The sequence below is a fragment of the Bradyrhizobium sp. USDA 4532 genome, assembly GCF_024171315.1.
Classification (GTDB): domain Bacteria; phylum Pseudomonadota; class Alphaproteobacteria; order Rhizobiales; family Xanthobacteraceae; genus Bradyrhizobium; species Bradyrhizobium australafricanum.
In genome coordinates, this window is sequence record NZ_JALJZN010000001.1 from 7574071 (window position 1) to 7631741 (window position 57671).

A 57671-nucleotide genomic window follows, 5' to 3' on the forward strand; every position below is an offset into this window, starting at 1 on the left:
GCCGCACGACATGTGCGGCGTGGGCAGACTGACGTCGGCGTGGCGATGGATCACATCTGCCGCGGTCTCGATTGGGCATGCGTCGCGCCAACGAGCGGTCAGCCGTGAGGACCAAACAGAAAGAGTTCGTGCATGTCCTTGCCGTCGGGGTTGGCGGCACGCGCCAGCCGCCGCTGCCATCTCTTCAGCCGGCGTGCCGCGCGATGAAGGACGTGGAGCCAAGAGGATGTCCGCACCCAGAGCCTCCTTCGCATTCCGAGCCGTTCGATGAACGATAACACGCTCCTGTTCGGGACGCGCGCGAAACTCGGCGGCGCCGCGAACTTTGCAATTAGACGCGCATGGCGAGGCGATTTGCAGCACAGAGATGCTCTCGCGACGCGGCGCCAGGAAAATTCATTCCGGGCAATGTTGCCCGATCGCCGGGCTTATGGAATTGTCCGACCGGATGGTCAATAAATAGCGGTTCGGAGGCGGGGCTGTGGTCCCGGAACCTTGCGACTATTGACTGACATCTCTGGACGATGGCCGAACGGCCGCCTGGTGAAACGGACAAGACATGGCCCGATCGCGCGCCAAGGACTATGACGACAAGCGCCTCTCGATGCTGCATCGCTCGGCCGAGCTGTTTGCCGCATCGGGATATGTCGGCACGTCGATGAACACCATCGCCGATGCCTGCGGGGTTTCGAAGGCGCTGCTCTATCACTATTATCCCGACAAGGAAGCGATCCTGCTCGATATCCTGTCGTCGCACCTCGCGAAGCTGGTGGCGGCGGTCCGCAAGGCGAGCGCACAGGCCGGCGATCCGGTCGCGCGCTTCAGGACGATCGTTGCGACCCTGCTCGAGCTCTACCGGCATGCCGACGCCGAACATCAGGTCCAGATCTCAAGTCTCAAGCTGTTGCCGAAGGACAAGCAGCAGCCGCTGCTCGCAAGCGAGCGGATCCTGGTCGGGATCATGTCGGACGCACTCGCCGCCGCCGTGCCGGCGGCGAAGCACAAGCGCCTGCTCAAGCCGCTGACGATGAGCGTCTTCGGCATGCTGAACTGGCATTACATGTGGTTTCGCGAGGGCGGGCCGATGACCCGCGCCGAATATGCCGGTTTCGTCGCGCAGCTCGTGCTGGCCGGCGCCGACGATGCCGCGGCCGGCGCCACCCGGCCGCGCGGCAGGGCGAAATCGGCCGGCCGCGGCCGACAGGCCGAGTTGCTCTGACGCGCCTCTTAACCCCGCATCGCGTTCATGGTCAGCAGCTCGTAGGTCGCCGCGGTTTCGCCGGTGCCGGTCGTGATCTCGACGTCCCAGCGTACCTCGCCATATTGCTTGTTGCGCGGCATCTTCTCCTTCGCCGTCAGCCGCACCTGGATCTGTTCGCCGGGCTGGACGGGTTTGACGAAGCGCAGCGAGTCGAGGCCGTAATTCGCCAGCACCGGCCCGTAGTCGGGATCGACGAACAGGCCGGCCGCAAAGGACAGCAGCAGATAGCCATGCGCGACGCGGCCCGGGAAGAAAGGATGCCCCTTCGTCGCTTCCTCGTCCATATGGGCGTAGAAGGTGTCGCCCGTGAAATGCGCGAAGTGCTCGATGTCGTCGAGCGTGACTTGCCGCGACTTCGAGACCAGCGTGCGGCCGATCTCGAGATCGTCATAGTGATAGCGGAACGGATGCAGGTCGCCTTCGAGCATCGGGCTGCCCTTGAACCAGCGGCCGGTGACGCCGCTCAGCATCGCCGGCGATCCCTGCAATGCGGTGCGCTGCATGTAGTGCTGGAGGCTGCGGACGCCGCCCAGTTCCTCGCCGCCGCCGGCCCGGCCGGGGCCGCCGTGAACCATCTGCGGCATCGGCGAACCGTGTCCGGTGTGCTCGCTCGCGCAGTCGCGGTCGATGATCGCGACGCGGCCGTGAAAACTGCCGATGCCAAATGCCAGTTCGGTCGCTGCCGGGATGTCGTGCGTGTAGATGGATGCGACGAGGCTGCCGCCGCCGCGATTGGTCAGCGCGATCGCTTGCTCCAGACCGTCGTAACCCATAACGGTGCTGACAGGGCCGAACGCCTCGATCGCGTGGACTGCGGATGCGGCGAGCGGCTTGGCGCAATGCAGCAGCAGCGGCGGAACGAAGGCGCCGCGCTTCGCATCGGCATCGAGCAGCGCGAAGTTGCCGGGATCGCCGGCCACCAGTTCGGCTTCGGCGCGAAGCTTCGCGACATGGGCAAGCACATCGCTGCGCTGGCCGAGCCCGACAAGCGGCCCCATCCTGACCTTGTCGTTTTCGGGATTGCCGATCGTGACCTTGGCCAGACGGTCGCGCAGCGCCGTGATCACGGCATCGAGCTGTGCCGACGGCACCAGCGCGCGACGGATCGCGGTGCATTTCTGGCCGGCCTTGACCGTCATCTCCTTCGCCACTTCCTTGACGAAGAGGTCGAACTCCGGACTTCCCGGCACGGCGTCCGGAGCGAGGATTGCGGCGTTCAGCGAATCCCGTTCGGCGATGAACCTGACCGCCTCGCGCGCGATGACCGGATGCCGCTGCAGTTTTTGCGACGTGTCGGCCGAGCCTGTGAAGGACACGACGTCCTGGCAGGTCAGATGGTCGAACAAGTCGCCGGTCGATCCGACGATGAATTGCAGCACGCCTTCGGGCAGCGCGCCGGATTCGGTGATGATCCGAACTAGCTCGTGGGCGACATAGGAGGTGACCGTCGCGGGCTTGGTCACGACGGGCACGCCGGCCAGCAGCGCCGGCGCCAGCTTCTCCAGCATGCCCCAGCACGGGAAGTTGAATGCGTTGATGTGCACTGCGACGCCGTGCAGCGGCGTCACGATATGCTGACCGGCGAATGCGCCAGCCTTGGAGAGCCCTTCGACGTTGCCATCGAGCAGGAATTTGCTGTTCGGGAGCTCGCGGCGGCCCTTGCCGGCATAGGCGAACAACGTGCCGATGCCGCCGTCGACGTCGATCATTGCGTCGGTGCGGGTTGCGCCTGCGTGGAATGACAGTTTGTAGAGCCGGTCCTTGTGCTGGGTCAGATAGTCGGCCAGCGCCTTCAGTAGGCCCGCGCGCTGATGGAACGTCAGCTTTCTGAGATGTTTGCCGCCGATCGCGCGGCCATAGGCGAGGATCTCGCGCATGTCGAGATCGCTCCTGGTGGTGACCGCCACCACATCGCCGGTGACGGCACTGTGAATCTCGGCTGCCGGTTCGCCCGGGCCGGACCATTTTCCGCGCACGAAGCTGTCGAGCTTCGTGACGTTGCCCGCCGTCCGTGCACCACTGGATTGAGGCTGTGTCATCGCAATTGGACCTTCTGACTTGTGATCAATGATGCGTCTCGCCTTGACGGCGGAATGTTCAATCCGAACGTTCAAGCTTTGGCTCGTCCGACAAAGCGCGTCGCGCGCTTTTCGAGAAAGGCGTTGAGCGTCACGACGCGATATCCGGCGCGGATATCGGTCAACACCAATCGCTGACCATGATGACCTCCCGTTGCGGCTTCTGGTGGCCGAAGGTTGCGTGACGTGCGCTTGGATTACTATTGACCGTCCGGTCAGTCAATTATAATCCGCGTAACGGCTTGGGATGATGACACCGGGCAATATCGAGCGAGCACGATTTCGGTCTCGGTTGCGATTTCAGATCCGGCAAGAGCGTCAGGATGATCCGGCGGGCATCGCCTGTCTGCAGCAAAAGTGCCGACGCGTAAGCACGGTCCCGTGCACTCGAGCGGTGCCATGCTGCCACAAATCGGCCCCATATCAACGGCGACCTCCCGCCGCCATGAGGATTGGCCGATGACGATGCAGTCGCCGGATATCGCCGGGTTTCGGTTCTCGACCGCGGATTTCGGCGAGCGCGACCGCTTGCCGATCTTTCGCGAGCAGATCGGGCGGATGATCGTGAAGCTCGATCCGGAGCCACTGAGCGGCACGTTCCATGCCGAAGCCAATGTGCGCGAGCTGCCTGGGCTCGGGATCGGATCCTGGGCGTGCAGCAACCTCAAGATCGCACGGCCGCGCGAGCAGCTCGACGGCAATGACGACCTTGTGCTGACGATCATCACGAGCGGCAACGCCCGCGCGTCGCAGCGCGGCCGCGACATCGAGCTGGGCCCGGGACAGGCCGTGCTGGAGTCGAGCGCGGAGGTCGGCAACATGGTGGTCCCGGTCTCGCCGAGCCGTTTCGTCGGTCTCAGGCTCCCGCGCAAGGCGCTGGCACTGCTGGTCCGCGATCCCGAGGACATGCTGAACCGGTCGTTGCCCGCGAACACCGAGGCGATGCGTCTGCTGGCGCTCTACATCAGGGAGCTTGACGACAGCTACCAGCTCGCGACGCCCAAGCTGCGCGGCGCCGTCGTCCGGCATCTGGTCGATCTCGGGCGACGTCGCAAACAGCGCTCTCCGCCAGCCTGTGTGCTGTCGCGCACACAACATCGCCGCCCAATCACGTCCGCTGCGGGCGATTTCAGACGTCAATGCACGACAACGTGTTTCACATTGTTGCCCGATGTCGCATATGTCCAATCCCCCGTCGCCTCAGTCCGAGCCTGCCGATCGTCTCGCGCTTAAAAGGCAGCCCCCGGTGATCGTTGCAATCGGCGGATTCGTCGACTGCGATGCATTGAGGCGACTTGAGACCATCGAGGAGAATGTGATGAAGTTTGCACTTCGAGGATATTTTCTTGCGCTCGGCGCGAGCCTGGCCTTGTCCGGCGCCGCCATGGCACAGGATATCAGTGTTGCCGTGGTCGGGCCGATGACCGGCTCCGAGGCGAGCTTCGGCCAGCAGTTCAAGAACGGTGCTGATCTCGCGATTGCCGATATCAATGCGGCGGGTGGCGTGCTTGGCAAGAAGCTGAAGCTGGAGGTCGGCGACGATGCCTGCGATCCGAAGCAGGCGGTGTCGGTTGCCGAGAAGATGGCAGGCGCGAGGATTCCGTTCGTCGTTGGGCATTTCTGCTCATCGACCTCGATCCCTGCGTCGGACGCCTATGCAGAGGGCAATGTGCTGCAGATCACGCCGGGCTCGACCAATCCGCAATTCACCGAGCGCGGGTTATGGAACACGTTCCGTGTCTGCGGCCGGGATGACCAGCAGGGCACGGTTGCGGCCGCCTACATTATCAAGAACTACAAGACCAAGAACGTCGCGATCATCCACGACAAGACGACCTACGGCAAAGGCCTTGCCGACGAAACGAAGAACGCCATCAACGCCGCGGGCGTGAAGGAAAAGCTCTATGAGGCCTATACCAAGGGCGACAAGGATTTTGCTGCCCTGGTATCCCGCTTCAAGAAGGAGTCGATCGATTTCGTCTATGTCGGCGGCTATTATGCCGAGGCAGCGTTGATCCTGCGCCAGATGCGCGAGCAGGGCGTCAATGCGGTGCTGATGGGCGGCGACGCCCTGGTCGACAAGCAGTTCGCCGCGATCGCAGGTCCGCTTGCCGAAGGCTCGCTGTTCACCTTCTCGCCCGACCCGCGCAAGAAGGCGACCGCGGCCGCGACCTTGAATAAGTTCAAGGACAAGGGCATCGATCCCGACGGCTACACGCTCTACAGCTATGCCGCGTTCCAGATCTGGAGCCAGGCCGCGGCCCGCGCCCAGACCACGGACGCAAAAAAGGTCGCTGCGGCCATCAAGGCCGGAAGCTGGGATACCGTGCTCGGCAAGATCAGCTACACGCCGAAGGGTGACATCACCCTGATCGACTACGTCGTGTACCGCCGCGACAAGGACGGCAACTACGCCGAACTGCCGGCCGGCCAATGATCGCCAGAGCGTTTTCGAGCGAAGCGGATACCGGTTCGCGTGAAGAAAACGCGTCAAAGCAAAATCAAGAGCCTCTGTTCCGATGCAATCGGAACGGAGGCAACCCTGGCCAGGCTGAATCGTTTCCCGCTGCGCCCGTGACCGGCGCATCCGGTCACACGTTCCGGGCAAAGCGTGCAGCGCCGGGGATCGGCGTGAGCCATGCGACGGCGCGATCGGTATAGATCTCGGCTTGCGGCTGCAATCCCTCCATGCTGTCGAGCGTACCGGCTTTCACCACGACGTTGCCGGGCATCAATGCGGTCTTCGCCAGCAGCGGGGACCCGCAGTGCCTGCAGAAATGACGATGGACCGAATGGCCGCTGTCGCCCTTGTCGACGAACACCACCGTCTCGCCCGACTGCTGGTAGTCGGCTTCGCGGATCACGAGGTTGAATGAAAACAGGCTGCCGCTTTGCCGCTGGCAATGTGTGCAATGACATATCGCGATGCTCCGCGGTTCGCTCTTGAGCGTGTAACGCACCGCGCCGCACAGGCAGCCGCCGTTCCGTTCCTGCATGCTGGTTTCTCCCATTCGATGACGCCGTCGCCGCGACAAGGACGCCGCCTCAGGCGTCGCCAATCACGGCATCGATGAATGTGGTGGCCGACTCCCTCAACTGCTTGCGGCTGTATCCGGCGCGCTCCATCACGGCGAGTCCGCGCGTGAACGTCACGATGACGCGCGCCAGCCGGTTTGCATCGGCCGTGCTGCGCCTGTTCGGCGCCGCGCTGATGGCTTTGCCGACCAGTTGCTCGAGCCGGGTGAGCACGTCCAGCACGCGCTGACGCACATCCGCGCTCGAAACGGACGCGTCCAGCGCGGTGCGCGTCGTCAGGCAGCCCCGCTGCGGCGTGCCGTTCGTCATGTTGACGATGATCATGTCAAAGAAGCCCCTCAGTCTCGCCGAGGTATCGCCCTGCGCCAGCGCGCTGCCTGCCGCGTCCAGGAATTGCGCGGCATACTGATCGAAGGCGCGCAGGAAGATCGCTTCCTTGTCGCCATAGGCGTTGTAGAGGCTGCCGCGCTGGACGCCAGTCGCGGCCGCGAGGTCCTGCATGGTCGCATCGTGCAGGCCCTTGCGCCAGAACACGTCGAGCGCGGTTGCGATCATCTCGTCCTCGTCGAACTGACGCACGCCCACCATTCGATCTACTCCATCGGGTCATTCTTGACATGGTCGTCAATATTGACAATGATGTCAAGAATGAAGCCGAGGAGGTCCGGATGATTACCGCTGTCACGACGTTCAAGCTGCCGAAGCCGATCACGCGCGAGGAAGCCCGAAGCATCTTCCTGAGCACAGCACCGATCTATCGCGGCATTCAGGGGCTGTTCCGAAAGACCTATATGCTGTCCGAGGACGGGATGACGGCCGGCGGTATCTATTTCTGGAACTCGAGGGTGGAGGCGGAGGCGCTTTACACCGATGCGTGGCGCTCCCGCGCCCGCGAGAAATATGGCGCCGATCCGACGGTGACCTATTTCGAGAGTCCTGTGGTGGTCGACAACCTTGCCCAGCAGATTGTTGCCGACGATTAGCAACGACGCGGCGGAGGCGGATGCGCAACACGGGTGCGCGGCGGCGCTGGGACCAGCTCGCGCGCGATCCAGACCGCCGCCGGCCCATGGCGAGCTCGGCAACCGCCGCGACGGATTTTCAGCCAGATCGGCGCGAGCTTCGGTGACGGCGGCAGGTGGTTCGCGATCTGCCGGCGAAACAGCTCGTCATCGGGCAGTCCCGTGATCGGAGCGGTGAATGCTTCCGGCGGCAATCTGCGCAGCCACAGCGGAATGCCCGCCGCGGCCGCGGCGTCCGCGAGCGAGCGGCCGTCGATGACGCATGCGCGTGCGCGCGCCGAAGCGATCCCGGCTCGCGGGACCGCCAGCGCGAACAACAGCGCAGGAAAGCTCGCGGCAAGGTCCGCAAGACGCGTGTGCCGCATGGCCAGCGCGCGGACCCTTCCCTGAACGTGTGGATGATACCTCCGCAGCTGATGTTCGAGCAGCACGGAGCGTGTGGCTCGCGACGAGAGGTCACCTGAAGCGTCGAGGTCATGACAAAAGTTCCGCAAGCGCGGAGCCCAAGGCCCGCGGTAGATTCGATTGCGGGTGGGTGTTGCGATTTTACCCGGGATCCGATCCCGGGACGCGCGTCAAAAATCGCGCGGCGAACCCGGGAAGCGCACAGACCTGAACATCGTCGCCTCCTGCGTTGAAGTTGCGGAGCGCTCCCATAGCCTATTTCCCGCCGATCGGCAACGTGAAGCTGTGCATTGCATTTTAGCGATGTGGTGCGTGCGCGATGAGAGACCACACCGCGGCGTCGGCCGCCAAGGTCTCTTCACGATCCCGGTCAACGACGCTAGTCTGATGAGGGGCTAACAAGAAACGCAGGCGGGAGGCCATAATGACCCAACAACAATCCTCCGATCCAGGCTCCCCGGCACTGCCACGCCGCAGGCTCGGCCGCACCGGGCTCGATGTCTCCATTCTCGGCTTCGGCACAGCACCGCTCGGCGACCTGTTCGCACGGCTCGACGACACTGCTGCGATCGCAGCAGCGGAGCGGGCGTTTGCGCTGGGCGTCAACCTGCTGGATTCCTCGCCGCTCTACGGCCATGGCCTCGCCGAACACCGCAGCGGCACCGCGCTGCGCCGCGTGGCGCGCGACGACGTCGTCGTCTGCACCAAGGTCGGGCGCTGGATGGACCCGTTCCACGGCCGCGGCGACGGCTCCAATTTCGCCGGCGGCGCGCCGCATCGCGCGGTGTTCGACTATTCCTATGACGGCACCATGCGCTCGGTGGAGCAGTCGCTGCTGCGGCTCGGCACCGATCGCATCGACCTGCTGCTGATCCACGACGTCGACGTCTGGACCCACGGAGCTGACGCGATCGAGGCGCGGTTTCGCGAGGCGATGGAGGGCGCCTATGTCGCGCTCGACAAGTTGCGTTCCGAGCGCGTGGTCAAGGGCATCGGGATCGGCGTCAACGAGGCCGAGATGTGCGTGCGCTTCGCCAAGGCCGGAACGTTCGACACCATGCTGCTTGCCGGCCGCTACTCGCTGCTCGAGCAACCCGCACTCGCCGAATTCCTGCCGCTGGCGCAAGCAAAGGACATCGGCATGATGCTCGGTGGCGTCTTCAACTCCGGCATCCTGGCGACCGGCGCGGTTTCCGGCGCCAAGTACAATTACAGGGATGCGCCGCCGGACGTGATGCAGAAGGTGGCGGCGATCGATCGGGTCTGCCGCGCCCACAACGTGGCGCTGCCGACCGCGGCGCTGCATTTCGCGCTCGGCCATCCGGCGGTGGCAAGCCTCGTGCTCGGCGCGCAGACGCCGCAGGAGGTCGAGCGCAACGTCGCCGCGTTGTCGTCGCCCGTGCCTGCCGCGCTGTGGCGCGACCTGAAGAATGAGGGGCTGCTCGACCAGCATGCGCCGGTGCCGGCATGATGCGGATCGACGCCCATCACCATGTCTGGACCCTGGCGCGCGCCGATTACGGCTGGCTGACGCCCGAGCGCGGGCCGATCTACCGCGACTTCGGCCTAGCCGATCTCGCGCCGCATCTCGCCGCGGCCGGGATCGAGGGCACCATCCTGGTGCAGGCCGCGCCGACCGAAGCGGAGACGGCATTTTTGCTCGATATCGCAAAGGGCGCCGAGCAGGTGCGCGGCGTGGTCGGCTGGGTCGACTTCGACGCCGCCGATGCCGCGGCGCGGATTGACGCGTTTGCCGGGCGCGAGCTCCTGGTCGGCCTGCGGCCGATGGTGCAGGACATCGCCGATGACGACTGGCTGCTGCGCCCCGAACTGGCGGCGCCGCTCGAGGCCATGGCGCGGCATGACCTGGTCTTCGACGCGCTGGTGCTGCCGCGCCATTTGCCGCGGCTCATTCAGGTGGTCGATCGCCATCCGGACCTGCAATTCGTGCTCGACCATTTCGGCAAGCCGCACCTTGCGACCGGCGACATCGCAGCCTGGAAGGACGACATCGCAAGCCTCGCCACACGATCCAACGTCGTCTGCAAACTCTCGGGCCTTGCGACCGAGGCGGCACCGAACTGGCAGGTTGCCGATCTCAGCGAGGCCGTGGATCATGCACTGGCATGTTTCGGGCCGCAGCGGATGCTGTGGGGCAGCGACTGGCCCGTCGTCAATCTCGCCGGCGGCTATGCGCACTGGTTCGCGGCGGCGGAGACCTTGCTGGCTGATTTGTCAAGTGACGCGAGGGTCGCGATTTTCGGCGGCAATGCGGCGCGCATCTATTTGTCAAGCCGCGGACGGCCAACATCCCGGAAATAGATTGCGGCCCGCGCCCAATTTGATCCACAGCGCGCCTTGATGAATCAATCCGGGATGGTTCATAAGCGGCCTCCGCGCCATCGGTGATCCGGCGGCGCAACGGAATTTCAGAGAGACGGGCGTGGCAAAGATTCATCATCAGATTGCGCAGGAGCTGGGGGTTCGCGACGAACAGGTCGAGGCGGCGGTGACGCTGCTCGACGGCGGCGCCACGGTGCCGTTCATCGCGCGATACCGCAAGGAGCTCACCGGCGCGCTTGATGATGCCCAGCTGCGCACGCTGGAAGAGCGGCTGACGTATTTGCGCGAGCTCGAGGAGCGCCGTACCGCGGTGCTCAATTCGATCCGCGAGCAGGGCAAGCTCGACGCCGCGCTCGAGGCTCAGATTATGGCCGCCGACAGCAAGGGCCGGCTCGAGGACATCTATCTGCCGTACAAGCCGAAGCGTCGCACCAAGGCCGAGATCGCCAAGGAGGCCGGCCTCGAGCCGCTCGCCGATCAGCTTCTGACGCAGCCCGAGAGCGATCCGAACGAGGCCGCGACGCCCTTCGTCAATGCCGAGAAGCAGGTCGCCGACGTCGCCGCGGCGCTCGACGGCGCGCGCGCGATCCTGGTCGAGCGCTTCGCCGAGGATGCCGACCTGATCGGCGCGCTGCGTGAGGAGATGTGGTCGAACGGCATCATGGCCTCGACCGTCCGCACCGGGAAGAAGACCGAAGGCGAGAAGTTCAAGGACTATTTCGATTTCTCCGAGCCGCTGCCGAAGTTGCCGTCGCATCGCATCCTGGCGCTGTTCCGCGGCGAGAAGGAAGAGGTCCTCGACCTCGCCATCAAGCCGGAGGCGCAGGAGCCGGTCGTAGGCCAGCCCGGCCTCTACGAGCTCAAGATCATGAACCGCTTTGCGATCTCCAACCAGGGCCGCAAGGGCGACAAATGGCTGACCGAGACGGTGCGCTGGGCCTGGCGCACCAAAATCCAGATCCACCTCAACATCGATTTGCGGCTGCGGCTGTGGACGGCGGCCGAGACCGAGGCGGTGCGCGTGTTCGCCTCGAATCTGCGCGACCTCTTGCTCGCGGCGCCGGCCGGCGCGCGCGCCACCATGGGGCTCGATCCCGGCTATCGCACCGGCGTCAAGGTCGCGGTGATCGATGCGACCGGCAAGGTGGTGGCGCATACGGCGATTTTCCCGCACGAGCCGCAGCGGCGCTGGGATGAGGCGCTCGCCATTCTCGGCAAGCTCGCGATCGAGCATGGCGTCGAGCTGATTGCGATCGGCAACGGCACCGCCTCGCGCGAGACCGACAAGCTCGCCGCCGAGCTCGTGAAGCGGCTGCCCGAGCGCAAGATGACCAAGATCGTGGTCTCCGAAGCCGGCGCATCGGTCTACTCGGCCTCGGCCTTCGCCTCGAACGAATTGCCCGACCTCGACGTCACCATTCGCGGCGCGGTCTCGATCGCGCGGCGCCTGCAGGATCCCTTGGCCGAGCTGGTCAAGATCGATCCGAAGGCGATTGGCGTCGGCCAATACCAGCACGATCTCGGCGAGGCCAAGCTCGCCCGCTCGCTCGATGCCGTGGTGGAAGACTGCGTGAACGCGGTCGGCGTCGATGCCAATACCGCCTCGGTGCCGCTGCTCGCGCGGGTGTCGGGCATCGGCCAGGGACTGGCGCAAAGTATCGTGCAGCACCGCGATGCCAACGGCCCGTTCAAGTCGCGCAAGGCGCTGAAGGAGGTGCCGCGGCTCGGCCCGAAGGCGTTCGAGCAGTGCGCCGGCTTCCTGCGTATCAGCAATGGCGAGGATCCGCTCGATTCATCCGGCGTGCATCCGGAAGCCTATCCGGTAGTGCGCCGCATCCTCGAGGCGACCAAGAGCGACATCAAGGCGCTGATCGGCAATGCCGACGTGGTGCGGGGTCTCAAGCCGCAATCCTTCGTCGACGATACGTTCGGATTGCCGACCGTCACCGACATTCTGCGCGAGCTGGAAAAGCCCGGCCGCGATCCGCGTCCGGCGTTCAAGGCGGCGGTGTTCAAGGAAGGCGTCGAGGAGGTCAAGGACCTAAAGAAGGGCATGATCCTCGAGGGCACCGTGACCAACGTCGCCGCATTCGGCGCCTTCGTCGATATCGGCGTGCACCAGGATGGGCTGGTGCACATCTCGGCGATGTCGCGGAATTTCATCAAGGACCCGCGCGAGGTGGTGAAGCCCGGCGACATCGTCAAGGTCAAGGTGCTGGACGTCGAGGTCGCGCGCAAGCGCATCGCGCTGACGCTGCGGCTTGACGACGAGATCGGGCCGAAGAAGGACAATGCGGCGCCGTCGCGCGATTTCTCCCGCGGCTCCGGCAAGATGACGTCGTCGGCTCCGCGCCGGCCGCAGGAGCAGTCCGGCGGCGGCGCGCTCGCCGACGCGCTGCGCCGCGCGGCCGAGAAGAACGGACGCGGCAAGCCGACCTGAGCCGCGGAGGAGGGCGGCGAGCCGAGTTCGCCGCCTTATTCGAAATCGACCACCTGACGCTTCTGGCTGAGTTGCCTAAGCTGTCCCCGTCATCCTGAGGTGCGAGCTCTTGCGAGCCTCGAAGGATGCACGGCCCCATTTCTGGCCGATTCATCCTTCGAGGCCCGCTCCGCGGGCACCTCAGGATGACGGGGCCGAAGGGGGCCGTCCCGGCTACAGCTCTCCGGCAGCAAACCTCGCCAGCGCATCCGCGACGCCCTTGCCGTAGGCCGGGTCGGCCTTGCTGCAATTCGCGACGTGCCGTTCCTGGATGTGCTTCGACGCGTTGCCGACCTGACGGGCGGTGTTGTCGAACAGGGCCTGCTTTTGCGCGGCATTCATCTTGCGGAACAGGTCGCCCGGCTGCTGCCAGTGGTCGTCATCCACACGATGATCCCAATGCGCGGCCGCGCCTGACAATTCGAGTGGCGGCTCGTTCAGCTGCGGCTGGTCGGTCCACTCGCCATGGCTGTTCGGCCAGTAGGTCAGCGTGGCGCCCAGATTGCCGTCGGTGCGCATCGCGCCGTCGCGGTGATAGCTGTGGAATGGGCATTTCGGCGCGTTGACCGGGATCTGGTGGTGGTTGACGCTGAGCCGGTAGCGCTGCGCGTCGCCATAGGAGAACAGGCGGGCCTGCAGCATCTTGTCAGGTGAATAGCCGATGCCGGGCACGACATTCGCCGGCGTGAACGCCGCCTGCTCGACCTCGGCGAAGAAGTTCTCCGGATTGCGGTTGAGCTCGAAATACCCGACCTCGATCAGCGGATAATCCGCCTTGGGCCACACCTTGGTCAGATCGAACGGATTGAACGGGAATGCCTTGGCCTGTGCATCCGTCATCATCTGGATGAACAGCGTCCAGCGCGGGAAGTCGCCTCGCTCGATGCTCTGGAACAGGTCGCGCTGGTGGCTCTCGCGGTCCTTGCCGACCAGCACCTCGGCCTCGGCATCGGTCAGGTTCTGGACGCCCTGCCGGGTGCGGAAATGGAATTTCACCCAGACGCGCTCATTGTCGGCATTGATCATGCTGTAGGTGTGGCTGCCGAAGCCGTGCTGGTGACGGAAGCTTTTCGGGATGCCGCGCTCGCTCATGACGATGGTGACCTGGTGCAGCGCTTCCGGCAGCAGCGTCCAGAAATCCCAGTTCATGTCGGGGTCGCGCACCCCCGTGCGCGGATGCCGCTTGATGGCGTGGTTGAGGTCGATGAAGCGCAAGGGGTCGCGGAAGAAGAACACCGGCGTGTTGTTGCCGACCACGTCCCAATTGCCTTCATCGGTGTAGAATTTCAGCGCGAAGCCGCGAATGTCGCGCTCGGCGTCCGCCGCGCCGCGCTCGCCGGCGACCGTCGAGAACCGCGCGAACATCGGCGTCTGCTTGCCGATCTCCGAGAAGATGCTGGCCTCGGTGTAGCGCGTGATGTCGTGGGTGACGGTGAAGGTGCCGTGCGCGCCGGCGCCCTTGGCATGCATCCGCCGCTCCGGGATCACCTCGCGGTGAAAATGCGCCAGCTTCTCGATCAGCCAGACATCCTGCAGCAATGCGGGTCCGCGCGGCCCCGCCGTCAGGATGTTCACATTATCGGCGACGGGGGCGCCGGAGGCGTGGGTCAGATACGGTCTTTTGGTCTCGTCGCTCATCGAAAGCTCCTTGCTGAAGGTCAGCACTTCGCCGTCCCGGCGCCCGCAGGGAGGCCAGGCGAAAGGCGATTGCATCGCGGATGGATGACGGCCGGCGAGGAAGGGAGAGCCCCGGTGATCGACAAATTGTGAAGCGGGTCTGCGATCCCTCGACGCCGTCCTTGTTCTCCGATAGCTGCAGGATTAAGAACCGCGGCCGATCGATTCAACGAGCGCTATCCGCCGATTCCAGCCAAATGTCCGTCGATCCCGGCCAACGCAATCGTGGCCGCCGGTCCGGGCAACTGTCGCTCGGTATGCCGGCACGCGAATTCTAAATCCGGTGTCAGAATCTGGCGCATTTGTCAGTTGAAGTCGGGCATCGGCTTGCGTCTTCTGATCATGCTCGCGTGCGGCGATACGAGTTCGCCGCGGTCCCAATCAGGGAGGATTTCATGAAGAACAGGCTTCTCACGTGTCTCACGGCAGCGACGCTCGCTGTCAGCGTTGCGCTTGCACCCGCTGCCCTCGCCAGAGGCGGCGGTGGTGGTGGCGGACATGGCGGAGGTGGCTTCGGTGGCGGCCACGGTGGTGCCATGGGTGCCATGGGTGGTGGCATGCACGGTGGCGGCTTTGGCGGCGGCATGCATGGCGGTGGTTTCGGCGGCGGAATGCGTGGCGGTGGCGCGGCGTTCGCCGCCATGGGCGGCGGCGGGCATTTCGCGGGCGGGCACGTTGGTGGTCCCCGCTTCGTCGGTGCACCGGCGATCGGCCCGCGCTTTGCCGGCGCCAGATTCCACGGTTCGCGCTTCTTCCATCATGGCGGCTTCTTCCGCCACCACCGCTTCCATCGCTTCGCATTCTTCGGCGCGCCCTATCTCTACGCCGGCTATGACTACGGCTGCTACCGCAGGGTATGGACGGCTTACGGTCTGCAATGGGTCAATGTGTGCGGGGACTATTGGTGATAGCCCAACCAACCGCACCGTTGTCGCGGTCGTCGCCAGACGTTCCATCCTGCCCCGGAATGGGATAGTCTGGCGGCGATCGTCGCGGGGCGGCCGCTCGGAGAGTTTGAGAACTCGGAGAGTTCGACACAGCTCGGAGAGTTCAGGAATATGACCGGTGCTCACCGCCGCATTCTCGTCGTCGAGGACGACCCGGAAACCGCGGATCAGCTCGTCGAGGAGCTCACCACCAGCGGTTATGATGTGGATCTGGCGGCGAACGGCCGCGAGGCGCTGAGCCAGGGTGCGGCGCGCGACTATGCCGTGATCACCATCGATCGCATGCTGCCCGACATCGACGGCATCACGGTGATGCGTCAGATGCGCGACGGCGGCATCGCAGTGCCGTTCCTGATCATCAGCGCGCTCGGCGAAATCGACGACCGGGTGCGTGGCTTGCGCGCCGGCGGCGACGACTATCTTGTCAAGCCGTTCTCCTTTGTCGAACTGCTGGCGCGGCTGGAGGCGCTTGGCCGCCGCAGCGAGACCGTTGCAAAGGAGACCATCCTGCGGGTCGGCGATCTCGCGATCGATCTGATTTCGCGGACGGCGAGCCGCCGCGGCCGCAGGATTCCGCTGCTGCCGAAGGAATTCCAGCTGCTCGAATACCTGGCGCGCAACGAGGGCCGCGTGGTGTCGCGCGCCATGCTGCTGCGGCATGTCTGGGACCTGCACTTCGATCCCTCGACCAACATCATCGACGTCTATGTCGGACGTTTGCGCCGCAAGGTCGACGACCAGCAAGCCTATCCGCTGATCCACACGATCCGCGGCATCGGGTACTGCCTCCGTGCTCCTGGCTAAGACCCTCAAGTCGTCGACGTTCCGCCTGGCGTTGATCGCCATCGGTGTCTTCGGCCTGATCGTCTCCGCGATCTTCGCCTATGTCTACTGGTCGACGTTGTCCTATGTGCGCGACAGATCCGACCGCGCGATCATGACCGAGCAGGCAAGCCTCGATGATGCCTATGCGCGGTCCGGCCGCGATGGACTGACCGCGTTGATCGCGCAACGCGTCGCGGACAAGGGCTTTGCCGATCATGTGTATTTGTTGGTCGGTCCCGGATCGACCGTGCTGGCGGGAAATCTCAGACAGTGGCCGGCGGGCGCTGCCGAGAAGGGATGGGCTGAATTTCGTGCCTCCCTGCCACAGCTTTCCTCGGGCCCCTCCCTGCTGCGAGGCGTGACGGAAACCCTGTCAAACGGCGATCGGCTGCTGGTCGGCCATGACATCAGCGATCTCGACGGCTTCATGGCGCAGATCAGGGCCGCCGGCATTGCCGTCGTCGTGCTGATCATCGGGCTTGCGGCTGCTGCCAGCATCGGCGTCACGCGGCGAACCGTCGGCCGGATCGAGTCGATCAATGCGACCAGTCGCGCTATCATGCTCTCCGGCCTCGACCAGCGCATCCCGCTTCGCGGCAGCCATGACGAATGGGATCGCGTCGCCGAGAATCTCAATCTGATGCTGGACCGGATCCAGACCTTGATGGGAGACGTCAAGCAGGTCAGCGAAAATATCGCCCACGACCTGCGCACGCCGCTGACCCGGATGCGCGGCCGGCTCGAGAAGGCCTATCACGCCCCGCGGAGCGGCGAGGGGGATGCTGCGCTGATCGGCGACACCATCGCCGATCTCGACGCGGTGCTCGGGATGTTCGCGTCGATCACGCGGATTTCCGAGATCGAGACGCGAGCCCGCAAGGGTGCGTTTCGCACCGTCAATCTCGTCGAGATCGCCGCCGAGGTGGTCGAGCTCTACGATGCCGCGGCTGAGGAGGTTACCACCCGGCTCGACCTTGCCGGCGATCGGGCGGTGCTGGTTACCGGGGACCGCGACCTGCTGTTCGATGCGATTGCCAATCTCGTCGACAACGCCATCAAGCATGGCCGCCCAGGTGGGCGGGTGACGGTGACCTGCGACAACGATGAGCGAGGCGCGGTGATTTCGATCGCCGATGACGGCCCCGGGATACCCGCCGAGCAGCACGACCGCGTCTTCAAGCGGTTCTACCGGCTCGAGCAGAGCCGCTACACGCCGGGCAACGGTCTCGGCCTCAGCCTGGTCGCGGCGGTCGCGAGCCTGCACGGCGCACGGATCGAATTGCGCGACAATGCGCCAGGATTGTTGTGCAGGCTGGTCTTTCCCGCCGCGGAAACGTAGGGCTAGTGCGGAGTGACCCACAAAATCGTTTCGCGAGCATGAAAGCGTATGACCCGCCGGCCAAGCCATACATTCGATGTGGTCCCTGCTTTCGCAGGGACCACATCGGAGTGGAGTCTCTTTCAAAACCTCCCTGCCATCTCCACCAGCCGCCGGTGCGCCGCCTCGCGGGCGGCGCGGATCGGCTCGGTGGGCCCGGTGGTAGGGCCGATCGGTACGAAGCGCACGTCGCTGATGCCGATGAAGCGCAGCGCCTCGCGCAGATAGGGCGTTGCCATGTCGATGCGGCCGCGGTTCATGCCGGTGACGAAGTCGCTGCCGCTTGCGAGGATCACGATCGTCGGGCGGTCCTTGAGCAGCGGCAGATAGCCCTGCGCCGGATCGAAGCGGAAGGCCAGCCCGGGCTGGATGATGACGTCGAGCCATTGCTTGAGCTTGTAGGGAATGCCGAAATTCCACATCGGCGTCGAGATCAGCACGCGATCGGCCAGCGATAGCCGCAGCGCGAGGCGCTCGGCGATTGCGAAGGCGTCGTGCTGCGAACCGGTGAAGCTCTTGCCGTCGATCCGGGCGTATTTGGCCTCGAGCAGATATCCCTCGAATTCCGGCAGCGGCTCGCGCCAGAGGTTCATCGCGTCGATCTCCCAGTCCGGCCGCGCCCGACGGAAGCGATCGAGAAAGGCACGCGCGCCGGCCGCCGATTCCGAATCGGGGCGCGGTGAGCAGTTAAGGTGCAGCAGCTTCGGCACCGCGCCTCCCTAGCCGAGTGCCTTGATCACGGTGTCGGCGTTGGTCACGACGGAGACGTTCTGGAGCGCGAAATTGATCGCGGCGTTGTGCCAGTCGGCATTCATGGTCGAGCAGCAATCCTCCGGCACGATCATGAAATAGCCTTTGTCGGCGCCGGTGCGCGCGGTGTGCTCGACCGACATGTTGGTCCAGGCTCCGGTATTGATGATCATGTCGCGGCCGGTTGCCTTCAGGATGGTCTCGAGCCGGGTGCCTTCCCAGGCGCTCATCCGCATCTTCTCGACCACGAAGTCGCCCGGGCGCGGCTCGAGTCCCGAGACCGGTGCCGCGCCCCAGCTGCCGCGCACCATCGCCTTGCTGTCGACCAACCCCTCGAACAGCGGCGCGTTCAAGGTGATGCCGGGCGCGCCGGGCTCGACGACGAACCAGACATGGATGATGGCGACGCCGCGCGCCCGCGCAGCCTCCGCCACGCGGCGGACATTCTCGACGACGTGCTGCTGGCGAGCGTGCGCGGGCGCACCGGACTCGGCGAACGCGCCGCCGTCCATGATGACGTCGTTCTGCATGTCCTGGATGATCATCGCGCAGCGTTGCGGATCGAGCTGCATCTCACCGGCGGCGAGATTCGGCGCAGGCGTGGACGAAGCGGCACCCGCGCCGCCGCGCTTGCCGCTCATATAGGGCTCGTGGCGCGGGCCGACCTTGGTCGGGATCGCATAGACCGAATGGGTCGCGGTCAGATAGAGCGTGCGGAAGTCGGCGCCGCCCCAGGCGAGGTTGGCGACGAGTTCGTGCAGGCGGACCTTGCCGAGCAGGTCGGCGGCGGGCGAATAGACCCAGACGCCGCCGGGCGCGGTGACCCAGACATTGCCGCGCTGGTCGCATTTCATGCCGTCGGGCAGGCCGGGCTCGAGCTCGGAGCGGATGCCGGAGGCGAACACGCGCGGATTGGTAAGCGAGCCGTCGGCATTGACGTCGAAGGCGCGGATCAGCGCCTGCACGGTGTCGTTGACATAGAGGATGCGCTCGTCTGGCGAGAAGCACAGCCCGTTCGGCTGCTCGAACAGGTAGCGGTCGACCAGCAGTTTCGGCGCGCCGCCGCCGGGCGGCACGCGGTAGACGCCCTGGAAGCCGAGCTGGCGCGGCCGTTCGACGCCATAGACCGGCATGCGGCCGTACCAAGGATCGGAGAAATAGATCGCGCCGGAGGAATGCACACAGACATCGTTCGGACTGTTGAGCTCCTGGTTCTCGTAATGCGAAGCCAGCACCTCGCGCCGCCCGTCGGGCCGCTCGCGGATCAGCGAAGACGTCGCGTGCTCGCAGACGATCAGATTGAGGTCCGCGTCATAGGTCATGCCGTTGCATTTGTTCGATGGCCGCCTGACCTCGACGACGCCGCGCCGCGCATCCCAGCGCCGGCGCACATCGCCCGGCATGTCGGAGAACAGCAGGAAATGATCGGCCGGATGCCAGATCGGTCCCTCCGTGAAATCGAAGCCGGTCCCGACCTGGCCGACCGGCGCGTAGGGATCGATCAGGTCTTCGAACTCGCTGCGCAGCGTGACATGCGTCATCGCCTCGATCCTCTACGCCGGGAACCAGTTGCGCTGCGGCAGGCTCTGCACGACAGGCCCGGGTACCTGGTCATGCAGGCGGCCGACCACCATGCCGCCCTCGACCTTGGCCGGGCGATCGTGCACAGGAAGCAGATAGCGGGAGCTCGAGAGCAGCTTCTTGATCGCTGCCTTCTCGGCGCGCTTGCTGGTGCCGTGGTTGCCCGTGGTGCGCGGCTCGGCGTCGTGGATCTCGTTAAAGGGATTCACGATCTGGTCGTTGAAATCATAGATCACGTCGCCGCAGATCGTCGCAATCCCGTCGGCGGTGTGGACATGGATGTTCATCGAGCCTTCGGTATGGGCGTTGGCAGCGTCGCAATAGACGCCCGGCATCAGCTCGACCGGGCCGGTGATTTCGAGGTCGAGAAAGCGCAGCGCGCTCTTGGTGTGCAGGCGGTCGATCAGGTGCTTGATGTCCGGCGCCGGATACTGCGGGTGCATCAGGCCCGAGACGGAGTATTCCAGCTCCTTGCGGTTCAGCACGACGGTCGTGTTCATCGGGAACAGGTCGTCCTTGCCGGCATGGTCGATGTGCAGGTGGGTGTGACAGACGAAGCGGACGTCGCCCATCCGCACGCCGTGGCGGGCGAGCTGGTTCTCGATCATGTTTTCGTGGAACTGGAGCCCGCGCATGCCGAGCGTCTCCATGATCTGGTTGGAGCGATAGCCGGTGTCGACCAGCACGGGATAGGGGCCGCCGAGGATCAGGAAGCCGAGCGTCAGCACGCGGCGGGTGCGGCCGCAATTGTGCCCGAGCACGAGGAAGCTCGATTCCAGCTCGATATCGCCATAGTCCAGAATCTTGATCTCTAGCGGCATCTGTCTCCCTCCCAATTCGTGTTCGTTGTTATGTTCGACCCCGCGGTGCGGCTATGGCTGTAGCCGATAGACCCGCGCCGCCGTCGTGCTGAAGATCGCATCGCGCTGTTCGGGGCTCAGCCGTTCGGCTGCCGCCTTGAAAGCGGCGACGAGATCGCGATAGCTGGTCCACAGCTTCTCGATCGGAAAGTTCGAGCCGAACAGGCAGCGGTCGGCGCCGAAGATCGCGACGGTATCGGTCACCACGCCGGCGATATGCGCGGCATCGTTGCGATGGATGAAGGTGCCGAGCCCGGACAGCTTCGACACTACATTCGGACATCGCGCGAGCCGCGTCATCCCGCTGCGCCAGGTGGCGCGGCCCTGCGGCGACAGGTCCTCCAGCATGCCGGCATGCTGCAGGATGAAGGTCACGTCAGGGCAAGCCTCCGCGAGGCCGGCCGCATCGGCCATCTGCGGCGCGAACACCTGCAGGTCAAAACTCCAGCCGTAGTCGGCGAGGTGGCCGACATTGCGCCGGATCACGGGATCATTGCAGAGATCGGCACGCGCGGCGAAGCGGTACAGCGGGTTCTCGTGCCAGTGCAGCTGCATGCGCACGCCGTGCACCAGCGGATAGCGCTTCAATCGATCGAGTTGCGGGCGGACGTCGGCGACGGAGAAATCGGCATAGGCGACGAGGGCGTGCGGCCAGCCGTGCTGGTCCGCGGTCTGCTGCACCCAGGCGGCTTCGTCCTCGAATTGGCCGTTCGGCCAGTTGGTCTGGACATAGACCGAGCGGGTGACGCCGGTGCCCTTGAGGTCGCCGAGATACTCCTCGATCGGATAGTCGCGGCGGATCGGCTCATAGGGGCCGAAGATGCGCGGCTGCATCGGGCCGGACAGCCAGGCGAGATCGGCCTGCCGCCAGATGTGATGATGTCCGTCGACAATGCCAGTCACGCGGCTCTCCTTGTTCCAAGCGACAGCAGATGCGCGACAACAGCCGCGCTGGATCCGCCGTCCACGAGATCGTCGACAAAGCGCTGGATCGCGATCAGCGCCTCGGTTTGCGGCGTGAAGCCGGGCGAGGTTGCGAGCGGCGTCAGCCAGCTGACGCGCCAGGCCCGCCGCGACAGTTTTGCCACGGCATCGCGCAGCGCAGCCGGATCGCCGCGTTCCAGGCCGTCGGAGACGATCACGACCGCGGCGCCGCGGGCATATCCGCCGAACCGCGGCACGGCGAGGAACGCCTGCAGCGCATCGCCGATCCTTGTGCCGCCGTCCCAGTCGCTGACCAGGAAGGAGACCGCGTTCAGCGCCTGCTCGCGCCGCTTCAGCCGCAGCGCCGGCGTGACTCGGGTCAGTCTTGTGCCGAAGGTGAAGACCTCGACATTGCCGGCCGCCTGCACCAGCACATGCGCGAGCTTCATGTTCTCCTCGGTGCGTGCCTTCATCGAGCCGGAGACGTCGATCAGGAACAGGATCTTGCGCGGGCGCTGGCGGCGTCGCATCCGCCCGAGCCGCAGCACCTCGCCGTCATTGCGGACGCTGTCGCGCAGCGTGCGGCGCAGATCGGCGAACGGACCACTGCGTGCACGGCGGCGCCGGTGGCCGCGCCGTCGCGGCAGGCGCCTTGCCGCCTCGCGCGACAGCTTTCGCAGCGGATCGCTGGTCGCGGTCTGGGCAAAGCGGCGCTCGACCAATGCCTCGGCGCGCGCCGCGGCGAGGCCGGACTCATTGGCCTCGTCGGCAAGCGGCGGCTCGTCCTCGCCGCGGCCTTCCTCCTGCAGGCGAACGGTCTCTTCGTCCTCACCCTCGGCCTGCTCGATCGCCTCGGCGCCGCGGAAGTGGATGTCGAACAGCCGGTCATACGTCGCCCGGCGCTGGGGCGGCGGCGCCAATGTCGCGAGCCCGGCCAGGCGGATGTGCTCCAGGCTGCGCGGACCGAGCAGCTCGATTGCCGCGAGGAAGCTCGTCGTCTGCTCCGGCGCAACCGAAAAGCCGTTGGCGCGCAGCAGCGCGACGAACGAAACAAATATCCGCGCGGCGCACGGCAGCTGCAGGTCGTCGTTCACGCGGCCGCCTCCGCGATGATCGCATCGAGCCGGGGCGAAATGAAATGCAGATCCTCCTCGTCCTTCAGCGCGACGCCGATCGAGCGTTTGAACGCGTCCGGCCAGCGCGCGCCGCCCTTGTTGAGCAGGGTCGCGGCCTCGGCCCAGTCGACCGCCTCGGCGATCCCGGGCGCCTTGCTCAGCGGCTCGCGGCGCAGCCGGCCGACGGCGGCGACCACCGCGCGGGCGGTGGCCTCGGCGACGCTGGACGCCCGCATCATCACGATGCGCGCCTCGCGCTCGGCATTCGGATAATCGATCCAATGATAGACGCAGCGCCGCCGCAGCGCCTCGTGCAGATCGCGCGTCCGGTTCGACGTCAGCACCACGACCGGATGCTCTGCAGCGCGCACCGTGCCGCGCTCGGGGATCGAGATCTGGAAGTCGGAGAGGAATTCGAGCAGGAAGGCCTCGAACTCCTGATCGGCGCGGTCGATTTCGTCGATCAGAAGCACCGTCGCGTCGGGCGCGCGCAGCGCGGCCAGCATCGGGCGCTCGATCAGGAAGGCGTCGCCATAGATATCGATGCTCTCCTCGCCGGCCTGCCGGATCGCCAGCATCTGGCGCGGATAGTTCCACTCGTAGAGGGCAGCGGCGGCGTCGATGCCTTCGTAGCATTGCAGGCGGATCAGCCTGCGGCCGAGCACGGCGGCGATCGCTTTTGCAGCTTCGGTCTTGCCGACACCCGGCGCGCCCTCGAGTAACAGCGGCTTGCCCAGCGCAAGCGAGAGATAGGAGGCGGTCGCGACGCCGTCGTCGGCGAGATAATAGGCCGCGCGCAGCGCCTTCTCCAGCGCCTCTGGGCTGTCGATGCCGACGATGTTGCTGCGGACCGGCATGGAGAAACCTCAGCGCCGTGGCTGCGGACGCGCGCCGCCTTGCGCCCTGATGGCGCGCAACACCTTTTCCGGCGTGATCGGGAGATCGTCGATCCGCACCCCGACCGCGTTGAAGATCGCGTTGGCGATCGCAGGCAGCACGGGATTGGCGCACATCTCGCCCGGTCCCTTGGCGCCGAACGGACCGTCGGGCGCCGGGCGTTCCAGCACCGCGATGTCGTGCGGGCAGATGTCGCCCGGACCCGGCATCAGATATTCGACGAAGTCGCGCGGACCGTGCACCGGCTCCGGATAATAAGGCTCCGGCGTCTCGTAGAGCGCGTGGCTGACGCCCATCCAGGCGCCGCCGACCAGCTGCTGCTCGACCAGCCGTGGATTGAGCGCGCGGCCGAGTTCATAGGCGGAGTCCATCCGGACCATGTCGACCTCGCCGGTCTCGTCGTCGACCTCGACCTCGGCGACCAGGCAGGCATGCGCGTAGCATGTCGCCGGCGACATCTCGCCGGTCTCGGGGTCGACGTCGGACAGCGGCACCAGGAAGATACCGCGGCCGGAGATCGTCTTGCCCTGCTTGAACTGCGCGGCGATGGCGACGTCCTTGGTGGAGATCGAACGATGCGGCGCGCCCTTGACGTGGATATTGCCGCGGCCGTCGGTCTCGAGGTCGACGGCATTCACCTCCAGTTCCTCGGCGGCGGCCTCCATCATCACACCGCGTGCCTCGCGCGCAGCCGCCATTACGGCGTTGCCGACGCGATGCGTGCCGCGCGAGGCGAACGAGCCCATGCAGTGCGGGCCGGTGTCGGAATCCGCGGTGTCGACATAGACGTCCTCGACCGGCACGCCGAGCGTCTCGGCGCAGATCTGCCGCGTCACCGACTTCATGCCCTGGCCAAGGTCGATCGAGGACAGCGCCACGGTGAACTTGCCGCTTGGGTTGGAATGCACCAGCGCCTGGCTGGGATCGCCGCCGAGGTTCATGCCGATGGGATAGTTGACCGACGCGATGCCGCGTCCGCGATGCCGGGTCATGGTCAGCGCCTCCTGGTGCCGAAGACGGAAGAGAAGCGGGTGGCGCCGTGCGACGGCGCGCCCGGCCGCGGCGGCGGAGACGACGGTGGCGGCGAAGAGGGCGGCGGTGGCGGCGGCTCGCGGGTCGCGGCCGGCGCGCGGTCATACGTCGTGCGCTGCTGGGATGGTGAGGCCGGCGGTGCATGCGGCTCGCGCGGGGTCGGCGTCACGGCGGCTCGCGCGCCGCCACCATCCTTGCGCGACGACATCCGCTTGAAGTCTTCGCGGAGCGGCCACTTGGCCTTCTCCGCTGCGACCTGCACGCATTCGATCAGCGCGGTGTTCTTGGCCTCGCGGCGGTGCGCCTTCATGTCGCCGTCGCGATACGCATTGAGGATCCGGAACTCCATCGGGTCCATGCCGACGAGATGGGCGAGCTTGTCCATCTGGCATTCGATGGCGAAATCCATCGCGGTGACGCCGAAGCCGCGCATTGCGGTCGCCGGCGTGCGATTGGTGAAGACGCAGTAGACGTCGCCATGAACGTTCGGGATCGTGTAGGGGCCGGGCAGATGGGCGGCGCATTTCACCGCTGCATAGCTCGACAGCCGCGTATAGGCGCCGCTGTCGAAGTAGGCGCGCACCTTGCGGGCGACGATGCGGCCGTCGCGCATCACGCCATCCTTGATGTAGATCCGCTCGGCGCCGCGCGGCGGCCCGTACTGCATCTCCTCCTCGCGCCCGAACACATAGCGCACCGGGCGACCGGTCAGCATCGCGCCGAGGATGCAGAGCGGCTCGGTCAGCGTATCGACCTTGCCGCCGAACCCGCCGCCCACGGTGCCGCCGATGAAATGGAAGGTGTTGGAAGGCACGTCGAGGATCTTCGCGCAGGTGTCCACCGAGAAGAACAGCGCCTGCGTCGAGGTGTAGACGATGTAGCGGCCGTTGGTGTCGGGAGCTGCGATCGAGCCGTTGGTTTCGGTCGGCGCGTGCTCGATCGGCGACATCTGGTAGCGCTGTTCCAGCACATGGTCGGCCGTCGCGAGTGCGCGGTCGGCATCGCCGAAGCGCAGCTGCTGGCGGTCGTAGGTCTCGTGATAGGTGAAGGTGTTCTTCGGATAGACCTCGTTGACCACGGGCGCACCCGGCTTCAGCGCCTCCTCGACATCGAACACCGCCGGCAGCGGCTCATAGTCGATCTTGACCTTTGCTATGGCCCCATAGGCCTCGCGCGGGCTGTCGGCAACGATCGCGACGATGGGCTCGCCCTTGTAGCGCACCTTGTCGACCGCGAGCGAGGGCTCGTCGTCCTTGCCGAAATTGATCAGGCTGAGCAGCGTGTTCAGGTTGCGCGGCACGTCGGAGGCGCGGATCACGCGCCGGACCCCCTGCGACCGCTCGGCCTCCGAGGTGTCGATGCGGCGGAGTCTTGCATGGGGATGCGCGCTGCGCACCACCTTCAGATGCAGCATGCCCTGCAGCTTGTGGTCATCGAAATAGGGCGAGGTGCCGGTGACATGGCCGAGCATGTCCTGGCGCTGCGTGCCTTTGCCGATCTCCTTCAGATTTTCGTCGCGCTCGTCGGCGAAGATTTCCTTGCGCAGTTCCAGCATGGCACTGTTCCCTTACGCACGCGCCCGGCCGCCGGACGCGGCTGATAGCACGGCGTTGATGATCGGCTCGTAGCCGGTGCAGCGGCAGATATTGCCGGAGATCGCCTCGACCACCTCGGCGCGGCTCGGCTGCGGATTGCGGTCGAGCAGCGCCTTCGCGGCCATCAGCATGCCCGGCGTGCAGTAGCCGCACTGCGCGGCGAAATTGTCGGCGAAGGCGTGCTGCAGCGGGTGCAGATTGGGGCCGTCCTTGATTCCGTCGAGCGTCTCGACCGAGCGGCCGGCGACCGTTTCGGCAAGCGTCAGGCAGGAGAGATGCAGCTCGCCGTCGATCAGCACGCTGCAGGTGCCGCAGCCGCCCTGGCCGCAGCCGAACTTCGGCGTCATGTCGCCGATCAGTTCGCGGAGCGCGACCAGAAGGTTGGTGCCGCCGTCGACGAAGATCGCGACGTCACGGCCGTTATGCTGGAATTGAAGGGCAGTCTTGGCCATCACGAATTATTCCTGACCGGACAACAGACGGCGGAGATGCACGCCGACGATCTCGCGGCGATACCAGGCGCTGGCGAGCGCATTGTCGCCGGGTGACGTTCCCTCAACGGCTGCCGCAGCAGCTGCGCTGATGGTGGAGGCGTCGAGCGCGCGGCCTTCGAGCGCGCGCTCGACGGCACGGGCGCGGATCGGCGTCGGCGCCATCGAGCCAAGCGCGACGCGGGCGCCGACGATGCGGCTGCCGTTAACGGGCAGGTGCGCCGCGAGCGTGATCACCGCGCCGCCGTTGGGCTTGATGCGCGCGATCTTGCGGTAGCGGAAGGCCTCAATGCTGCCGGGCCTGGCAAAGGAGATCGCCAGCACCAGCGATCCGGCCTGCCGGTCGCGCGATTGCAGGAACTCCTCGATCGGAATCTCGCGCCCGCCGAGGCCGCCCTGGACGGACACCGTGGCATCAAGCGCGAGCATCGCGACCGTGAAGTCGCCATACGGCACCGGCGCGAACAGATTGCCCCCGACGGTGCCCATGTTGCGCACCGCCGGCCCGCCGATCGAGCGCGCCGGGGCGTGCAGGAAGGTGAGGTCGCGTTCGGCCAGGATGCGCGCGAAGGTGACGCCGGCGCCGAGCGCGATGCGCGAGCCGGTGGCATCGATCCGTGTCATAGCATAGTCGCTGGCGCGCACGATGGTCGAGATCGAGATGTCGCCCTCGTTCAGCGCCCGCATCACCAGCGTGCCGCCGCCGAGATAGCGGGCGCTGCCATCCGAGGACAGCGCCGCCGCGGCGTCATGGGTGCTTGTGAAGGTCTTCACCGTGACTGGCATGATGGTGCTCTCCGCTTACGCGGCCTCCTTCAGATGCCGGCGGATGGCGTCAAAGCCGGCCTGGTAGATGTCTTCCGAAACCATCCGCGTGATGCGCTCGCTGTCCTCGGTTCGCGTCGTGAAGCGCGACTCCCAGTGCCAGAAGGTGCGGTCACCATCGGTGACCGGCAGCAGACGGACATGCGCCACGTAGTTGAACATCGGGATCGGCGTATCGAGCAGGCAGTAGCTGAACGATTGCTCAAGATCGGACAGCGCCAGCAGTTGCTCGCGCAGCTCGGCGCCGTCCATCAGCTTGAAGCGCCTGACGCAGCCGATCTTGTCGGACGGCTGGGCGCGCTCGATGCCGCTGCTCGCGACCGCCGGATGCCAGCGGTCATGACCGTTGAAATCGCGCAGCACGGCCCACACCGCATCGGTCGGCGCATCCAGGATCGTGCTTTTGACGATATGCGGCACGGTCTATCCTCCGAACGCCCGCTTCAACGCGTCGAAGCCGCCCTGGAACACGCCGCCGGCGATATTGTTGACGAGCTCCGTCTCGCGCTCCGGCGCGCAGTCGAATTCGGCGGTCCATTCCAGGAAGGTCTGGTCGCCGTCGGTGACTGGCGTGAGCCGCAGCGTCGCGACGTAGTTCTCGACGCCCATCGGCGATTCCAGGATCGAATAGGTGCAGAACATGTCGTAGTCGGACAGCCCGAGCAGCTTCTCGCGGATGCGATCGCCGTTGCGCAGCCGGAAATCCCTGACGCAGCCGATCTTGTCGGAGGGCTCGCCGCCCTCGATCCGGCTTTCGGCGATCGCGGGATGCCAGTTCGGCAGCCCGTTGAAATCGCGGACGCGGGCCCAGACCCGGTCGTTGCGGGCGTTGACGACGGTGGAAACGTAAACCCGTGCCATGGCGTGAGCTCAGTCCTTCTTGCGCGGCGTGCGCTCAGGTCGCGCCGGCTCGCCGCCGCCCTCGGGCGCCGCCGGCTTGGCCTCGCCGCCGCTCTTGCGCGCGGAGTCCTTGATGCCTTGCATGTCGCGGGCTTCGCGGATCAGGCCGGGCATCTTGGCGAGGCTGCCGCCCTCGACGCCGATATCCGAGAGGATCGAGTCGATCAGCGGCGCCTGCACGCGGTAGCGCAGCGCCGAGTCGATCACCTCGTCGGTGGCGCTGCGGCCGGTGCCGTTGCCATGGCCATTGCCGTTGAGGCCGTCGACCTGGAGGATGCGGATGCCCTCGATCTTCTCCATCGGCTTGACGCTCTCGCGGACGATGCCCTCGATGCGGTCGAGCAGCTTGCGGCGGAACAGCGAGTAGCGCGCCTGATCGGTCAGCACGTTCTCGGCCTCGTTAAGCAGACGCTGCGCCTCGGCCTCGACCGTGGCACGGACCCGTTCGGCCCCGGCTGCGATCCTGGTTTCCTCGGCCTGCTTTTCGGCGAGCAGCACCTCGACGGTCTTGCGCCGCTTTGCGATCTCGCTTTCGCGCGCGGTGACGACGCGTTCGGCCGCTTCGGTGGCGTGGATCCGGGCGTCCTCGGCCGCGGCGCGCGCCGCGGATTCTTCCAGTGATTTCTGATGCAGCGCGATGGCCTTTTCCATCAGCGCGGTCTCGACATCCTTCTCGCGGTTGACCTCGAGCTTGCGCAGCTCGCGCTCGCGGCCGATGCGGGCCTCGTCGAGGCCACGGTCGGAGGCGATGCGGGCGCGTTCGACCTCCTCGCGGGCGACGATCTCGGCCTCCTGCAGCGACTGGTTGCGAGCGACCTCGAGCTGTTCGATCGCGCGGCGCCGCTCGATCCGGGCCGCCTCCAACGCCTGCTCGCGGGAGACGTCGGTGGTGTCGATGTCCTTGCGCGCCACAATTTCGGCCTGCCGGACCTGCCGGTCGGCATCGATCCGCTCGGAGCGCTTGGCGGCCAGCGCGATCACGCGCTCCTCGTCGGCGAGCTCGATCGCCTTCTTCTGGTCGATGTTGAGCACTTCGCGGGTCCTGGAGGAGGCGATTCGCTCACTCTCCAGCGTCAGCTCGACATCGATGCGCTGCCGTTCGATGGCGTCACGGCGCTTCAGCTCGGCGGCCTCGATCGCCTCGGTGCGCGCGATCTCGAGCCCGCGGGTTTCGCGCTCGGCGCGGATGCGCTGCGCCGCGACCGACTTTTCCTGCGAGATCCGCGCCGCCTCGATCGCCTCGCGGGAGGCGATATCGGCTTCCTCGATCGCACGGGTGCGCGCGATCTCAAGCGCCCGGACGTGCTCTTCCTGGGCGATCCGCGACGCTTCGGTGGCTTCGCGGGCACTGATCCCGGCGATCTCGACCGCCTGGTTGCGCTCGATCTCGAGCTTGCGTGTGGTGTGGTCGGCGGCGATGCGCTCGGCGGCCAGCATCCTCTCGCGCGCGATGCGGGCGGCCTCGACCGCCTTCTGCGCCTCGATCTCGGCTTCCTGGATGGTGCGGACCTGCTGGATTTCCAGCGCGCGGGTGCGCTCGTCCGAGGAGATGCGCTCGACATTGACCGTCATGGTCTGGGCGATGCGCGCCTTCTCGGTGGCCTCGCGCGCGGCGATCTCGGCCTCGTCGACCGCGCGGGTGCGCTCGATCTCGCGGCGCCGGGTCTCCTCCTCATTGGCGATGCGGGCATCGGTGACGACGCGGTCCTGCTGGATCCGGGCCTTCTCGATCGCCTCGCGAGCGGCGATCTCGGCTTCCTCGACCGTGCGCATCCGCTCAATCTCGCGCTGGCGCACCTCGCGCTCGGAGGCGATGCGGGTGGTGTCGACCGAGCGCTGGTTGGCGATCCGGACCTTCTCGATCTCCTCGCGCGCCAGCAGCTCCTTCTCTTCGACCGCCCGCGTCCGCTCGATCTCCTTGTGCCGGGTCTCGCGCTCCGAGGCGATGCGTGCTTCGGTGATCGCCTGCTCGTTGGCGATGCGCGCTTTCTCGATGGCTTCGCGCGCCGCAATCTGGGCCTGCTCCGACTCTGTCTCGCGCAGCGCGCGCTCGCGGGCGACCTCAGTGCGCTGCAGGGCACGGCGCATCTCGATGTCGCGTTCCTGCTCGAGACGGGCGGTCTCGCTTTCGCGCTCGATCTCCAGCGCCTGCCGCTCGGCCTCGAGATTGCGGGAGCGGATCTTGATCATCGAGTCCTGCTCGATGTCGTTGCGCAGCTTGCGCTTGGCCTCGATGTCCTCCATCAGGCGGGTCAAGCCTTCGGCGTCGAAGCGGTTCGAGGGATTGAAATATTCGAGGTCGGTCTGATCGAGATCGGTGATCGCGACCGACTCCAGTTCGAGGCCATTCTGCGCCAGTGCTTCGGCGGCATTGGCCTTGACGCGCGCCACATAGTCGCCGCGCTGCTCGTGCATCTGCTCCATCGTCATCTCGGAGGCGACTGAGCGGATCGCGGAGATGAATTTGCCGGAGAGCAGGGTGTGGAGCTGCTCGGGCTCCATGGTGCGGCGGCCGAGCGTGGCGGCAGCGATCGAGACCGCTTCGCGGGTCGGCTGAACCCGGACGTAGAAATCGGCCTCGATGTCGACGCGCATGCGGTCGCGGGTGATCACCGCGTCCTGCCTGGAGCGCACGATCCCCATCGGCAGCACGTTCATGTTGACCGGCGTGTAGTCGTGGATGAAGGGCAGCACGAAGGCGCCGCCATTGATCACCACGCGCTCGCCGAGGAAACCGGTGCGGACGAAGGAGACCTCCTTCGACGAGCGGTGATACAGCCAGTTCACGACATAGACGATGATGACGATCGCGACGATTGCGACGATGAGCCAGAGGATCAATTCACCGACCAGCATCCCCGACATCTCTTCCTCCCTTGGTCACGGCGGCTAGCGCGCCGATCGCCTTGAATTTGCGAACCTGATCCGTCAGCGCCCGCTCGATCGGCAGGCGTTCCATCGAGGAGGCGCCGTAGAAGCCGTGGCAGTTGCGGGTCTGCTTCATGATGAAATCGGCATCGGCGGGGTCCGCGATCGGACCGCCATGCGCGAGCACGATGATGTTCGAATTGACGCTGAGCGCGGCCTCGGCCCAGGCCTCGATGCGGGCAGGGCAGTCGGCGAGCTTCGGCGCGGTCTGCGCGCCGATCGTGCCGCCGGTGGTCAGGCCCATGTGGCAGACGATGATGTCGGCGCCGGCGATCGCCATCGCGGCGGCCTCCTGCTCGCTGAAGACATAGGGCGTGGTCAGCATGTTCTTCTCATGCGCCTTCGCGATCATGTCGATCTCGAGCGCGTAGGACATTCCGGTCTCTTCGAGATTGGCGCGGAAGGTGCCGTCGATCAGGCCGACGGTCGGGAAGTTCTGCACGCCGGCAAAGCCGATCGCCTTGAGCTGGTCGAGAAAGAAATCCATATCGCGGAACGGATCGGTGCCATTGACGCCGGCGAGCACCGGCGTCCTGGTCACGACCGGCAGCACCTCGCCGGCCATCTCGACGACGATGGCGTTGGCATCGCCATAGGGCATCAGTCCGGCGAGCGAGCCGCGGCCGGCCATGCGGTAGCGGCCGGAATTGTAGATCACGATCAGGTCGACGCCGCCGGCCTCCTCGCATTTCGCCGACAGTCCGGTGCCGGCACCGCCGCCGACGATCGGCTCGCCGCGTGCGATCATGGCGTGAAACTTCTTCAACAGCGCTGCGCGTTCAAACCTGGCCATGGGTCACCTCGCCACTCTCCGCCGACCACCGGCGCGTCCGAGCAAGGGGCGGAACGCGCTGACGATGGCGGCGCTGAACTCGGGATCGTTGATGTTGCGCTTGATGTGGATGATCTGCCGGTTGCCGGTCTGGCGCACGGTGCGCTCCAGCGCGCGGAACAACGCTGCATCGGCCTCCGGGTCCCAGAACGGCTGGCCGGGTGCATCGAGCGCGGAGACGCCGCCCTCGGCCAGGAAGAAGCGCACCGGCCCGTCCATCTGGTTGAGCCGTTCGCCGATCCAGCGGCCCATGCGCTCGTTCTCTTCCGGCGTGGTCCGCATCAAGGTGACCTGCGGATTGTGGATGTGGAATTTGCGCTGCCGATAGCGCTCCGGGATCGTGTCGGGTGCGCCGAAGTTCACCATGTCCAGCGCGCCGACCGAGCCGACATAGGGCACGCGGCTGCGGATGATGGCGCCGAAGCGATCCTCGGTCGCCGGGAACACGCCGCCCATCAGGAGGTCGCAGACCTCGGTCGTGGTGAGGTCGATCACGCCGGCGAGTTGGCCGGACTCGACCAGCTTCTCCATCGAGCGGCCGCCGACGCCGGTGGCGTGGAAGACGAGGCACTCGAAATCCTCGCGCAGGTCGGCCGCGATCTTCTGCACGGCCGGGGTGGTGACGCCGAACATGGTGATGCCGATCGCCGGAAGGTTCGCGCCTGCGCTGCGTTGCTTGCCGGCCTGCTCATCGAGCCGCGCCTTAACCATGCCGACCAGCGCATGAGCGCCGTTGCCGAGCACCGTGCGCGAAATCGAGTTGAGACCCTGCACGTCGGTCACCGAATACATCATGGTGATGTCGGCGGGACCGACATAGGGACCGACGTCGCCGGACGCGACCGAGGAGATGATCAGCTTCGGCACGCCGACCGGCAGCGCGCGCATGCCGGGCGCGACCAGCGACGCGCCGCCGGAGCCGCCGGCGGAGATGATCCCGGCGATATTGCCCTGGCGACGCAGCCATCGCTCGAACGCCTCCGCCATCGCCGTCACCGAGGCGCCGCGATCGGCGCCGAACACGCCGGAGCCGCCGCGGCCGTGGTTCAGTGCGATCTCCTGCGCGGTGACATCGCAGCTCGCCGCTTTGCCGCTGGTCGAGACGTCGACCAGTCGCGTGCGCAGGCCGCTGCCGGCGATGATATCGCGGATGAAGCGCAGCTCGGCACCCTTGGTGTCGAGCGTGCCGACGATGAGGACGACCGGTGGCCCGGACGTTCGGGAGGTCGTCGGTTCGCGTCGCTGCCGGGTTGCCTCCTCGAGCCGAGTGACCCCGGTGGACTGCGTCCGTGCGGCGGCCTCGATGCGGGCGAAAGGCACCGGCTGCGACCAGCGGGTCGGCAGCACGGGATTGGAGACGTAGATGCGGGTCGGCCCCTTGCGTTCCGGCTGCGGGGCACCGGCCGCTTCGGCCTTCGCCGGTGCTGGCTCGGCGTCGGTCTCGTCGGCGCCATGGGTGCCGACGCCGAGCAACCGCTGCTGCAGCTCGCGGTCGGTTGCAAGGTGGGCGGAATCGATGATCCGGTTGATCCGGCCATTGACCATGATGGCGACGTTGCGCGACACCGCCGTCGCCACACCGATGTTCTGCTCGATGACCAGCACGGAGATGTCGCCCTCATCGCCGAGCCGCAGCAGCATGTCCTCGACCTGGGCGACGATCACGGGCGCAAGGCCTTCGGTCGGCTCGTCCATGATCAAGAGATGCGGATTGGTCAGCAGCGCACGCGCGATCGCGAGCATCTGCTGCTCGCCGCCGGACAGCTGGTTGCCGCCGTTGGTCTTGCGCTCGGCGAGGCGCGGGAAGGTGTCGTAGATTCGCTCGATGGTCCAGGCGCCGCGCCGCAGGCCGCCGGCAAGCGCAAGGTGCTCGTCGACGGTCAGCGACCGCCACAGGCGGCGGCCCTGCGGCACATAACCGACGCCGAGCCGGGCGATCCGTGCCGGATTGAGCCGCGTGACCTCTTCGCCGCGAATCCGGATCGAACCGCCGCTGGCACGCACGAGGCCCATGATCGCCTTGCACAGCGTGGTCTTGCCCATGCCGTTGCGGCCGACTACCGAGAACACGCCGGACTCGAGCGTGAGATCGACGCCCTGCAGCGCATGCGAATGGCCGTAATAGACGTCGAGGCCCTTCACCTCGAGCGCGGGCATTGCGCGGCGGTCATTCATGGCCGCCTCCGAGATAAAGCTCCTGCACCTCGGGATCGGATTCGATCTCGCGCGGCAGGCCTTCCTTGAAGATGCGGCCGTTGTGCATCATCGTCACGCTCTCGACGACGCGCAGTGCGACGTCCATGTCGTGCTCGATGATGATGTAGCCAATATGCGCCGGCAACGAAGTCAGGATCTCGATCAGCTCGCGCCGCTCGGTCGGCGACAGCCCCGCCGCCGGCTCGTCGAACAGGATGAAGCGCGGCGCGCCGGCCAGCGCCAGCGCGATCTCGAGCTGCCGCTGCTGGCCATGTGCGAGCTCGGCGACGCGCTGGTCCTTCACGCCGCTGAGGTGAACCGCCTGGACCAGCGTTTCGGTCGCGTGCATCAGCGCATCGTTCTGCCCCGGGCGCAGGAACGAGAACCGGCCACGCGAGACGCCACGGCAGGCGAGGTAGACGTTGTCCTGCACCGTTAGGCCGGGGAACAGCGCCGAGATCTGGTAGGTACGGCGTAAGCCCCGGCGGATCCGCTCATAGGGCGGGAACTGGGTGATGTCCTCGCCGAAGAAGCGGATCGTGCCGGAGGAGGGCGGGAAGTCACCGGTGATGCAGTTGAACAGCGTGGTCTTGCCGGCGCCGTTCGAGCCGAGCACCGCGCGCCTTTCGCCCGGCCGCACAGTGATGGTGACGTCGGTCAGCGCCGCCAGCGCGCCGAACAGCCTTGTCACGCCGCGCAGTTCCAGCGCCGCGCCGGCGCCGACCACGGACAGCCGCTGCGCGACGCTATCCATGGCGGCCTCCGCCTGAACGTTGCGTCGAGGATGCATTGCGCTGCCGCCAGCGTTCCCACAGGCCGATCACGCCATCCGACGACCAGAACACGATGGCGAGGAAGCCGAGCCCGATCAGCAGCCGGAAGCGGTTGCCGTCGAGCCCGAACTTGATCAGCACGTCGAGCGCGAAGGTCCGCAGCAGCACGAAGATCAGCGCGCCGATGAAGGGTCCGATCGGCCGCGTGATGCCGCCGACCACGGCGATGATCAGGACGTCGATGCAGGCTCCGACGCTGACCGAGCCGGGCGAGATCTGCCGGTAGTTCCAGACCTGCAGCACGCCGCCGAGCGCGGCGATGAAGGCGGCGAAGGCGTAGGCCGCGATGCGGTGCGCATTGGGGTTGAAGCCGAGCGCCGCCATGCGGCGGGAATTGTCGCGGACGCCCTGCAGCGCGAGGCCGAACGGCGCGCGCGAGACATACTGGACGGCGAAGTAGCAGATCGCGGCGACGCCGAGCGTGACATAGTAGAAGGCGATATCGGCGCGCCAGTCGACGCCCCAGAAATGCGGCGTCGCGACGGTGTTGATGCCGGTGTGGCCGTTGAAGATCGCCCAATTCTGGTTGGTGAAGTAGTAGAACGCCGCGCCGATCGCGAGCGTGATCATGATGGTGTAGATGCCCTCGGTGCGCACCGCGAGCGCGCCGCCGAGCGTGCCGAACAGCGTCGCCAGCGCCAGCGCCATCGGGGTTGCCAGCCACCACGGCCAGCCGAGGCTGATATTGGCGTTGCCGCTGATGCCGAAGACCGCGACCATGTAGCCGGCGAAGCCCGCGATGGTGAGCTGCATCAGGCTGACCATGCCGCCATAGCCGGCGAGGAACATCAGGCTGAGCGCGATGATGCCGAGGATCAGCGTGGTGGCGAAGATCTCGATCAGAAAGAAGCCGTTGGCGATCAGCGGCATGATCACGAGGATCAGCGCGACCAGCCAGGCCGCCGGGTTCTGGAATTCCGGCCAGGCACGGATGAAGGCGCGGCGGGTCGCGTTGGCGGACGGGTCGGGGCGGAACTGGGTACTCTGCAGCAGCGACATCTGTCATCGCCTCGCGAGCAGGCCCTGCGGCCGCAGCGCCAGCACCAGCACCATGATCAGGAAGGTGACGACGATGGCGTAGGTCGGGATGTAGACCGAGCCGAGTTGCTCGGCGAGGCCGATGATGACGGCGCCGAGTGCCGCTCCCGGGATCGAGCCCATGCCGCCGACGATCACGACGACGAGCGAGGCGAGCAGGAACCGCGTATCCTCGCCCGGCGACAGCGACTGGAAGGTGCCGCCGACCACGCCGGCGATGCCGGCAAGGCCCGCGCCGAGCGCGAACACCAGCACGAACACCAGCTGGATCCGCACGCCGGTGGCGGCCAGGATGTCGCGGTCGTCGACGCCGGCGCGCACGATCATGCCGATCCGCGTACGGTTGAGCGCCAGCCACATCGCGATTCCGATCACGACGGACGCAGCGAAGATCACCAGCCGCACCAGCGGGTATTGCAGATAGACCGGTTCGCCCGTTGATTTGATCGCGGTCAGCAGCGGCAGCTGGATCGGGCCGATCAGCCAGCTCGGGGTCTGGATCTGGTAGAAGTCGCCGCCGAACACCCAGAGCATCAGATCGGCGAACACGATCGACAGCCCGATCGTCACCATGGTCTGCCTGAGGTCCTGACCCTCCATGCGTCGGAACACGACGAGCTGCAGGATCACGCCGACCAGCGCCACCGCGATGAAGGCGATGATGAAGCTGAGGAGCCACGACCCGGTCCAGCTGCTGATCGCGTAGCCGACATAGCCGCCGAACAGATAGAGCGAGCCGTGCGCGAGGTTGACATTGCGCATCAGGCCGAAGATCAGCGTGAAGCCGCTGGCCACCAGGAAGTAGAGCCCGCCGAGCGTGATGCCGTTCAGCACCGCGTTGAGGAACACGCGCTTGCGGCCGATCGCGGCCTCCAGCCCCGGCGGCCAGATCGCGAACACCAGCCACGCGAGCACCGCGACCGCGATGATCACGATCAGCGCCCAGGCCGGATGGCGTTCGATGAACCTGGCCATCTCCGTCGCGTTCCCTCACTGGTCGCGACCGTCTGCCGGGCCGCGTGTCCAGTATCCTACCGAGGGCGTAGGCTCAGGATTTGATCGACAGTATCTTTTATCGTGCGCTCCGGAACTCCTTCACGGCCGCAACACCTTGGCGGCGCGGCGATAGTCGGTCGGGGCCATGCCGACATTGGCGGCGAAGAAGCGGGTGAAGCCGCTCTGCGAGGAGAAGCCGAGGTCGAAGCCGATATCGGCGATCGGCGTCTCGGTCGCCACCAGCGCATCGAGCGCCTGCTCCATGATCAGCGTGTTCATGTAGAGGTGAGGGGTGACGCCGGTCTGGGTGCGGAACAGCCGGTAGAAATGCGGCCGCGACAGCCCGGCCTCGCGCGCGATCGCATCGAGCTCGATCTCGGCGCCGGGGCTTTCCGACATCAGCTTGATCGATTTGCGCACCCTGAAATCGGTCACCGCGGCCGCCGCGCGCGCATCCTGCGCGGCCTGCCAGCTCTCCTCGTAGCAGGAGTCGATCAGCTGCCGGAGTTCGCAATCGAGGCTGCGCAGCGACGGCGCGCCGCACACTAGTGCTGCGGTGCGGCGGATCAGCCGGTCGAGCGCTTCGGTGCGCGGAAAGAAGGTGCGGCCGAACCGCAGGCCCTGTGCCGTCGCGGGCTGCGGCGCGAACCATTCGGCGTTGACATAAAGCACGAAGAAGATCGCGCCGTGGTCCATGTCGGTCGGCAGAAAGTTGTGCGGTTCCCACGGGTTGACCGCGACGACGGTGTCGTCCTTGAGCAGCAGCCGCTGCTCCGAGACGTCGATCTGCGCCGGCGTTCCGCCGACATGAAAGATCAGATGCCCCTCGCGGTGCGCATGCACGTTGAAGGGACGGTTCAACTGATAGACCGTCGCGCGACCGAACCGGCCGTGGAAGACGGCAAGCGCCCTGCTCATGCCTCCCCTCCCGCGGGATGTTCTTGTCTTTTCGACAAGGGTTCATCATCCGCCCGCGGAAAGCAAGGGCGAGCAGGGCTCTTGATGCAACCGCGCACCATGCCGCGGCCGTTCAGCCTGCACTGCAACAAATACGTCAGTACTTCTTGCACTCCGGGACCGTGCGGCTCGGCAGGCCGATCTTGGCGAACACCGCCGGATCGTAGCCCAGCGTCTGGTTGACGTTCGGGATCACCTTGACGACCTTGCTGAACAGCGCGCCCTTGCCGTCATCGACCACCTCGGTGACGAAATTGGTGCCGATCGCCTGGCGGTTGGAGTCGAGCTTGATCTTGCCGTTCGGCGCGTCGATCTCGATCTTCGCCAGCGCGTCCTTGAGCTTGGCCTGGTTGTTGGAGAGATCGCCATTGACCTGGCGCAGCGCCAGGATCAACGCCATCGTCGAGCCGTAATAGTTGGTCGCGAGCAGCGAAGGGCTCGGGAAGCGTTTGGCCGGCGGGAAGGCATCCTGATAAGCCTTGACGAATTTCTGCCAGCCCGGATCCTCCCAGGTATCGGCCTGGCCGCTGGCGGCGATGGTGCCGATCAGAGCGTTCTTGGCGTTGCCCTTCGACGACAGGATGGTCTGGTCGATCATGATCGAGCCGCCCATCAGATGCGCCTTGCCGCCGGCCTGCTGATACTGGTTGAGGAAGTTGACGGCATCGGCGCCGCCGAGGCCGAGATAGATCGCGTCGACGTCGTCAGGCAGCGCGGCGATCACGGAGGCAAAGTCCTTGGTGCCGAGCGGCACCCATTGTCGGTTGGTGACCTGGCCGCCGGCGCCGCAGAACTCGAGCACCAGGCCAAATACCTGGGTGTAGATGAAGGAGTAGTCCTCGCCGACGGTCGCGATCTTGCGATAGCCCTTGGTCTCATAGGCGTATTTGCCGAGGCCGACCTGCCACTGCGCGCCGTCCATGTTGTAGCGGAAGAAGTTCGGCGCCGGATCGACATAGGTCGTTTCCTGCGCGCCGGAGGCGGCGTTGACGAAGGTCAGCTCCGGATGGGTCTTGGCGAAGTTCTTGACCGCGATGCCTTCGTCGCCGGACAGCGGCGACAGCAGGATTTGCACCTTGTCCTGCTCGATCAGCTTGCGCACCGCGCGCACCGCGGAGTCGGGCGTCGCGTCGGTCGAGGCGACGACGAATTCGAGCTCCTTGTCGCCGATCTTCTTGCCGAGCACGTTGAGCGCCGTCTGGAAGCCGCGCATGCCGTCCTCGCCGAGCACCGTGTAGGTGCCCTCGAGCGTCGCGGTGACGCCGACCTTGATCTTCTCCTGAGCGAACGCCGTGCCCGAAAGCAACAGGCTGCTCAACGCAATCAGTCCCAAACTGCCTTTCAACATCGCGCTCCTCCCTCTGCGTTGTCGCCGGCGTCCACTTGGCGTGCGAAGGCTGATGGGCGTCCGGTTGTTGCCGGCAAAGCTAGCCGAAGGCGGGCGCGGCGCGGATGTCGTCGGCGCCAATTGGCTTAACGGGCAGTCTCATTTTGATTGTTGCGCCGCAGCGCGGCTCGCGGTGCAATGCCGCGGAGCTTGTTCGGTGTCATCAGCGGGCAAGCTGGTGACCAGTATTCCAGAACGGTCCTGCTTGAGCCGCGAGGTCACGGCGCACTGGATGCCCGCATGTGCGGGCATGACACCGGAGAGAATGCCGTCCATGGCTCTCTCCGCACGTCGTCCCGGCTTTCGCCGGGACCCATACGCCGCGGCGGGTGTCGTGAACGGGACTCGTCGTTCCACATCGTTCAACAATCACGCTCGGTGGTTATGGGTCCCGGCCTTCGCCGGGACGACACCGAATGTATTGCGCTGCCGGTGAGTCATACTTCCGCGCTCTCGCGACATGATCTGTCCGAGCTTTGCATCTCGTTTCGCCACTCCGGAAACAGAGGGCGCAGGGAAAGCCGGGTGCCGATCGCACCCATGGGTCCCGCGTAATAAAAAACGCGGGAGGTAAGACCACGGCCGCGGGGGCGTGCGCCGTCGGGCAAAGCAGTGGCAGGGTCCGGATTGGTTAATGCGCCCACGCAACGCGTTGCCCGATGACGGGCTCTGCGTTGATCGGCCACGGCAGCAGACTGCCGGCCCGACCTGAACCTGTCCCTCTGCATTTGCGGATTGGATCGGCCGAGCTTGCACTCTGCTTTTAACTGGCGACGGTTCCGGCATCAGCGCCATGGAATCGTGATGACGCATGTAGCGGATTGTCCGCAAGATGCGGTTGCCGGAACCGATGGTGGCGCGCATCGGAGAGTCGATAACTGCGACGAACGTCGAAGTTCCCCTACGTTTGCCCAACATTGTCCATCATGAGTCTATCAACTTCGCGTGTGGTGCCTGTTGAATGCGGAGACAGGGGATCGCCGGAACCCGAGGTGCACAGACTCGGGTCGCGTCAACAGGCAGGCGGAGCGGAACAATCAAGCAAATCGTGGTGCGACGATGCCTGCCGCCTTTGCCGGGGCGGGCAAGGCGGAGGTATTTCATCGCTGCAGCGCGGCGCGTTCTGCGTTCGGCGTGCGTCGCTGTCGTCGGTTGCTCGCTGTGCGAGCAGGCTCACGCGCTCGACTTCTTTGGCCTGTTCGGTTCCGACGATCCGCCGCCGGTCAGCGCCACGACGCTGTCCTATCGGCTGGAGATCGAAGCCAAGACGCCGGAGGGCAAGAACGATAGCGACGCCGAACAGGCATTGCGCGATGCCGCCGGCACCTATCGCCTTCGACAGGAACCGCCGCCGGACGGGGAAGGTCTCGCGCGCCGGCTGCAGGCGGATATCAATCCGCTGCTCGATGCCCTTTGGGGGCTTGGCCGCTACAACGCCCAGATCGATGTGACGATAGATGGAGTTCCAATCTCCCTCGACGAGATCGGGCTTGCCGCGGCCGCGCGCCGGGCCGACAGCTTTCGCAATCGGACCGTTGTGCCCGTCAAGGTCATCGCGCGACTTGGTCCGTTGTTCAAGCTGCGTGCCGTTGATGTAGACTATCCGCGCGACCAAGCGCCGCAGGGATTGCCGCGCCGCGCGTTTGCGCTGAAGTCCGGCGATCCCGCGATCTCTGCCGACCTGCGCGCCGCGCAGGTGAAGCTCGTCGACTGGTTCCGCAGCAACGGACATCCGCTCGCGAAGGTCGCCGACGTCAAGGCCACCGTCGATCATGGCACCGCCGCGATGGACCTTCGGCTGCGGGTCGAAGCGGGCCCCAAGGCCGGCATCGGCGCCGTGACGATCTCGGGCGGAGACGTCGATCCGAGAGTAGTGGCCACGCACGTCTACCTGAGGGAAGGCGAGCCTTATTCGCCAGAGCGGCTCGCCTTGGCGAAAACCTCGATCGCAAAGATCCCGGCCATCGGGGGAATTCGCGTCCGCGAGGCGGACCAGCTCGATGAGAATGGCAATCTGCCGGTCTTCATCGATTTGACGGAAAGGCCAAGGCACGCGGTGGGCCTCTCGGCGAAATATTCCACCGTCGATGGTCCCGGCATTGCTGGCTACTACGAGGATCGGAACATATTCGGCGGCGGCGAGCGCCTGAGGCTCGAAGCGTCCGCCTCGCTTTTGCAACGGATCGACGGCACGTCCTTCACCGGCTTCAATAGTCTGAGCGGCTCGGATTTCGGCGCACGCTTTACCGGCACCTTCATCAAGCCGGGCTTGTTCGGTACGGCCAACGATCTACTGATCGAGGCCACTGCGTTCCGCGAGCGTGTCGGCAACAACGACCTCGGCGGTTACACTGACGACACGGTGCGCGGCACATTCGGCGTGATCCATCGCTTTTCGGAGGCGGCTTCGCTGCAGGCCGGTCTCCAGGTCGAGCAATCGAAATCGCAGGACGTGCTGGGGCGGGTCGATGCGACATTGATCGGCTTCACGGCGACCGGCCGCTACGACACGACAGACAATCCGCTCGACCCCACGCGCGGTGTGCGCCTCTCGGCGACCGTCAATGCCTATCCGAAGCTGATGGGTTCCACGATCGATCTGTTCGAAGCGCGGGTTGCGGGCTCGGCCTATTATGCGCTCGACGAGCAGGCCGACTACGTGCTGGCGGGTCGGTTGGCCGCAGGCTCGCTTGCGGGCGCGCCGCTCGACCAGATTCCGGACGCACATCGCTTCTTCGCTGGCGGCGGCGGATCCGTACGCGGTTACGGCTTCAACACCATTTCGCCGATGATGTTCGGTCAAATCACCGGTGGTCGCAGCCTGATCGAGGGCTCCGCCGAGGTGCGGGTCAAGATCACTCCCACCATCGGCCTCGTGCCATTCTTCGACTTTGGCACCGCCTCCCGATCGTCCCTGCCAGGCTTCGACGACTATGTGGGCTACGGCGCGGGACTTGGGTTGCGCTATCTCACGCCGGTCGGCCCGATCCGCCTTGACGTTGCGACACCGCTGAACCCTCGCCCCGGCGACAGCCGTTACGCGATCTATGTCAGCATTGGGCAAGCCTTCTGATGCGCATCCGACGGCTGTTCATTATCGGTTCCGCCGTCGCGGCCTTGGGTCTCATCGCTGCCGCGGTGCTTGGTGTCGTTCTCTACGGAATGGTGGGCGGGAGCGGCGAGAACCAGCAGGATGTGCTGGCCAGTCTCGTCTCGCGGACGCTCTCGACGCCGGCGACCCAGGTCCATGTCGGCGCCGTCGATGGTGTGCTGTCCTCGGATGCAACGGTCCGCGACGTTAGCATCACCGACAAGGACGGTGTCTGGCTGACGCTCGACAAGGCGCGCCTCGTCTGGCGACGCAGCGCATTGTTGCTGGGGCGGCTGGAAATCGACCGTCTCGAGATCGGCACGCTTGAGATCAGGCGAAAGCCGCTTCCGTCCGACCAGCCTGCCGCCGAGTCCGATCAGCCGATGCTGCCTGACCTTCCGGTGAAGGTGCAGGTGAAGGCTTTCGACCTGCGGGCCCTGACGCTGGGACAGTCGATTCTGGGTGAAGCTTTGAGTGTCGCGGCGACCGGCAATACCGAGCTCGGCTCGCCCTCGGAAGGGCTCGTCTTCAACCTCGATGCCACCCGCAAGGATTTTCCGGGCCACTTCAAGGCCGCTCTCGCCTACGTTCCGCAGGGAAATGCGCTTACCCTCGACGTCACGCTCGACGAGCCAGCCCACGGACTCATGTCGAAGCTCGGCCATCTGCCGGGCGAGCCGCCCGTCACATTCGCACTGGGAGGCAAGGGCACGCTCGACAGCTTTCGCGGTGCCCTGAAGTTGCAGGCCGGCCCCACGATCGATGCGACCGGCACGATTGCGCTTGACCGAAACGGCGCGGCCCGAGTGCTCGCAACGCGCCTTGCCAGTCACCTCGAACCGTTGTTGCCGGCGATCGCCGCGCCGGTCTTCGCGGGCGAAACCCATCTCGACAGTACGACGCATTTTGGTGACGACGGCAGCGTCGCCCTGGACGGGCTGACGCTGACGAGCCGTCTCGCACGGCTCGACGCGAAAGGTCTGCTCCGAGCCGACAAGGTCGTGGATTTTGCGGCTTCGATCCGCGCCTTGCCAAGCAACGGCGACGTGACCGAGACTGACCAAGGCTCGATCCGCAGCCTCGTCTTCAACAGCCGCGTCAACGGCCCAATCAAGGCTCCCACAGCATCGGTCAAGCTCGCGCTGTCGGGTGCTCATCTGCCGGACGGAGACGTCGAGACGCTTGATGCTTCGATCACGGCCGTTCCTCGTGCCGAGGCCAGCGATCCCGCAACGCGTATCATCCTTGACGCGAACCTGCGCGCTTCCGGCATCGCGCCACGCGACGCGAGTTTGGCGGCCGCGATCGGCAACACCGCGTCGCTCGTGCTCCATGGCGATACGGACCTGGGCGGCCGCGCCAGGATCGAGCGTCTCGGGATCGGCACATCAACGGTTCAGGCCACCTATACAGGCGATGTCAGCGCCGATCGCCTGAATGGCCGGGCAACCGGAACCGTGCCCGACCTCGGCGCCTTTGCCGACCTTGCCGGGTTGAAGCTCAAGGGTTCGGTGGCGTTCGGCCTCGATCTCGACACGGATTTACAGCGTGGCAGCTTCGATATCAGAATGTCAGGTGCCGGCGAGAAGCTTGCGACGGGACTTGCGGCGCTCGATGGGCTCGCGGGGGCGCGGCTCGCACTGGCAGCCGACATCTCTGCTGACGGCCGCGACACTTACACGGTCCGCGACGCGTCGATCGATGGTGCCCATGTTGCGGTTCGCGCCAAAGGAACAGTGACGCGCGACTCGAGCGACCTGTCGGCGCGTGTGGACCTGCCGGATCTCTCGGCGGCCGATGCGCGCCTCACCGGTGCGGGAGCTCTCGACGTCGGCCTGACCGGCGGGCTCGCGCATCCCGGGGTTTCGTTCGCGGCTTCGGTGGATCGCGCCACCGCCATGCGGCGTCCGATTCCGCATCTCGGGCTCGCCGCGACGGTCAACGACATCAACGGAGTCTGTGCCGTCGAGGCCAAGCTCGACGGCTCCGTCGACGGCAAGCCAGCGCGCGGGATTGTTCAGGTGAGTCGTCGATCGTCGGAGCCCGACGATCGCGCAGCTCCCGCCTTTGCCGGATGGCAGGCAAGGACCATCGACATCGCGATCGGGTCGGTATCTCTGAAGGGAGCAGCGACGATTGACGCACAGAGATTCGCCAGCGGGCAGATTCGCTTCGCAGCCGGGGCGCTCGCCGATCTCTCGCCGCTTGCCCTTACAGAGCTCGCCGGTTCGGCCTCACTCGACCTTGCCGCTTCGGCCGATGGCGGCCAACAGTCGATCCGGCTTGCCGGCAAGGGCGCGGGAATCCGTGCCGCGGGTGCGGCCGTCCGCAGTTTCGATCTGCGCGCCGATGGCGCCGATCTCTACAGCCATCCGGTGCTCAATGCTGATGCGCAGGTCAATGGTGCCGAGTTCGGCGGTCAGACAGTCTCAAACGTCACGCTGGCGGCCGCGGGCAATGCCGATGCGAGCACGATCGGCCTGTCCGCCAAGGCTGCCGGATTCGATCTCGATGCCGCGGGTGCACTGACCACCAGGGAGCGGGTGCGGTTCGATCTCAACCGCTTCACCGCGCGCCGTGGCGCCAAAGCGATTGCGCTGCAGGGCCCCGCGGGCTTCACGCTCGACGATGGCACGGTGTTGATCGAGCATCTGGCGCTCGGGATTGGACGTGGCCGCTTCACGATGGACGGCAAAGCCGGTCAGGTGCTCGACCTTAAGGCCATGGCCAGCGCGATCCCGCTCGGCGAGGCCGATGTCGCGATACCCGGTCTGGGCCTGAGCGGGACCCTCGACGCGTCAGCGGCCATTGCGGGCTCCATGAGCGCGCCGACCGGCCAGTACAAGGTCGCGGTCAAGCAGCTCACCGCGCCGCAGACCAGAAGCGCCGGCCTGCCGCCGATCGACGTTGCCGCGGACGGACGGCTCGATGGCAGCCGCGCGAGCCTGAACACCACAATTGCCGCGGGAAGAGCCGGTGCGATCGCGGCGTCGGGCACGGTGCCGCTCGACGCCACGGGTCCGATCGTGCTGACCGCGAAGGGCCGCCTCGATGCCGCCGTCGCCAATGCCGCGCTTTCCGCCTCCGGCCGTACCGTGTCCGGCAGCGTTACGCTCGATGCCCGTGTCGGCGGCACACGTACCAAGCCCCAGATCGGCGGTGTCGCCACCATGAGCGGAGGTACCTTCCGTGACAGCATGCTCGGTACGCGCCTTGATGCCGTCGAGGCGAAAATCACCGCCGAAGGAGAGCGCATCGTCGTGGAGCGCCTGGCCGCGGTGACGCCCAACGGCGGTACGTTGTCCGGCTCCGGTGAGGTACGGGTCGCCCCGGATGCAGGTTTTCCAGGCACGGTCTCGATTCGCGGTCAGCAGGCGACGCTTGCCTCCAGCGCGCTGGCGACCGCGCAGGCCAATCTCGCCATTGACGTCACAGGCGCCCTGGCACGCGATCCGCGGATCGTCGGTCGCGTCGACTTGACTCGCGTCAACGTCGATATTCCGGATCGCGTGCCGTCGACGCTGAAGCCGATCGACGGCATCAACCATGTGAACGCCTCGGGGCAGGCCGCTGCACGGCTCGCAGCTGCGCGCAAGGCCGAGACGCCGAAAGGCAACAAGAAGCGTCCGGCGATCTTCAACGCCGCGCTCGACGTGACAGTTTCGGCGCCGAACCACGTCTTCATCCATGGCCGCGGGGTAACCGCAGAACTCGGCGGCTCCGTTCATGTCGGCGGCACGAGCAACGCGCCGGTTCCGAAGGGGGCTTTCTCGCTCTATCAGGGCAAGCTTGTGGTGCTCGGAAAGACGCTGACCTTCACCAAGGGCAATCTCTCCTTCAACGGCGATCTCGCGCCCGAGCTCGATTTCGCGGCAGAGATACAGGCCTCTGACATCACCGCGCAGGTCGGAATCTCGGGCCCGGCGGCCGCGCCGGTCTTCGCCTTCCATTCACAGCCCGAGTTGCCGCAGGACGAGATCCTGTCGCACATTCTCTTTCAGAAAGCTTCGGTCAGCCTGACGACCTCGCAGGCCGTGCAGCTCGCAGGGGCCGCGGCTCAGTTCGCCAGTGGTGGCGAGGGAACGGTGGACCGCATGCGCCGCTCGCTCGGGGTCGACAATCTGGACGTGGGCGCCGGAGCGGGCGGTCCGATGGTCGGCGCCTCGCGCGCGATCGGCGACAGGCTGAGCGTGGGCGTGCGGACGGGCGCGAGCGCCAGCCAGTCAGGAGTGTCGGCCAATGTCGACGTGACGCGCCATATCCGCGTCGAGTCGGATGTCGATGCGAAGGGCTCGACATCCGTCGGAGTCGGCACGCGATTCGAATGGTAAGGGCGACCGAGATCGCGCCTCACTTCGTGGTGTAGCCGCCGTTGACCAGGATGGTCTGGCCGGTCATCCACCAGCCGTCCGACACCAGCAGGCGGATCCACGGCACGATGTCCTTGATGTCGGTGAGCCCGGTCCTGGAGAAGCCCGACAGCGCCGCCGCCGATTTGTGATAGGCGACCGCGTCCGCGCCTTCGGCCGGATAGAAGAACGGCGTGTCCATCGGTCCGGGTCCGATCGCGGTGACCGAGATGCCGCGCGCGCCGAACTCTTTTCGATGCCGCGCGGGTGAAATGCTCGACCGGCGCCTTGGTCCCGGCATAGGCCGCATAGAACGGCGTGTAGGCGCCGAGCAGCGACGTCACCAGCGTGCAGATCTTGCCGTTGTCGTTGACGTGGCGGCCGGCCTCCTTGAGGAAGAAGAACGCGGACTTGGCGTTGACCGCGCTCATCGCGTCATATTCGGCCTCCGAGATCTCGATCATCGGTTTCTTCAACACCTTGCCGACGGTGTTGATCGCGATGTCGGGGCGGCCGATCGCGGCGACCGCGTCGGCGAACAGCTTCTCCATCGCGCCTGCTGTTGTGAGATTGGCCTGGAAGGCGACCGCCTTGCTGCCTGCGGCCTGCAGCGCCGCCACCGTCGCGTCGGCATCGGCCTTGGTGGCCGCGCTGTTGTAGTGGATCGCGATCGCAGCGATTCCGGTCTGATCGCAGCCGCTCGGCGATCTGACGCTGATGAATGTCGCAGGCCCCGGATATCTCGCACGCCGCGAACGCCCGACGATCTCGGCGCGCATTGGGCGGTCAACTACGCCTCGCCCTCCACCGGCCGCATCGAGGAGTGGGAGTGGAGCGAGCAGGGCGCAACGCGCACGATCGCGATGCGTGGCCGCGTCACCGTCAACAGCGCCGAGGCTTATATCGCCTGCTGCCTCGCCGGCCTTGGCCTGATCCAGATTCCCGCCTACGACGTGAAGCGGCACCTCGATGCCGGAGAGCTCGTCGAGCTGATGCCGCGGCACCGCGCCGCGCCGATGCCGATGACCTTGCTCTATCCGCACCGTCAGCATCTATCGCGGCGGCTGCAGGTGTTCGCCGACTGGCTGACGGATTTGCTGAAGCAGAAGCTGCTCGCGGCGGGGTAGGGCGCAGGCTGGTGTTCCCGGTCGGTGGGACGTATAATCCCTGTGCTCGTGACGGTAATCTGATGACCACTTTGGTAAGCAAACTCGGCCCCGCAATCGCAGTGTTGGCGCTGTGCCTGAGCGGCCAGCAGCAGGCCAGTGCCCAGGCCGGCCCGGTGCGCTACTGGACGCCGGGCTCGCTGTTCGGCTTCGGCGGCAGCCTCGCCGACGGCCAGAAGGCGGATACCTACGGAAACTTTCCGAGCTTTGACGCCGCCGGCGCGCAAGGCGGCGATTTTTCGTATCTGAACGGCCGGCCCGACGGCTGGTTCGCCGGCAGCGAAGGCGGTCGCGTCGGCTGGAACGCGCTCGGCCAATCGGCGGCGTTCGGCTCGCTGGAATATCAGGGCGCGCAGTTCGGCTACAATTTCAGGGGCGTCGGCAATACGCCCGTGACCTTCTTCGCCGGCTTCGACACGCTGAAATACAATCCGCCCGGGGCCGGCGGACCGCTGGCGCCGTTCAGCGGCAATCCCGGCGTCAACGCCGGCTATTCTGCGCGCGCGGGACTCGAGTTCCGGCCGACTTCGAATCTCAGCCTGTCCTTCGGCGCGAGCTTCACCCAGCAAGGGGCGGAGCGGATGGACAGCGACATTCATTCGCAGCTGCTGCCCGGCCAGTCTCCGGTCCTGTTCGGCGGGCGCTGAAGCGCGATGAGAATCGTCATCGCGCCTTATCTCCTTGTTTGAGCATGATCTTTTCGGAACCGCTTCGCACTTTTCCGGATCATGCTTTAGCGCGTCAGCGCAAGACGGCAGCGCTGCGCTCCTGATTCAACCAGAACGTCACAACCAAGAAGGCTCGAGCTCACGGGCACAGTCAGGATCGAAAACATGGACATGCAGGGCAAGATCGCACTCGTCACCGCCGCGGCATCCGGCGCCGGCCGCGCCGGGGCACGCATCCTCGCGCGCGAGGGCGCGGCGGTCGCGGTGGTCGACCAGAACGAGGCCGGCGCGAAGGCGGTGGTCGACGAGATCAAAAAGGGCGGCGGACGCGCGCTGGCGCTGACCGGCGATCTGCGCGACGACGGCTTTGCGCGCGACATCGTCACGGCAACCGCGAAGGAATTTGGAGCGCTCGACTGCGTGTGGAATCACCTCGGCATTCCCGGTCCGTCCGTGATCGACGATCTGGAAGGCTGGGATCTCAGCGTCGATCTCAACCTGCGCTCGCAGCTGATCACCACCAACGCGGCGCTCGGCCAGATGACCGCGCGGCGCCAGGGCAGCATCCTGTTCACTGCATCGACCTCGGGCCTGGTCGGCTCGCCGTGGAGTCCGACCTATTCGGCGGCCAAGGCCGGCGTGATCGGGCTGGCGCGCGCGCTCGCCAAGCGCCACGCCAAGGACGGCGTCCGCGTCAACGCGATCTGCCCCGGTGCGATCGACACGCCGATGCTGCGGGTGTTCGTCAACCGGCCGGACCAGCCGGGCCACAACGAGGCCGATCCAGAGGAGCTGATCAAGGCCGCGGTCACCCGCAATCCGATGGGCCGCGCCGCGCGTCCCGAGGAGATCGCGGAGGTCGCGGTGTTCCTGCTGTCGGACAAGGCGTCGTTCGTCACCGGCATCGCGATGCCGGTCGACGGCGGGACGGTGGCGTAGCGTCTTCCAGGAATTGCCCTAAAGCATGATCCGGAAAAGTGCGAAGCGGTTTTCCGAAAAGATCATGCTCAGACAAAGAGCTAAAGCGCGATGACGATTCAACCTAATCTCATCGCGCTTTAGAACTTCGCCCTGATGCCGGCATAGGCGGCGAGCGGCATGCCGGGCACGAAGGTGCGCGGATCGGTCAGCTGCGCCATCAAATTGGGCGCGGCTCCGGCGCTGGCAAAGCCGCCAGTCTCGTAGAACGCGCCGCCGAGATAATAATGCTGGTTGAAGACGTTGTTGATCAGGCCGAACACCTCGATATTCGGCGTGATCCTGTAGGAGGTGTGCAGGTTCACGACCGCGTAGGCCGGGACCTTCTGGCTCTGGTTGGTGTCGTCGCCGATCAGCCACTGGCTGCCGACCACGTTGATGTCGGCGCCGACCTTCCATGCGTCGGTGGCGAGGTACTCGACACCTGCCTTGAAGCGGTGCGCCGGAATGCCCGGGATATGGTCGCCCGGCTTGACGTTGATGAACCGGACGTCGTCGTTGTTCGGGTCGGTCAGGGCGTTCGGGTTGTCGGGAGCCGGCAACGTGTTTGCGCTTCGATAGGTCGCGTCGATGAAGGTGTAGTTGGCATAGGCGTTCCAGCGATTGACGCGGTAGTCGAGCTTGGCTTCGATGCCCTGCCGCAGGGTCTGTCCCGCATTCTGGAAATAGCCGAAATTGCCTGTGCCGATGGGGCTCTGCACCCGGATGATGTCGTCGTCGGACAGAGTGTGGAATGCGCCGAGGCCCCAGCTCAGCACGCCGGTCCTGGCGTCGTTGCCCCAGGTGCCGCGGAAGCCGGCCTCGATGGTGTGCGACACCACCTGCTTGAGCGGCGGATCGGACACCAGGAAGGAATCGATGACGCAGGGGCGGGCCGGATCGGAGCAGCCGAGCTCGAGCGGCGTCGGCGCGCGGTTGGCCTCCGAATAGCCGGCATAGAAGGTGAGGTTCGGGGTGATCTTGTAGGTGCCGCCGATCACCGGGTTGAGGCGCTGGAATCGGTTGCTGCTGTTGAGCTGGTCATTTGTCCCGGTCTGGTCCTGCAGATCGATCTGGGCATAGTTGAATCGTCCACCAGCAGTGACCGAGAACCTGTTCGTTACGTCGAAGGTATCGGTGAGATAGACGCCGGTGTAGGTGTTGGTGGCGCGCAAGTCGACCGGGGCGAGACCGGCATCGGGCTGGTTGATGAAGATGCCGGTGCCGGTCACGAACAGGTTGTTCGGATCGATCGTTCCGAGCTCGCTGGTCGCCGTGAATTTCGTGTTGCCGTGGTCGACGCTGACGCCCATCACGACGTGGTTGTCGTGTCCGAACAGCTTGTCCGAGTTGGTCAGCTGGGCTGTGCCGCCGAAGCTGTTGGTCGCGGCCCGGTTGCGGTCGACTTCGCCAAGGAAGGCATTGCCCAGCGTGTTCGGAACCGAGGGACCTCCCGCCGGACCGAAAATCGGCAGGTCGTCGCCGATGCACAAACTGTCTCCCCCGTCGCAGGCATGCACGTCGGTGCCGTTGCCGTCGACATGGGTCTGCCGGAAGCCGCGGAAATAGGCATTGCCCTGGAAGGACCAGGTATCCGAGAAATTATGGTTCAGCGTGGCGTTGACGAAGGCGAGCTGAAGCAGCGTCGTCTGCGGCCAGGTGTAGACGCTCGACCAGCGCTGATTGAGCATCTGCACCGGCGTTGCCGCAACGTTGCCGAGCAGGTTGCTGGCGCCGGTGAAATTGACGTGAAATTCGGTGTCGTCGTTGCGTGCGCCAACGTCCACATACATGCGGTTGATGTGCGACGAATTGGCGTAGTCGCGCCAGCCGCGATCATACGCGGATTCGAACGCAGCGTAGGCGGAGATGTTGTCCCTGTGGCCGCCGGCCTGCACGCTGCCCTGCACGCGCCCGTAAGAGCCGCCGAACAGTTCAGCCTCGGAGCCCTGATAGGTGAAGCCGTTCTTCATCTGGATGCTCAGCGCACCGCCGATCGCGTTGAGGCCGAACACCGGATTGTTGGGAAACAATGCGACGCTGTCGATAGCCTTTTCCGGGATGAAGTCCCAGTTGACCACGTCGCCCCAGGATTCGTTGATGCGCACGCCGTTCTGATAGACCGCGATGCCCTGCGGCGTGCCCTGGACCGGCGAGGCGGTAAAGCCGCGGTAGTCGAGGTTGCGCTGGAACGGATTGCCGGTCTGGTCGCCGAGCGTGACGCCGGGCAGCTTGCGGTTCACAGCATCGAGGAAGTTGGTCGAGTAGTTGTGGCTGAAATCCTGCGTCGTCATCACCGCGGTGTTGGACGGGACCTTGTCGCGATCAATCAGGGTGGAGTCGCGGTCGGAGGGGCCGGGTGCAGCGGTGCCGACATCGGGGCCCGCTGCCGGAGCAACAGGTCCGGTTCGGGTTCGCGCGGTTCGCGTGGTCCGAACCACCGGCCGTGCCGTCGGCCTTGCGCTGCGGGTGCCGGCCAGAGGTGTGGGCGCAATCACGTTGACGGGCGGCAGTTCAGTGGGGACCGGATCGGCCGTCTGAGCATGCAGGACAGTCGATGGCAGTGCAGAGCCAATAACAGCCAGCACGGCCGCAGCGCCTCGCGTATAGACCGAAGAAGACAAAGACCGTGTTGCCGCACGCAACAACGCAGCAGCCATGACGCCCACCCCCAAGCCGCGGTTCGGCTTGATCCCCGACGAAACTTGGCTCGGAGACTGCGGGAACGCCCTTGCTTTGGCAAACAAGATCAGTCCCGGGGGACCGGGATTCTTTTCCATCTGGAATCGGGAAAAATTCCCGATTTTGATGGACGGGCACACGCACACGATATGGGCGGGATGATTCCGGCCGACTTGGCGCAAATTCGTGCCCAAAAGGCGGGCATCGCCGCCTTTGGGACCGCCGATCGTCTCAGTCCTTGAACTCGCAGCCGAGGCGCTGCAGGGCCTCGTCGACCCAGCGGCGGTCGCTGGTGCCGGCGAGGATTTGCTGGATCGCCTTTTCCTCGGTCGCCTTCTTGGCCTCGGTCAGCTTGCAGATCGCCTCGGCGTCGTCATAGGGCACGCACAGCACGCCGTCGTCGTCGGCCACGACGAGATCGCCGGGCTCGACGATCATGCCATCGATCGAGACGGCGCAGTTGATCTCGCCCGGGCCGTCCTTGTAGGGTCCGCGATGGGCGACGCCGGCGGCGAACACCGGGAATGATCCGGCGCGGATCGCGCCGGCATCGCGGATCGAGCCGTCGATCACGAAGCCCGCGACGCCCTTCTTCTCGGCCAAGGTCGACATGATCTCGCCGATGATGGCGTTGACGAGGACGCCGCCGGCATCGACCACGATGACGTCGCCGGGCTGGGCCAGGTCGATCGCCTTGTGGACCATCAGATTGTCGCCGGGACGGGTCTTGACCGTCAGCGCCGGGCCGCCGAGCCAGCCGCCCGCATGCATCGGCCGCAGCCGGTTGGTGCCCGCGATCCGCGACATCGAATCGCTGATATTGGCGACCGGCAGGATGCGGTAGCGCGCGACGAGGTCAGGCGACACTTTCCGCTTCGCTTTGTGAATTGCAAATCCTATGGCCATAGGTTTTCTCCGGTATGTTGGGCGTGATTGTACGTTTGCAATCGGGACGACGGAAATATCTTGCTTGTAGGACCATCACCGTCATTGCGAGCGATCGAAGCAATCCATGCTTCCGCAGATGCGGAGCGATGGATTGCTTCGTCGCTGACGCTCCTCGCAATGACGGGGCGGGAAACATCGATCGCTTCGTTCAATGCGCGCGGCGTTCGAGATGGGCGTTGAGGCGAGGATAGACGCGGCGGGCGTTGCCTTCAAAGATCTTGGCCTTGTCCGCCGCGCTCAGCGGCAGCGCGTCGATATAGCGGCGGGTGTCGTCGAAGTGATGACCCGTTTCAGGATCGATGCCGCGGACCGCGCCGACCATTTCGGACGCAAACAGGATGTTCTCGACAGGGATTACCCTGGTCAACAGCTCGATGCCGGGCAAGTGATAGACGCAGGTGTCGAAGAACACGTTCTTCAAGAGATGCTCCGACAGCGGCGGCAGCTTCATGTCCTGCGCGAGGCCACGGTAGCGGCCCCAGTGGTAGGGCACCGCGCCGCCGCCATGCGGGATGATGAACCGCAGGGTCGGGAAGCGCTTGAACAGATCCGAAGTCAGGAACTGCATGAAGGCGGTGGTGTCGCCGTTGAGGTAATGCGCGCCGGTGCCGTGGAAGCAGGGATTGCAGGACGAGGAGACATGGACCATCGCCGGCACGTCGAGCTCGACCATCTTCTCATACAGCGGATACCACCATTCGTCGGTCAGCGGCGGATCGCACCAATAGCCGCCGGCGGGATCGGGGTTGAGGTTGCAGCCGACGAAGCCGAGCTGGGTCACGCAGCGCTCCAACTCCTCGATGCAGTTGGCAGGCTTGATGCCCGGGCTCTGCGGCAGCTGGCACACGGGGACGAAGTTCTGCGGGAACAGCGTGCAGACCCGGTGCACGAGGTCGTTGCAGATCGTGGTCCATTCGCGGCTGGTCGCTTCCTTGCCGACGTGATGTGCCATGCCGGCGGCGCGCGGCGAGAAGATGGTGACGTCGGTGCCGCGCTCCCTTTGCAGGCGAAGCTGCGCGCCCTCGACGCTGGAGCGGATCTCGTCATCGGTGATGCCGAGATTGGTGGTGAGCGGCCGGCGCGACTTGTCGGCGAGGCCGGCGAGCTGCTTGTCGCGGAAGATCTGCAGCTTGGCCGGCTCGGTGGTGTAATGGCCGTGACAATCGATGATCATGGTTGCTTCCTTGGCAGGGTGTCAGTGTGCGACGGATGACGGGATCGCGCCCGTCAATTCCGTCTCGCGCGGCTTGACGCGCATGGTGGCGGCGATGGCGGAGGCGACGAGCAGGAAGCCGGCGATGCCGACCAATGCCCAGGAGAAGCTTCCGGTGGAGTCCTTGATCAGGCCGATGCACCACGGCCCGATCAGGCCGCCGAACTGCGCCAGCGTGTTGACCAGCGCGATCGAGGCGGCGCCGGCCGCGCCGGTCAGCAGCGAGGCATTGATGCTCCAGAACAGCGGGTTGCCGGCATTGAGGCTGAAGCCGACGATGCACAGGAACACGAAGGCCAGCACCGGGCTCGCGACATAGGCGCTGCCGAGCATCGCGACCGCGGCCAGCAGATAGACCGCCGCGAGATGAAACTTGCGATCGCCGGTCTTGTCCGAGCTGCGACTGACCACGATGGTGCCGATGACGCCGAGCAGCGGCGGGATCGCCGAGAGGAAGCCGACCTGGATGTTGCTGAGATTGCCCATGCCCTTGATGATCTGCGGCAGCCACAGCAAGAGGCCGTAGATCCCGACCAATGCGCAGCCGAACAGCGCCGCCAGCAGCCAGACCCGGATATCGAGGACGCATTCGATCAACCTGTGCTGCCCCTGTTGTTCGATCTCGGCCCGCTCGGCGGCGAGTTCGCCTTCCAGCCAGGCCGCCTGTTCCTTGGTGAGCCAGCTCGCCTTGGCTGGGCGGTCGGTGAGATAATAGAGCGTGAACAGGCCGAGCAGAATGGTCGGCACGCCCTCGGCGAGGAACATCCATTGCCAGCAGTGGAGACCGGCAGTGCCATCGAACCAGGTCATGATGCTGGTCGAGATCGGCCCGCCCAAAACCGCCGAGAACGAGCCGGCGATGATGTATCCCGCCACCGCGCGGGCGCGATAGCGCGCCGGGAACCAGTAGGTGAGGTAAAGCACCACGCCGGGCATGAAGCCGGCTTCCGCGACGCCGAGCCCGAACCGCATCACATAGAGGCTGAGCGGATTCCAGACAAAGGCGGTCAACGCGGCGACCAGGCCCCAGGTGATCAGGATGCGCGCCAGCCAGATCCGGGCGCCGAGCCAGTGCAGCATCAGGTTGCTCGGCACCTCGAGCACCATGTAGCCGAGGAAGAAGATGCTGGCCGCGAAGCCGAAGATCGCGGGGCTGAGGCCGAGGTCCTTGTTCATCGTCAGCCCGGCATAGCCGAGATTGATACGGTCGAGATAGTTGAAGAACATCATCACGAACAGGATCGGGATCAGCCGCCAATAGACGCGGCGGATGGTCTGTTGTTCGAGCTCAGTGACGGACGCTCCGGCCATTGCAATCCTCCCGTTCATTGTGATGGCGTTCATTGGGTTGCGGCGCCATTTCGGACGTTGTTTGGGTGTCCGGCCTCTCGTTCGTGCGGCGGGCGTTCGGCTCCGTCCGGCGCGCCGCCCGCTGCCATTGTTCTGAGGTCGATGCCCTGCTGCTCGGGCAGCAGCAATGCCGCGCAGAACGCGGCAGTGTAGCCGCAGATGGCGCAGATCGCCATTGCGTCGCCGAGATGCATCCGCGTCGAGAGAATGCCGACGGTCGCCGGCACGATCGAGCCGAGGCCGCGCCCTGCGCTCAGCGCAAAGCCGGCGCCGTTGGCGCGGATGCTGGTCGGAAACAGCTCGGCAAAAGTCGGCATCAGGCCGGAGGCGAGGCCGGCCTGCAGCGCGCCGAGGAAGAATCCGAGGATGATGGTGATGCCTTGGCCGATCGGCGCCTGGGTGTAGACGACGACGTTCAGTGCCTGGCAGACCAGGAACAGCATGAAACCCTTGCGGCGGCCGATGCGGTCGGCGATCAGGCCGAAGGCGATCGGTCCGACGAACGATCCGAAGATGTTGACTGCGAGATAGCCGGCGGTGTGCGTGACCGGCAGATGCAGCCCGGTTTGCAGATAGGTCGGCAGCCAGGTGATCATCACATAGGCCGCGCCAAGCGTGCCGGTGGTGAAGAAGGTCGCGACCAGCGTCTTGAACAGATGCTCGCCGGTGAAGATGGTCCAGAAGCTATGCGCCGGCGAGGCGGCGCGCTGTGCCTTCTCCTCGACGAAGATCGCGGATTCCGGCACGAAGCGGCGGACGAAGAAGACCAGCAGCGCGGGGAGGATTCCGATCGCGAAGAACACGCGCCAGGCCATGTCCTGCGACAGCCAGCCGAAGATGACGGGAAACAGCGCCACCGACAGCGCATTGCCGACGGCGTATCCGCTCTGGATCGCGGCGGCGACGCGGCCGCGCATGCCGGCCGAAACCACTTCGGCGACCAGCACGGCACCGACCGCGGCCTCGCCGCCATAGCCCATGCCCTGGATGGCGCGCGCGACCAAGAGATACCAGAAGCCGTCGGCAAAGGCGGCGGCAAAGGTCGAGACCGCGACCAGGAGGATGGTGAATTGCAGCACGCGCACCCGGCCGAACCGGTCCGCGGCAATTCCGGCGACCCAGCCGCCCAGGGCGGTGCCGATCAACGAGCTGGAAGCCAGAATGCCGGCGTCAGGCCGCGACAGGCTCAGCGTTGCGATCAGCGCCGGCGTGACCAGCGCGTAGATTGTCGTGTCCATCGAATCGAGTGCAAGGCCGCCGAAGGCAGCGAAGAAGGTCTTGCGTTCGACGGTGGACAGCTTGGACAGCCACCCCAGATTCATGTTCGTTTCCTCTTGATGTCGCGGCCTCTTGGTGGGCCGTTTCTGCGAGATTTAAGGCGCGTCGAGTGCCGCCGGGTTGACCACATTGGCGCGATCGATGTCGCGTTGCGTGAGGACAGCTGCGATGTTGCGCGCGGCCTCGACGCCGGTCCGCGTGATCGATGCGCCGGTTTGGGCTGCGATATGCGGCGTCACGATCAGGTTCGGCGCCTGCAGGATCGGCCGGTCCTTCGCCGGCGGCTCCTCCGCCAGCGTGTCGAGGCCGGCACCGGCGAGATGGCCGCTGCGCAGCGCCGCGCACAGCGCGTCCTCGTCGACCAGCGCGCCGCGCGCGGTG

45 protein-coding genes and 3 pseudogenes (1 of these 48 running past the window's edge) are annotated in these 57671 nt (G+C 65.8%); 15 read left to right on the top strand and 33 right to left on the bottom strand.

Translation table 11 applies throughout. The annotated features are described in order from the left end of the window. The first annotated feature begins 559 nt into the window (after positions 1-559). Positions 560-1219 (top strand): TetR/AcrR family transcriptional regulator, encoded by a 660-nt coding sequence (locus J2R76_RS34955; protein WP_253625507.1) that lies wholly within the window; start codon positions 560-562, stop codon positions 1217-1219. 8 nt (positions 1220-1227) lie between these two features. Here the strand turns inward: J2R76_RS34955 and paaZ are convergent, their stop codons facing one another. Next, a complete protein-coding gene (gene paaZ / locus J2R76_RS34960; protein ID WP_253625508.1) occupies positions 1228-3300 on the bottom strand; it encodes a phenylacetic acid degradation bifunctional protein PaaZ in 2073 nt (690 codons plus the stop codon). A gap of 498 nt (positions 3301-3798) precedes the next feature. On the opposite strand from paaZ, the gene J2R76_RS34965 reads away from it, so the two are divergent. Both J2R76_RS34965 and J2R76_RS34970 read left to right on the top strand, forming a co-directional pair. Then, a complete protein-coding gene (locus J2R76_RS34965; protein WP_253625509.1) occupies positions 3799-4572 on the top strand; it encodes a hypothetical protein in 774 nt (257 codons plus the stop codon). Between the two features lie 85 nt (positions 4573-4657). After that, complete coding sequence (locus J2R76_RS34970) at positions 4658-5776, top strand: branched-chain amino acid ABC transporter substrate-binding protein (RefSeq protein WP_253625510.1); 1119 nt, start codon at positions 4658-4660, stop codon at positions 5774-5776. 154 nt (positions 5777-5930) lie between these two features. On the opposite strand, the gene J2R76_RS34975 is transcribed toward J2R76_RS34970, so the two are convergent. Continuing rightward, a complete protein-coding gene (locus J2R76_RS34975; protein WP_253625511.1) occupies positions 5931-6335 on the bottom strand; it encodes a GFA family protein in 405 nt (134 codons plus the stop codon). 49 nt (positions 6336-6384) lie between these two features. Then, positions 6385-6963: a TetR/AcrR family transcriptional regulator gene (locus J2R76_RS34980; RefSeq protein WP_229193258.1), complete on the bottom strand. Its 579-nt coding sequence runs from the start codon at positions 6961-6963 to the stop codon at positions 6385-6387. Positions 6964-7043: 80 nt separating this feature from the next. Here J2R76_RS34980 and J2R76_RS34985 point away from each other — a divergent pair, with 80 nt between their 5' ends. Continuing rightward, the gene (locus J2R76_RS34985) at positions 7044-7358 is read left to right on the top strand and encodes a monooxygenase (RefSeq protein WP_253625512.1); all 315 of its coding nucleotides are present in this window, start codon (positions 7044-7046) and stop codon (positions 7356-7358) included. Here J2R76_RS34985 and J2R76_RS34990 read toward each other — a convergent pair. Beyond that, positions 7355-7828 carry a hypothetical protein gene (locus J2R76_RS34990; RefSeq protein ID WP_253625513.1) on the bottom strand — a complete coding sequence of 158 codons (474 nt, stop codon included), beginning with the start codon at positions 7826-7828 and terminating at the stop codon, positions 7355-7357. The two genes, J2R76_RS34985 and J2R76_RS34990, sit on opposite strands and share 4 nt — an antisense overlap. A gap of 398 nt (positions 7829-8226) precedes the next feature. Between J2R76_RS34990 and J2R76_RS34995 the strand changes: the two genes are divergently transcribed. The 3 genes from J2R76_RS34995 (at position 8227) to J2R76_RS35005 (ending at position 12585) form a co-directional block, all read left to right on the top strand. Further along, positions 8227-9273 carry an aldo/keto reductase gene (locus tag J2R76_RS34995; protein ID WP_253625514.1) on the top strand — a complete coding sequence of 349 codons (1047 nt, stop codon included), beginning with the start codon at positions 8227-8229 and terminating at the stop codon, positions 9271-9273. Then, the gene (locus J2R76_RS35000; protein WP_092081376.1) at positions 9270-10124 is read left to right on the top strand and encodes an amidohydrolase; all 855 of its coding nucleotides are present in this window, start codon (positions 9270-9272) and stop codon (positions 10122-10124) included. The genes J2R76_RS34995 and J2R76_RS35000 overlap by 4 nt, the downstream gene beginning before the upstream one ends. Positions 10125-10245: 121 nt before the next feature. Next, a complete protein-coding gene (locus tag J2R76_RS35005; protein WP_057017463.1) occupies positions 10246-12585 on the top strand; it encodes a Tex family protein in 2340 nt (779 codons plus the stop codon). Positions 12586-12798: 213 nt separating this feature from the next. Here the strand turns inward: J2R76_RS35005 and J2R76_RS35010 are convergent, their stop codons facing one another. Continuing rightward, entirely contained in the window at positions 12799-14262 is a 1464-nt protein-coding gene (locus tag J2R76_RS35010; protein ID WP_253625515.1) for a catalase, read from the bottom strand. 434 nt (positions 14263-14696) lie between these two features. Here J2R76_RS35010 and J2R76_RS35015 point away from each other — a divergent pair, with 434 nt between their 5' ends. The 3 genes and pseudogenes from J2R76_RS35015 to J2R76_RS35025 form a co-directional block, all read left to right on the top strand. Further along, complete coding sequence (locus tag J2R76_RS35015; RefSeq protein ID WP_200844556.1) at positions 14697-15209, top strand: hypothetical protein; 513 nt, start codon at positions 14697-14699, stop codon at positions 15207-15209. Between the two features lie 150 nt (positions 15210-15359). Continuing rightward, entirely contained in the window at positions 15360-16052 is a 693-nt protein-coding gene (locus tag J2R76_RS35020; protein WP_028333329.1) for a response regulator transcription factor, read from the top strand. Between the two features lie 424 nt (positions 16053-16476). Beyond that, positions 16477-17412, top strand: a pseudogene (locus J2R76_RS35025) (sensor histidine kinase); the annotation flags it as partial. Between the two features lie 122 nt (positions 17413-17534). On the opposite strand, the gene J2R76_RS35030 reads toward J2R76_RS35025, so the two are convergent. The 21 genes from J2R76_RS35030 to J2R76_RS35130 form a co-directional block, all read right to left on the bottom strand. Beyond that, positions 17535-18161, bottom strand: a complete 627-nt coding sequence (locus J2R76_RS35030; protein ID WP_253625516.1) for an NAD(P)H-dependent oxidoreductase — start codon at positions 18159-18161, stop codon at positions 17535-17537. A 9-nt stretch (positions 18162-18170) separates the two neighbouring features. Further along, entirely contained in the window at positions 18171-19742 is a 1572-nt protein-coding gene (locus J2R76_RS35035; protein ID WP_253625517.1) for an isochorismatase family protein, read from the bottom strand. A gap of 12 nt (positions 19743-19754) precedes the next feature. Further along, the gene (locus J2R76_RS35040; RefSeq protein ID WP_057016866.1) at positions 19755-20603 is read right to left on the bottom strand and encodes an MBL fold metallo-hydrolase; all 849 of its coding nucleotides are present in this window, start codon (positions 20601-20603) and stop codon (positions 19755-19757) included. Between the two features lie 51 nt (positions 20604-20654). After that, positions 20655-21545, bottom strand: coding sequence for an amidohydrolase (locus tag J2R76_RS35045; RefSeq protein ID WP_057016867.1), 891 nt, complete (start codon positions 21543-21545; stop codon positions 20655-20657). Continuing rightward, positions 21542-22660: a VWA domain-containing protein gene (locus J2R76_RS35050; RefSeq protein WP_253625518.1), complete on the bottom strand. Its 1119-nt coding sequence runs from the start codon at positions 22658-22660 to the stop codon at positions 21542-21544. The genes J2R76_RS35045 and J2R76_RS35050 overlap by 4 nt, the downstream gene beginning before the upstream one ends. Then, positions 22657-23538 (bottom strand): MoxR family ATPase, encoded by an 882-nt coding sequence (locus J2R76_RS35055; protein ID WP_253625519.1) that lies wholly within the window; start codon positions 23536-23538, stop codon positions 22657-22659. The genes J2R76_RS35050 and J2R76_RS35055 overlap by 4 nt, the downstream gene beginning before the upstream one ends. 9 nt (positions 23539-23547) lie before the next feature. Then, on the bottom strand, positions 23548-24570 hold the full coding sequence (locus J2R76_RS35060) for a xanthine dehydrogenase family protein molybdopterin-binding subunit (RefSeq protein WP_253625520.1): 1023 nt from the start codon (positions 24568-24570) through the stop codon (positions 23548-23550). A gap of 2 nt (positions 24571-24572) precedes the next feature. Further along, entirely contained in the window at positions 24573-26165 is a 1593-nt protein-coding gene (locus J2R76_RS35065) for a xanthine dehydrogenase family protein molybdopterin-binding subunit (protein ID WP_253625521.1), read from the bottom strand. Between the two features lie 12 nt (positions 26166-26177). Continuing rightward, positions 26178-26657 carry a (2Fe-2S)-binding protein gene (locus J2R76_RS35070; protein ID WP_229193474.1) on the bottom strand — a complete coding sequence of 160 codons (480 nt, stop codon included), beginning with the start codon at positions 26655-26657 and terminating at the stop codon, positions 26178-26180. Positions 26658-26663: 6 nt separating this feature from the next. Further along, entirely contained in the window at positions 26664-27482 is an 819-nt protein-coding gene (locus J2R76_RS35075; protein WP_253625522.1) for a xanthine dehydrogenase family protein subunit M, read from the bottom strand. A 15-nt stretch (positions 27483-27497) separates the two neighbouring features. Beyond that, the gene (locus J2R76_RS35080; protein WP_253625523.1) at positions 27498-27941 is read right to left on the bottom strand and encodes an SRPBCC family protein; all 444 of its coding nucleotides are present in this window, start codon (positions 27939-27941) and stop codon (positions 27498-27500) included. A 3-nt stretch (positions 27942-27944) separates the two neighbouring features. Then, on the bottom strand, positions 27945-28382 hold the full coding sequence (locus J2R76_RS35085; RefSeq protein ID WP_168855380.1) for an SRPBCC family protein: 438 nt from the start codon (positions 28380-28382) through the stop codon (positions 27945-27947). Between the two features lie 9 nt (positions 28383-28391). Next, a complete protein-coding gene (locus J2R76_RS35090) occupies positions 28392-31286 on the bottom strand; it encodes a flotillin family protein (RefSeq protein WP_253625524.1) in 2895 nt (964 codons plus the stop codon). Continuing rightward, on the bottom strand, positions 31264-32142 hold the full coding sequence (locus J2R76_RS35095) for a phosphoenolpyruvate hydrolase family protein (protein WP_253625525.1): 879 nt from the start codon (positions 32140-32142) through the stop codon (positions 31264-31266). Before J2R76_RS35095 ends, J2R76_RS35090 begins: the two co-directional genes overlap by 23 nt. Positions 32143-32145: 3 nt before the next feature. Beyond that, positions 32146-34356 carry an ABC transporter permease gene (locus J2R76_RS35100; protein WP_253625526.1) on the bottom strand — a complete coding sequence of 737 codons (2211 nt, stop codon included), beginning with the start codon at positions 34354-34356 and terminating at the stop codon, positions 32146-32148. Continuing rightward, positions 34349-35131 (bottom strand): ABC transporter ATP-binding protein, encoded by a 783-nt coding sequence (locus J2R76_RS35105; RefSeq protein ID WP_016847809.1) that lies wholly within the window; start codon positions 35129-35131, stop codon positions 34349-34351. The genes J2R76_RS35100 and J2R76_RS35105 overlap by 8 nt, the downstream gene beginning before the upstream one ends. Next, a complete protein-coding gene (locus J2R76_RS35110) occupies positions 35124-36209 on the bottom strand; it encodes a branched-chain amino acid ABC transporter permease (RefSeq protein WP_076826017.1) in 1086 nt (361 codons plus the stop codon). The genes J2R76_RS35105 and J2R76_RS35110 overlap by 8 nt, the downstream gene beginning before the upstream one ends. 3 nt (positions 36210-36212) lie before the next feature. Continuing rightward, positions 36213-37223, bottom strand: coding sequence for a branched-chain amino acid ABC transporter permease (locus J2R76_RS35115; RefSeq protein ID WP_168855385.1), 1011 nt, complete (start codon positions 37221-37223; stop codon positions 36213-36215). A gap of 120 nt (positions 37224-37343) precedes the next feature. Then, the gene (locus J2R76_RS35120; RefSeq protein ID WP_016847806.1) at positions 37344-38162 is read right to left on the bottom strand and encodes a helix-turn-helix transcriptional regulator; all 819 of its coding nucleotides are present in this window, start codon (positions 38160-38162) and stop codon (positions 37344-37346) included. A 136-nt stretch (positions 38163-38298) separates the two neighbouring features. After that, positions 38299-39549 (bottom strand): ABC transporter substrate-binding protein, encoded by a 1251-nt coding sequence (locus J2R76_RS35125; RefSeq protein WP_028333311.1) that lies wholly within the window; start codon positions 39547-39549, stop codon positions 38299-38301. A 138-nt stretch (positions 39550-39687) separates the two neighbouring features. Beyond that, on the bottom strand, positions 39688-39864 hold the full coding sequence (locus J2R76_RS35130) for a hypothetical protein (protein WP_229191099.1): 177 nt from the start codon (positions 39862-39864) through the stop codon (positions 39688-39690). A gap of 772 nt (positions 39865-40636) precedes the next feature. On the opposite strand from J2R76_RS35130, the gene J2R76_RS35135 reads away from it, so the two are divergent. Together J2R76_RS35135 and J2R76_RS35140 are read left to right on the top strand one after the other, a co-directional pair. Further along, positions 40637-42661: an autotransporter assembly complex family protein gene (locus J2R76_RS35135; protein ID WP_229191098.1), complete on the top strand. Its 2025-nt coding sequence runs from the start codon at positions 40637-40639 to the stop codon at positions 42659-42661. Beyond that, entirely contained in the window at positions 42661-47010 is a 4350-nt protein-coding gene (locus J2R76_RS35140; RefSeq protein WP_253625527.1) for a translocation/assembly module TamB domain-containing protein, read from the top strand. Before J2R76_RS35135 ends, J2R76_RS35140 begins: the two co-directional genes overlap by 1 nt. Before the next feature lie 19 nt (positions 47011-47029). Here J2R76_RS35140 and J2R76_RS35145 read toward each other — a convergent pair. Further along, positions 47030-47711, bottom strand: a pseudogene (locus tag J2R76_RS35145) (SDR family oxidoreductase); the annotation flags it as partial. Between J2R76_RS35145 and J2R76_RS35150 the strand changes: the two are divergent. The 3 genes and pseudogenes from J2R76_RS35150 to J2R76_RS35160 all read left to right on the top strand — a co-directional run. After that, a pseudogene (locus J2R76_RS35150) lies at positions 47703-48155 on the top strand (LysR substrate-binding domain-containing protein); the annotation flags it as partial. The pseudogenes J2R76_RS35145 and J2R76_RS35150 overlap by 9 nt on opposite strands. A 62-nt stretch (positions 48156-48217) precedes the next feature. Continuing rightward, positions 48218-48841 carry a hypothetical protein gene (locus J2R76_RS35155; protein ID WP_168855389.1) on the top strand — a complete coding sequence of 208 codons (624 nt, stop codon included), beginning with the start codon at positions 48218-48220 and terminating at the stop codon, positions 48839-48841. A gap of 186 nt (positions 48842-49027) precedes the next feature. Next, a complete protein-coding gene (locus J2R76_RS35160; protein ID WP_253589241.1) occupies positions 49028-49801 on the top strand; it encodes an SDR family NAD(P)-dependent oxidoreductase in 774 nt (257 codons plus the stop codon). Between the two features lie 119 nt (positions 49802-49920). Here the strand turns inward: J2R76_RS35160 and J2R76_RS35165 are convergent, their stop codons facing one another. The 6 genes from J2R76_RS35165 to J2R76_RS35190 form a co-directional block, all read right to left on the bottom strand. Next, positions 49921-52407 carry a TonB-dependent receptor domain-containing protein gene (locus J2R76_RS35165; RefSeq protein ID WP_309143560.1) on the bottom strand — a complete coding sequence of 829 codons (2487 nt, stop codon included), beginning with the start codon at positions 52405-52407 and terminating at the stop codon, positions 49921-49923. A gap of 325 nt (positions 52408-52732) precedes the next feature. Then, positions 52733-53407: an RraA family protein gene (locus J2R76_RS35170; protein WP_253589242.1), complete on the bottom strand. Its 675-nt coding sequence runs from the start codon at positions 53405-53407 to the stop codon at positions 52733-52735. A 190-nt stretch (positions 53408-53597) separates the two neighbouring features. After that, on the bottom strand, positions 53598-54623 hold the full coding sequence (locus J2R76_RS35175; protein ID WP_057016890.1) for an amidohydrolase family protein: 1026 nt from the start codon (positions 54621-54623) through the stop codon (positions 53598-53600). Positions 54624-54644: 21 nt separating this feature from the next. Beyond that, positions 54645-55973 carry an MFS transporter gene (locus tag J2R76_RS35180; protein WP_253589243.1) on the bottom strand — a complete coding sequence of 443 codons (1329 nt, stop codon included), beginning with the start codon at positions 55971-55973 and terminating at the stop codon, positions 54645-54647. A 29-nt stretch (positions 55974-56002) separates the two neighbouring features. Next, complete coding sequence (locus J2R76_RS35185) at positions 56003-57334, bottom strand: MFS transporter (RefSeq protein ID WP_168855392.1); 1332 nt, start codon at positions 57332-57334, stop codon at positions 56003-56005. Between the two features lie 51 nt (positions 57335-57385). Continuing rightward, positions 57386-57671, bottom strand: partial view of an NAD(P)-dependent oxidoreductase gene (locus tag J2R76_RS35190; RefSeq protein WP_253625528.1) — the final stretch only. 701 nt of this gene lie beyond the right edge of the window; the window shows 286 of its 987 coding nt (coding positions 702-987); its start codon lies beyond the right edge, outside the window; the stop codon is at positions 57386-57388.

Coding starts and splice junctions, on each gene's coding strand:
- J2R76_RS35160 (WP_253589241.1), top strand. CDS start 49,028: ATGGACATGCAGGGCAAGATCGCACTCGTCACCGCCGCGGCATCCGGC.
- J2R76_RS35090 (WP_253625524.1), bottom strand. CDS start 31,286: ATGTCGGGGATGCTGGTCGGTGAATTGATCCTCTGGCTCATCGTCGCA.
- J2R76_RS35060 (WP_253625520.1), bottom strand. CDS start 24,570: ATGACCCGGCATCGCGGACGCGGCATCGCGTCGGTCAACTATCCCATC.
- J2R76_RS35075 (WP_253625522.1), bottom strand. CDS start 27,482: ATGCCAGTCACGGTGAAGACCTTCACAAGCACCCATGACGCCGCGGCG.
- J2R76_RS35115 (WP_168855385.1), bottom strand. CDS start 37,223: ATGGCCAGGTTCATCGAACGCCATCCGGCCTGGGCGCTGATCGTGATC.
- J2R76_RS35035 (WP_253625517.1), bottom strand. CDS start 19,742: ATGACGCATGTCACGCTGCGCAGCGAGTTCGAAGACCTGATCGATCCC.
- J2R76_RS35055 (WP_253625519.1), bottom strand. CDS start 23,538: ATGCCGGTCCGCAGCAACATCGTCGGCATCGACAGCCCAGAGGCGCTG.
- J2R76_RS35065 (WP_253625521.1), bottom strand. CDS start 26,165: ATGCTGGAACTGCGCAAGGAAATCTTCGCCGACGAGCGCGACGAAAAT.
- J2R76_RS34970 (WP_253625510.1), top strand. CDS start 4,658: ATGAAGTTTGCACTTCGAGGATATTTTCTTGCGCTCGGCGCGAGCCTG.
- J2R76_RS35180 (WP_253589243.1), bottom strand. CDS start 55,973: ATGGCCGGAGCGTCCGTCACTGAGCTCGAACAACAGACCATCCGCCGC.
- J2R76_RS34975 (WP_253625511.1), bottom strand. CDS start 6,335: ATGCAGGAACGGAACGGCGGCTGCCTGTGCGGCGCGGTGCGTTACACG.
- J2R76_RS35010 (WP_253625515.1), bottom strand. CDS start 14,262: ATGAGCGACGAGACCAAAAGACCGTATCTGACCCACGCCTCCGGCGCC.
- J2R76_RS34955 (WP_253625507.1), top strand. CDS start 560: ATGGCCCGATCGCGCGCCAAGGACTATGACGACAAGCGCCTCTCGATG.
- J2R76_RS34980 (WP_229193258.1), bottom strand. CDS start 6,963: ATGGTGGGCGTGCGTCAGTTCGACGAGGACGAGATGATCGCAACCGCG.
- J2R76_RS35110 (WP_076826017.1), bottom strand. CDS start 36,209: ATGTCGCTGCTGCAGAGTACCCAGTTCCGCCCCGACCCGTCCGCCAAC.
- J2R76_RS35120 (WP_016847806.1), bottom strand. CDS start 38,162: ATGAGCAGGGCGCTTGCCGTCTTCCACGGCCGGTTCGGTCGCGCGACG.
- J2R76_RS35140 (WP_253625527.1), top strand. CDS start 42,661: ATGCGCATCCGACGGCTGTTCATTATCGGTTCCGCCGTCGCGGCCTTG.
- J2R76_RS35040 (WP_057016866.1), bottom strand. CDS start 20,603: ATGCCGCTAGAGATCAAGATTCTGGACTATGGCGATATCGAGCTGGAA.
- J2R76_RS35070 (WP_229193474.1), bottom strand. CDS start 26,657: ATGGCCAAGACTGCCCTTCAATTCCAGCATAACGGCCGTGACGTCGCG.
- J2R76_RS35175 (WP_057016890.1), bottom strand. CDS start 54,623: ATGATCATCGATTGTCACGGCCATTACACCACCGAGCCGGCCAAGCTG.
- J2R76_RS34965 (WP_253625509.1), top strand. CDS start 3,799: ATGACGATGCAGTCGCCGGATATCGCCGGGTTTCGGTTCTCGACCGCG.
- J2R76_RS35095 (WP_253625525.1), bottom strand. CDS start 32,142: ATGGCCAGGTTTGAACGCGCAGCGCTGTTGAAGAAGTTTCACGCCATG.
- J2R76_RS35020 (WP_028333329.1), top strand. CDS start 15,360: ATGACCGGTGCTCACCGCCGCATTCTCGTCGTCGAGGACGACCCGGAA.
- J2R76_RS34995 (WP_253625514.1), top strand. CDS start 8,227: ATGACCCAACAACAATCCTCCGATCCAGGCTCCCCGGCACTGCCACGC.
- J2R76_RS35155 (WP_168855389.1), top strand. CDS start 48,218: ATGACCACTTTGGTAAGCAAACTCGGCCCCGCAATCGCAGTGTTGGCG.
- J2R76_RS35015 (WP_200844556.1), top strand. CDS start 14,697: ATGAAGAACAGGCTTCTCACGTGTCTCACGGCAGCGACGCTCGCTGTC.
- paaZ (WP_253625508.1), bottom strand. CDS start 3,300: ATGACACAGCCTCAATCCAGTGGTGCACGGACGGCGGGCAACGTCACG.
- J2R76_RS35125 (WP_028333311.1), bottom strand. CDS start 39,549: ATGTTGAAAGGCAGTTTGGGACTGATTGCGTTGAGCAGCCTGTTGCTT.
- J2R76_RS35105 (WP_016847809.1), bottom strand. CDS start 35,131: ATGGATAGCGTCGCGCAGCGGCTGTCCGTGGTCGGCGCCGGCGCGGCG.
- J2R76_RS35170 (WP_253589242.1), bottom strand. CDS start 53,407: ATGGCCATAGGATTTGCAATTCACAAAGCGAAGCGGAAAGTGTCGCCT.
- J2R76_RS35100 (WP_253625526.1), bottom strand. CDS start 34,356: ATGAATGACCGCCGCGCAATGCCCGCGCTCGAGGTGAAGGGCCTCGAC.
- J2R76_RS35130 (WP_229191099.1), bottom strand. CDS start 39,864: ATGGACGGCATTCTCTCCGGTGTCATGCCCGCACATGCGGGCATCCAG.
- J2R76_RS34985 (WP_253625512.1), top strand. CDS start 7,044: ATGATTACCGCTGTCACGACGTTCAAGCTGCCGAAGCCGATCACGCGC.
- J2R76_RS35185 (WP_168855392.1), bottom strand. CDS start 57,334: ATGAATCTGGGGTGGCTGTCCAAGCTGTCCACCGTCGAACGCAAGACC.
- J2R76_RS35085 (WP_168855380.1), bottom strand. CDS start 28,382: ATGGCACGGGTTTACGTTTCCACCGTCGTCAACGCCCGCAACGACCGG.
- J2R76_RS35000 (WP_092081376.1), top strand. CDS start 9,270: ATGATGCGGATCGACGCCCATCACCATGTCTGGACCCTGGCGCGCGCC.